54 protein-coding genes and 1 tRNA gene (1 of these 55 cut by a window edge) are annotated in these 57,109 nt (G+C 55.5%); 29 read left to right on the top strand and 26 right to left on the bottom strand.

The genetic code is table 11. From position 1 onward, the window contains the following. From FCN45_RS00280 to FCN45_RS00270, 3 genes are all read left to right on the top strand, one after another. Positions 1 to 431: the 3' portion of a GntR family transcriptional regulator gene (locus FCN45_RS00280; protein ID WP_101763851.1), read on the top strand. Its footprint begins 331 nt before the window's first position; 431 of the gene's 762 nt are visible here — the last part of the coding sequence; its start codon lies off the left edge, out of view; the stop codon is at positions 429 to 431. A 32-nt stretch (positions 432 to 463) separates the two neighbouring features. Next, a complete protein-coding gene (locus FCN45_RS00275) occupies positions 464 to 1,579 on the top strand; it encodes a mandelate racemase/muconate lactonizing enzyme family protein (RefSeq protein ID WP_101763852.1) in 1,116 nt (371 codons plus the stop codon). Positions 1,580 to 1,693: 114 nt separating this feature from the next. Then, positions 1,694 to 2,689, top strand: a complete 996-nt coding sequence (locus FCN45_RS00270; RefSeq protein ID WP_137384853.1) for an acyltransferase — start codon at positions 1,694 to 1,696, stop codon at positions 2,687 to 2,689. Here the strand turns inward: FCN45_RS00270 and FCN45_RS00265 are convergent. From FCN45_RS00265 to xylA, 3 genes are all read right to left on the bottom strand, one after another. Then, positions 2,674 to 3,606: a GlxA family transcriptional regulator gene (locus tag FCN45_RS00265; protein ID WP_137384852.1), complete on the bottom strand. Its 933-nt coding sequence runs from the start codon at positions 3,604 to 3,606 to the stop codon at positions 2,674 to 2,676. The genes FCN45_RS00270 and FCN45_RS00265 overlap by 16 nt on opposite strands. A 215-nt stretch (positions 3,607 to 3,821) precedes the next feature. After that, positions 3,822 to 5,264, bottom strand: a complete 1,443-nt coding sequence (gene xylB, locus FCN45_RS00260) for a xylulokinase (protein ID WP_137384851.1) — start codon at positions 5,262 to 5,264, stop codon at positions 3,822 to 3,824. Positions 5,265 to 5,281: 17 nt separating this feature from the next. Continuing rightward, positions 5,282 to 6,604 carry a xylose isomerase gene (gene xylA / locus FCN45_RS00255; protein ID WP_137384850.1) on the bottom strand — a complete coding sequence of 441 codons (1,323 nt, stop codon included), beginning with the start codon at positions 6,602 to 6,604 and terminating at the stop codon, positions 5,282 to 5,284. A 345-nt stretch (positions 6,605 to 6,949) separates the two neighbouring features. On the opposite strand from xylA, the gene xylF reads away from it, so the two are divergent. From xylF to FCN45_RS00225, 5 genes are all read left to right on the top strand, one after another. Further along, positions 6,950 to 7,942, top strand: a complete 993-nt coding sequence (xylF, locus tag FCN45_RS00245) for a D-xylose ABC transporter substrate-binding protein (RefSeq protein ID WP_101763858.1) — start codon at positions 6,950 to 6,952, stop codon at positions 7,940 to 7,942. Between the two features lie 28 nt (positions 7,943 to 7,970). Continuing rightward, on the top strand, positions 7,971 to 9,491 hold the full coding sequence (locus FCN45_RS00240) for a xylose ABC transporter ATP-binding protein (RefSeq protein ID WP_137384849.1): 1,521 nt from the start codon (positions 7,971 to 7,973) through the stop codon (positions 9,489 to 9,491). Continuing rightward, positions 9,484 to 10,665 carry a xylose ABC transporter permease XylH gene (gene xylH, locus FCN45_RS00235; protein WP_101763860.1) on the top strand — a complete coding sequence of 394 codons (1,182 nt, stop codon included), beginning with the start codon at positions 9,484 to 9,486 and terminating at the stop codon, positions 10,663 to 10,665. The genes FCN45_RS00240 and xylH overlap by 8 nt, the downstream gene beginning before the upstream one ends. Before the next feature lie 93 nt (positions 10,666 to 10,758). Then, on the top strand, positions 10,759 to 11,937 hold the full coding sequence (gene xylR / locus FCN45_RS00230; protein WP_137384848.1) for a D-xylose utilization transcriptional activator XylR: 1,179 nt from the start codon (positions 10,759 to 10,761) through the stop codon (positions 11,935 to 11,937). A gap of 61 nt (positions 11,938 to 11,998) precedes the next feature. Continuing rightward, a tRNA-Sec gene (locus FCN45_RS00225) sits at positions 11,999 to 12,093 on the top strand. A 286-nt stretch (positions 12,094 to 12,379) separates the two neighbouring features. Here the strand turns inward: FCN45_RS00225 and FCN45_RS00220 are convergent. Together FCN45_RS00220 and FCN45_RS00215 are read right to left on the bottom strand one after the other, a co-directional pair. Then, positions 12,380 to 13,327: a hypothetical protein gene (locus FCN45_RS00220; protein ID WP_137384847.1), complete on the bottom strand. Its 948-nt coding sequence runs from the start codon at positions 13,325 to 13,327 to the stop codon at positions 12,380 to 12,382. Between the two features lie 309 nt (positions 13,328 to 13,636). Further along, positions 13,637 to 14,296, bottom strand: a complete 660-nt coding sequence (locus FCN45_RS00215; protein WP_101763861.1) for a DUF1345 domain-containing protein — start codon at positions 14,294 to 14,296, stop codon at positions 13,637 to 13,639. Positions 14,297 to 14,491: 195 nt separating this feature from the next. Between FCN45_RS00215 and FCN45_RS00210 the strand changes: the two genes are divergently transcribed. Both FCN45_RS00210 and FCN45_RS00205 read left to right on the top strand, forming a co-directional pair. Next, complete coding sequence (locus FCN45_RS00210; protein WP_137384846.1) at positions 14,492 to 15,535, top strand: virulence RhuM family protein; 1,044 nt, start codon at positions 14,492 to 14,494, stop codon at positions 15,533 to 15,535. 111 nt (positions 15,536 to 15,646) lie between these two features. Beyond that, on the top strand, positions 15,647 to 16,495 hold the full coding sequence (locus FCN45_RS00205) for an AraC family transcriptional regulator (RefSeq protein ID WP_137384845.1): 849 nt from the start codon (positions 15,647 to 15,649) through the stop codon (positions 16,493 to 16,495). Here FCN45_RS00205 and FCN45_RS00200 read toward each other — a convergent pair. Next, a complete protein-coding gene (locus FCN45_RS00200) occupies positions 16,452 to 16,850 on the bottom strand; it encodes a helix-turn-helix domain-containing protein (protein WP_137384844.1) in 399 nt (132 codons plus the stop codon). The two genes, FCN45_RS00205 and FCN45_RS00200, sit on opposite strands and share 44 nt — an antisense overlap. Before the next feature lie 314 nt (positions 16,851 to 17,164). Between FCN45_RS00200 and FCN45_RS00195 the strand changes: the two genes are divergently transcribed. Next, positions 17,165 to 17,542 (top strand): DUF1360 domain-containing protein, encoded by a 378-nt coding sequence (locus FCN45_RS00195; protein ID WP_192414310.1) that lies wholly within the window; start codon positions 17,165 to 17,167, stop codon positions 17,540 to 17,542. A gap of 30 nt (positions 17,543 to 17,572) precedes the next feature. Here the strand turns inward: FCN45_RS00195 and FCN45_RS00190 are convergent, their stop codons facing one another. Next, a complete protein-coding gene (locus FCN45_RS00190; protein WP_101763865.1) occupies positions 17,573 to 18,037 on the bottom strand; it encodes an Rrf2 family transcriptional regulator in 465 nt (154 codons plus the stop codon). A 132-nt stretch (positions 18,038 to 18,169) separates the two neighbouring features. Between FCN45_RS00190 and FCN45_RS00185 the strand changes: the two genes are divergently transcribed. Next, entirely contained in the window at positions 18,170 to 18,610 is a 441-nt protein-coding gene (locus FCN45_RS00185; protein WP_137384843.1) for an acetyltransferase, read from the top strand. 1 nt (position 18,611) lies between these two features. On the opposite strand, the gene FCN45_RS00180 is transcribed toward FCN45_RS00185, so the two are convergent. Continuing rightward, the gene (locus tag FCN45_RS00180; RefSeq protein WP_101763867.1) at positions 18,612 to 19,604 is read right to left on the bottom strand and encodes a LacI family DNA-binding transcriptional regulator; all 993 of its coding nucleotides are present in this window, start codon (positions 19,602 to 19,604) and stop codon (positions 18,612 to 18,614) included. Positions 19,605 to 20,005: 401 nt separating this feature from the next. On the opposite strand from FCN45_RS00180, the gene FCN45_RS00175 reads away from it, so the two are divergent. After that, positions 20,006 to 21,469, top strand: coding sequence for a sugar porter family MFS transporter (locus tag FCN45_RS00175; protein WP_101763868.1), 1,464 nt, complete (start codon positions 20,006 to 20,008; stop codon positions 21,467 to 21,469). 45 nt (positions 21,470 to 21,514) lie between these two features. Here FCN45_RS00175 and FCN45_RS00170 read toward each other — a convergent pair whose 3' ends face one another. The 5 genes from FCN45_RS00170 to FCN45_RS00150 all read right to left on the bottom strand — a co-directional run bounded on the left by FCN45_RS00170 (position 21,515) and on the right by FCN45_RS00150 (position 25,488). After that, positions 21,515 to 22,645: an ROK family protein gene (locus tag FCN45_RS00170; protein ID WP_137384842.1), complete on the bottom strand. Its 1,131-nt coding sequence runs from the start codon at positions 22,643 to 22,645 to the stop codon at positions 21,515 to 21,517. An 8-nt stretch (positions 22,646 to 22,653) separates the two neighbouring features. Beyond that, a complete protein-coding gene (dnaC, locus tag FCN45_RS00165) occupies positions 22,654 to 23,394 on the bottom strand; it encodes a DNA replication protein DnaC (RefSeq protein WP_110868257.1) in 741 nt (246 codons plus the stop codon). Continuing rightward, complete coding sequence (dnaT, locus tag FCN45_RS00160) at positions 23,394 to 23,930, bottom strand: primosomal protein DnaT (RefSeq protein WP_101763871.1); 537 nt, start codon at positions 23,928 to 23,930, stop codon at positions 23,394 to 23,396. The genes dnaC and dnaT overlap by 1 nt, the downstream gene beginning before the upstream one ends. Positions 23,931 to 24,041: 111 nt before the next feature. Continuing rightward, positions 24,042 to 24,719: a hypothetical protein gene (locus FCN45_RS00155; RefSeq protein WP_137384841.1), complete on the bottom strand. Its 678-nt coding sequence runs from the start codon at positions 24,717 to 24,719 to the stop codon at positions 24,042 to 24,044. Positions 24,720 to 24,792: 73 nt separating this feature from the next. After that, entirely contained in the window at positions 24,793 to 25,488 is a 696-nt protein-coding gene (locus tag FCN45_RS00150) for an autotransporter (protein ID WP_137384840.1), read from the bottom strand. Positions 25,489 to 25,628: 140 nt separating this feature from the next. Here FCN45_RS00150 and FCN45_RS00145 point away from each other — a divergent pair, with 140 nt between their 5' ends. From FCN45_RS00145 to FCN45_RS00105, 9 genes are all read left to right on the top strand, one after another. Beyond that, positions 25,629 to 26,189 (top strand): DNA-3-methyladenine glycosylase I, encoded by a 561-nt coding sequence (locus FCN45_RS00145; protein WP_137384839.1) that lies wholly within the window; start codon positions 25,629 to 25,631, stop codon positions 26,187 to 26,189. A gap of 109 nt (positions 26,190 to 26,298) precedes the next feature. Next, a complete protein-coding gene (locus FCN45_RS00140) occupies positions 26,299 to 26,961 on the top strand; it encodes an OmpA family lipoprotein (RefSeq protein ID WP_101763875.1) in 663 nt (220 codons plus the stop codon). 159 nt (positions 26,962 to 27,120) lie between these two features. Next, complete coding sequence (locus tag FCN45_RS00135) at positions 27,121 to 28,125, top strand: LacI family DNA-binding transcriptional regulator (protein ID WP_137384838.1); 1,005 nt, start codon at positions 27,121 to 27,123, stop codon at positions 28,123 to 28,125. Between the two features lie 58 nt (positions 28,126 to 28,183). Next, on the top strand, positions 28,184 to 29,209 hold the full coding sequence (locus FCN45_RS00130; RefSeq protein ID WP_137384837.1) for a LacI family DNA-binding transcriptional regulator: 1,026 nt from the start codon (positions 28,184 to 28,186) through the stop codon (positions 29,207 to 29,209). A 125-nt stretch (positions 29,210 to 29,334) separates the two neighbouring features. Beyond that, positions 29,335 to 30,081: a sugar phosphate isomerase/epimerase gene (locus FCN45_RS00125; RefSeq protein WP_137384836.1), complete on the top strand. Its 747-nt coding sequence runs from the start codon at positions 29,335 to 29,337 to the stop codon at positions 30,079 to 30,081. 10 nt (positions 30,082 to 30,091) lie between these two features. Further along, a complete protein-coding gene (locus FCN45_RS00120) occupies positions 30,092 to 31,036 on the top strand; it encodes a sugar kinase (protein WP_137386830.1) in 945 nt (314 codons plus the stop codon). 179 nt (positions 31,037 to 31,215) lie between these two features. Then, complete coding sequence (locus tag FCN45_RS00115) at positions 31,216 to 32,499, top strand: MFS transporter (RefSeq protein ID WP_101763879.1); 1,284 nt, start codon at positions 31,216 to 31,218, stop codon at positions 32,497 to 32,499. A gap of 50 nt (positions 32,500 to 32,549) precedes the next feature. Continuing rightward, positions 32,550 to 33,524, top strand: a complete 975-nt coding sequence (gene ghrB, locus FCN45_RS00110; RefSeq protein WP_137384835.1) for a glyoxylate/hydroxypyruvate reductase GhrB — start codon at positions 32,550 to 32,552, stop codon at positions 33,522 to 33,524. Positions 33,525 to 33,605: 81 nt separating this feature from the next. After that, the gene (locus tag FCN45_RS00105) at positions 33,606 to 34,853 is read left to right on the top strand and encodes a valine--pyruvate transaminase (protein WP_137384834.1); all 1,248 of its coding nucleotides are present in this window, start codon (positions 33,606 to 33,608) and stop codon (positions 34,851 to 34,853) included. A gap of 60 nt (positions 34,854 to 34,913) precedes the next feature. Here the strand turns inward: FCN45_RS00105 and FCN45_RS00100 are convergent, their stop codons facing one another. Beyond that, positions 34,914 to 36,347 (bottom strand): PLP-dependent aminotransferase family protein, encoded by a 1,434-nt coding sequence (locus FCN45_RS00100; RefSeq protein ID WP_101763882.1) that lies wholly within the window; start codon positions 36,345 to 36,347, stop codon positions 34,914 to 34,916. Positions 36,348 to 36,543: 196 nt separating this feature from the next. Here FCN45_RS00100 and FCN45_RS00095 point away from each other — a divergent pair, with 196 nt between their 5' ends. The 6 genes from FCN45_RS00095 to FCN45_RS00070 are packed head-to-tail and all read left to right on the top strand — an operon-like array spanning position 36,544 to position 42,261. After that, positions 36,544 to 38,010, top strand: a complete 1,467-nt coding sequence (locus tag FCN45_RS00095) for a hypothetical protein (RefSeq protein WP_137384833.1) — start codon at positions 36,544 to 36,546, stop codon at positions 38,008 to 38,010. A 17-nt stretch (positions 38,011 to 38,027) separates the two neighbouring features. Then, complete coding sequence (locus FCN45_RS00090) at positions 38,028 to 39,305, top strand: acetyl-CoA carboxylase biotin carboxylase subunit family protein (protein ID WP_137384832.1); 1,278 nt, start codon at positions 38,028 to 38,030, stop codon at positions 39,303 to 39,305. Then, positions 39,293 to 40,000 (top strand): class II glutamine amidotransferase, encoded by a 708-nt coding sequence (locus FCN45_RS00085; protein ID WP_110868247.1) that lies wholly within the window; start codon positions 39,293 to 39,295, stop codon positions 39,998 to 40,000. Before FCN45_RS00090 ends, FCN45_RS00085 begins: the two co-directional genes overlap by 13 nt. Before the next feature lie 5 nt (positions 40,001 to 40,005). After that, the gene (locus FCN45_RS00080; protein ID WP_101763936.1) at positions 40,006 to 40,806 is read left to right on the top strand and encodes a hypothetical protein; all 801 of its coding nucleotides are present in this window, start codon (positions 40,006 to 40,008) and stop codon (positions 40,804 to 40,806) included. Between the two features lie 27 nt (positions 40,807 to 40,833). Then, complete coding sequence (locus FCN45_RS00075) at positions 40,834 to 41,334, top strand: YbaK/EbsC family protein (RefSeq protein ID WP_137384831.1); 501 nt, start codon at positions 40,834 to 40,836, stop codon at positions 41,332 to 41,334. Between the two features lie 21 nt (positions 41,335 to 41,355). After that, positions 41,356 to 42,261 carry an EamA family transporter gene (locus FCN45_RS00070; RefSeq protein ID WP_137384830.1) on the top strand — a complete coding sequence of 302 codons (906 nt, stop codon included), beginning with the start codon at positions 41,356 to 41,358 and terminating at the stop codon, positions 42,259 to 42,261. A 46-nt stretch (positions 42,262 to 42,307) separates the two neighbouring features. Here FCN45_RS00070 and ibpA read toward each other — a convergent pair whose 3' ends face one another. Then, entirely contained in the window at positions 42,308 to 42,721 is a 414-nt protein-coding gene (gene ibpA / locus FCN45_RS00065) for a small heat shock chaperone IbpA (RefSeq protein WP_101763888.1), read from the bottom strand. Between the two features lie 286 nt (positions 42,722 to 43,007). On the opposite strand from ibpA, the gene FCN45_RS00060 reads away from it, so the two are divergent. After that, positions 43,008 to 43,367 carry a YceK/YidQ family lipoprotein gene (locus FCN45_RS00060; RefSeq protein WP_304622225.1) on the top strand — a complete coding sequence of 120 codons (360 nt, stop codon included), beginning with the start codon at positions 43,008 to 43,010 and terminating at the stop codon, positions 43,365 to 43,367. On the opposite strand, the gene FCN45_RS00055 is transcribed toward FCN45_RS00060, so the two are convergent. The 11 genes from FCN45_RS00055 to dnaA all read right to left on the bottom strand — a co-directional run bounded on the left by FCN45_RS00055 (position 43,345) and on the right by dnaA (position 57,109). Then, the gene (locus tag FCN45_RS00055; RefSeq protein WP_137384829.1) at positions 43,345 to 44,607 is read right to left on the bottom strand and encodes a DUF3748 domain-containing protein; all 1,263 of its coding nucleotides are present in this window, start codon (positions 44,605 to 44,607) and stop codon (positions 43,345 to 43,347) included. The two genes, FCN45_RS00060 and FCN45_RS00055, sit on opposite strands and share 23 nt — an antisense overlap. A gap of 145 nt (positions 44,608 to 44,752) precedes the next feature. Next, the gene (locus FCN45_RS00050; protein ID WP_101763891.1) at positions 44,753 to 46,048 is read right to left on the bottom strand and encodes an MFS transporter; all 1,296 of its coding nucleotides are present in this window, start codon (positions 46,046 to 46,048) and stop codon (positions 44,753 to 44,755) included. Positions 46,049 to 46,355: 307 nt separating this feature from the next. Further along, positions 46,356 to 47,504 carry a galactonate dehydratase gene (dgoD, locus tag FCN45_RS00045; protein WP_137384828.1) on the bottom strand — a complete coding sequence of 383 codons (1,149 nt, stop codon included), beginning with the start codon at positions 47,502 to 47,504 and terminating at the stop codon, positions 46,356 to 46,358. After that, complete coding sequence (locus tag FCN45_RS00040) at positions 47,501 to 48,118, bottom strand: 2-dehydro-3-deoxy-6-phosphogalactonate aldolase (RefSeq protein WP_137384827.1); 618 nt, start codon at positions 48,116 to 48,118, stop codon at positions 47,501 to 47,503. Before FCN45_RS00040 ends, dgoD begins: the two co-directional genes overlap by 4 nt. Then, positions 48,102 to 48,980 (bottom strand): 2-dehydro-3-deoxygalactonokinase, encoded by an 879-nt coding sequence (locus FCN45_RS00035; protein ID WP_137384826.1) that lies wholly within the window; start codon positions 48,978 to 48,980, stop codon positions 48,102 to 48,104. The genes FCN45_RS00040 and FCN45_RS00035 overlap by 17 nt, the downstream gene beginning before the upstream one ends. Further along, the gene (locus tag FCN45_RS00030; RefSeq protein ID WP_101763893.1) at positions 48,977 to 49,675 is read right to left on the bottom strand and encodes a FadR/GntR family transcriptional regulator; all 699 of its coding nucleotides are present in this window, start codon (positions 49,673 to 49,675) and stop codon (positions 48,977 to 48,979) included. Before FCN45_RS00030 ends, FCN45_RS00035 begins: the two co-directional genes overlap by 4 nt. Before the next feature lie 260 nt (positions 49,676 to 49,935). After that, positions 49,936 to 50,745, bottom strand: a complete 810-nt coding sequence (yidA, locus tag FCN45_RS00025; protein ID WP_110868242.1) for a sugar-phosphatase — start codon at positions 50,743 to 50,745, stop codon at positions 49,936 to 49,938. A gap of 170 nt (positions 50,746 to 50,915) precedes the next feature. After that, a complete protein-coding gene (gene gyrB, locus FCN45_RS00020) occupies positions 50,916 to 53,321 on the bottom strand; it encodes a DNA topoisomerase (ATP-hydrolyzing) subunit B (protein ID WP_101763895.1) in 2,406 nt (801 codons plus the stop codon). Between the two features lie 17 nt (positions 53,322 to 53,338). Further along, positions 53,339 to 54,424 (bottom strand): DNA replication/repair protein RecF, encoded by a 1,086-nt coding sequence (gene recF, locus FCN45_RS00015; protein ID WP_101763896.1) that lies wholly within the window; start codon positions 54,422 to 54,424, stop codon positions 53,339 to 53,341. Positions 54,425 to 54,602: 178 nt separating this feature from the next. After that, complete coding sequence (gene dnaN / locus FCN45_RS00010; protein WP_008105300.1) at positions 54,603 to 55,703, bottom strand: DNA polymerase III subunit beta; 1,101 nt, start codon at positions 55,701 to 55,703, stop codon at positions 54,603 to 54,605. Positions 55,704 to 55,708: 5 nt separating this feature from the next. Beyond that, the gene (gene dnaA / locus FCN45_RS00005; RefSeq protein ID WP_101763897.1) at positions 55,709 to 57,109 is read right to left on the bottom strand and encodes a chromosomal replication initiator protein DnaA; all 1,401 of its coding nucleotides are present in this window, start codon (positions 57,107 to 57,109) and stop codon (positions 55,709 to 55,711) included.

The following is a 57,109-nucleotide window of genomic DNA, read 5'->3' as shown; positions in this document are numbered from 1 at the left end:
GCATCCCGCTGGAGACGCTGGCCTGTCGCCGGGCAATTGAGGCCGGACGCAACAGCGCTGAGCAGCTTAATCAGCTCTATCAGGGCGTGGCGCAGATGCAGGCGATGATGCAAAGCGATAACGTTTACGGTTTTGCCTCCGCCGATACCGATTTCCACCGCACGCTGTGTAGCTTCGCGCACAACCCGGTGCTGAGCAATTTGTGGGAGTCGATTGCCCGTCAGCTGACGGTGATTTTCGGCCTCTCCACCATGGGTAAATCGATGAGCGACATCATTGAGGAGCATCAGCGGCTGATTAATGTCTTTGCCGATGGCGACATCGCCAAAATGACCGACGAGGTTGAGAACCACATCCGCATTCAGGCGCTGGACGTGGATTACGAAACCCTGATAACACAGCGCCGACAGCACCGTTCCGCTCTCGGCTAATTTCGCCTTGCCTTTACACCAGGGAAAACACCATGAAAATCATTAACGTTGAGGCGTTTTACCTGCGCCTGCCAGTGATTGAGCAGCGCACCGACAGCTCTCAGGATGCGCTGCTGATCAAAATCACCACCGATGCCGGCATCACCGGCTGGGGCGAAGTGGATGGCAGCCCGTATGTCACCAAAGCCATCATTGAAGCGCCCTATTCGCACACCATGGTCACCGGCCTGAAGTCGCTGTTAATCGGCGAAAACCCGCTGGAAACCGGCCGTTTATGGAAGAAGATGCACAAAGCCACCCTCTATTACGGCCGCAGCGGCGCGGTACTACAGGCGATGGCCGGCATCGACATCGCCTTGTGGGACATCAAAGGTAAAGCACTCGGCAAGCCGATTGTTGAACTGCTGGGCGGCGCCATGCGCGACAAAATGCGCGTTTACTCCTCCAACATGTTCCAGTTCAGCGTGGAAGAGACGGTCGCGCGCGCGCAGCATGCGATGGATACCGGCCATAGCGGCGTGAAGTTTGGCTGGGAGCCGTTTGGCACTGACGAAGCGCTGGATCTGCGCTATCTCGACGCCCTGCGTAAAGCGATGGGCGACGATGTGGATCTGATGCTGGACGTCGGCCACGTGTGGGATGCCAAAACCACCATCCGCCGCAGCCAGCGCTATGAACACCTCAATCTGTTCTGGATTGAAGAGCCGCTGCATCCCGATAACTACGCCGGTTACGGCCAGGTTTCCGCCGCCTGCCAGCAGCATATCGCCGCCGGTGAGCAAGAGTGTTCGGTAACGGGTTTCCAGCGCCTGATAGATGAAGGCGGCATCGATATCGTGCAGATCGACCTGACGCGCACCGGCTTTACGCAGGCAATGGAGATCGCCAGCTACGCGCACAGCCGTGGACGCAAAGTGTGCAACCACAACTTCACCACCGACATTAATACCGCCGCCTCGCTGCATTTCCTGTGCGCGATTGAGAATGCGCTGGTGATGGAGTATTGCGTCGAGCCGGGCGAAATCAGCCGCTCGCTGGCGAAGAATCCGGTGCGCATCGCCGACGGTTACGCGTGGCTGCCGAGCGAGCCGGGCCTCGGCGTTGAACCCGACGAAGCGGTGATCGAGACGTTTTTGGTGCGTGATTAACCAGGTCGCCATTTATGGCGACCTGGTAACAGAGTGATCTGAATTACAACGCAAAAGGTTGTTGGCGCGCGGCTCACTGGCTACCCTTCTTCGCAGCCAATGCAAGAGGGTGCCATGCAGCAAAAAATTTACTGGATCGACAACTTACGTGCGGTTGCCTGCCTGATGGTGATCGTCATTCACACCACAACCTGGTACATCACCGGACCGATGGCGGTGACAGGCCTGAGCTGGGATGTGGCGAACCTGCTTAACTCAGCGTCACGCGTCTGTGTGCCGCTGTTCTTTATGATTTCAGGCTATCTGTTTTTCGGCGAACGCAGTGCACAAGGGCGGCATCTGCTGCGCATCGTGCTGTGCCTGCTGTTCTACAGCGCGGTGGCGCTGGCCTATATCACCTGGCTGACGCCGATCAGCGAAGGTCGATCGCTGCTCAAACTGCTGCAAAGACCGGTGTTCTATCACCTGTGGTTCTTCTTCGCCATTATCGGCATCTATCTGTTATCCCCGCTGATTCAGGTGAAAAGCGTGGCACCGCGCTATGTCGCAATACTGGTGATCGTGCTGGCGGTGCTGGCGAATCCGAATACCGTGAGCCAATCGCTGGGACCGTTCCACTGGCTGCCGGTGAATCTGTATGTCAGCGGCGACAGCATTTACTACCTGCTGTATGCGCTGCTCGGGCGTGCGATTGGCTGCATGGAGACCGACAAGCGCAGCATCAGCTGGCTGGCGGGATTGGGCTTTATGGCCTGCGTGATTGGCATTGCGCTCGGCACCAAACAGATGCTGAAAATCAACGGCGCGTTCAACGATACCTGGTATCTCTATTGTGGGCCGCTGGTGTTTATTGCCGCCATCAGCCTGTTGATTCTGTTCAAAAACACCCTGAATCAGCGCGCGCTGCCGGGGCTCGCCACCATCTCACGCTATTCCCTGCCGATCTACGGTTTTCACGCGCTGTTTATCCACTTTTTGCGTACTCATCACTACGACGACATGTCGCGCCCGTGGCTCGATTTGCCGTGGGTGATGGGCGTGACGCTGATCGGTAGCCTGCTGCTGGCGATGGGATTACAACGCGTGGATAAGCGTCATCTGGTGAGCTGATCGTCCCAGCGCTGGTGCGCGCGGCGCAGCTGGCGGGCCGAGGAGAATCCGGCGGCCAGCGCCGCTTTCTCCGCCGCTTCACCCTGCTGCTGGCGTTGCCGCGCAATCACTAAGCGCAGCTGTTCGTGGTATTCGCGCACGCTGATGCCCAGATGCTGGCGGAACAGGCGCGTCAGATGACGCTCGCTGACGTGCGCCCGTTCGGCCAGCGCGGTAAGCGACCAATCATGTTCGGGATGGGCAATCATCACATCCTGCGCGCGATGAATCGCCGGATGCATGTGATTGCGATAGCGCAGCCACGGCGACAGCTGCGGATCGTCGCCGGAACGGCGGAACCACACCACCATTTCGCGCGCCACTTTCAGTGCCTGCGGCGCGCCGCACAGCCGATTGATGAGATGCAGCGCCAGATCGATGCCCGCAGTAATGCCCGCGCTGGTCCAGATGCCGACATCTTCGACGAAAACCCGGTTATCTTTTACCAACGCCGCTGGCGCTGCCGCTTTCAGGCGCGGTAACACATCATGATGCGTGGTGCATTGGATGCCATTCAGCAACCCCGCCTGCGCTGAAAGCAGTGCGCCGGAACAGATGCACACCAGCGTGATGCGCTGATCGGTAATCGCCGCCTGCTGCTGGCGCAGCCAGTCACGCGCTATCGCGGCCGGTGCGGTATCGAAACAGACGCGCGAATCGTGTACGCCAGGCACCACCAGCAGGCTGTTTGCCGGCAGTTGCGCGGGCAAGGGCGCGATGTCGGCGAGGGTCATGCCGGTGGAGCACAGCACGCTTGGCTGCGGGCCGATGTAGTGCAGCGCGAAGTGGCCGTCGGCCAGCTGCAGGGTTTCAGCGGGGCCAGTGAGATCCAGCGCCATCACGCCGGGAAGCACGAGAAAGAAGACGGACTGCGGCATGGTGAGCTCCGGTTGGGTTTGGTGTGTTTTTCCCCCTCACCCTAGCCCTCTCCCGCAAGCGGGAGAGGGAACCGATCGAGCTAATAACTCCCTCTCCCGTTTACGGGAGAGGGTTGGGGTGAGGGCAAATCAGGCCATTACATTTAACACAAAACCCCAATCATACCCGATAAAAACTCCAACACCCTGCCAAATCCAGCCATCACTCTCCCACATCAAGACATCAACGGCTGCAACTGCTGATACAAGCGCGCAAACACCTCGCGCTGTGGCTGATACGCCTGATGCCGCGCCGCATCCGGTTGATGCCGCTGCGCCAGTTCCAGCGACGGCCATTCGCTCGCCGGATCAACCGCCAGCTGCGCCAGTCGCGCCGCACCCAGCGCCGGGCCGACTTCGCCGCCGTGACAATAATCCAGCGTTTGCCCGCTGATATCCGCCAGCATCTGACGCCAGTACGCACTTCGCGCGCCGCCGCCAATCAGCATCACGGTTTTCGGCTGCACGCCACACTCATGCACCGCATCCATGCCTTCGGCCAGCGCGAAGCCCACGCCCTCCAGCACCGCGCGCGCCAGTTCTGGCCGGCCATGCTGATGCGTTAAACCAAAGAATGCGCCCTGCGCCTGCGGATTGTTATGCGGCGTGCGCTCGCCAGAAAGATAGGGCAGGAACCACACTGGCGGCACATCGCTGCGCGCTTTTTCCGCCTCACTCAGCAGTTGCGGCACATCGGCGCAGCCGGTTAGCGCCGCCGCCCAATCGAGGCAGGAAGCCGCGCTGAGAATCACCGACATGAGATGCCAGCGCTGCGGCAGCGCGTGGCAAAAGCTGTGCACCGCACGCTGTGGATTGCTGAGATAGCCGTCGCTCACCAGGAAATAGACGCCCGACGTGCCGAGCGACAGCATGCCTTGTCCCGGCTCAACCATGCCGACACCCACCGCGCCCGCCGCGTTATCGCCACCGCCCGCCACCAGCGGCACGCTTGGCATGCCCCAGCGCGCGGCGACATCTGGCAACAAGGTGCCGGTGATCTGATTGCCTTCAAACAGTTGCGGCATCTGGCTGCGTTGCAAATCGCAGGCGTTGAGCATCTCATCGCTCCAGTCGCGCTGCGCCACATCCAGCCACATCGTTCCCGCCGCGTCCGACATGTCGCTGGCGAACTCACCGCTCATGCGCAAGCGCAGATAATCCTTTGGCAGCAGCACTTTAGCTACCTGAGCAAAAATTTGCGGCTCATGCTGTTTTACCCACAGCAGCTTAGGCGCGGTAAAGCCAGGCATCATCAGGTTGCCGGTGATGCGACGCGAATCCGGCACGCGCTTCTCCAGTTCCTGACACTGCTCGCCGCTGCGCCCGTCATTCCACAAAATCGCCGGACGCAGCACCCGATTCTCGCTATCCAGCAAGGTGGCACCGTGCATCTGCCCGCTCAGGCCAATCGCCTTCACGCCGCTGAGATCGTGCTGCTGGGCCAGCGCCTGCATGGCACGATCGGTAGCCCGCCACCAGCTTTCGGCATCTTGCTCGCTCCATAACGGCTGCGGCCGCGACACCTCCAGCGGCGCACTCTCCACTGCAATCACTTTGCCGTGCGCATCCAGCAATACCACTTTCACGCCGGAGGTGCCTAAATCGATGCCGATAACCATGCTGCGCTCCTGAAAAGTCAAAAATCAAACAAGTAGTGATTCACCAGATTCTCCAGCTGTTCCTGGCGTCCACTGCGATGCTGTGGATTAAATTGCTGTTGCTGCGCCTGTTCCGCCAGCGCGGCAAGGGAAAATTCTCCCTTCAGGATCTGCTGTCCGAACTCGCCGTTCCAGCCGCTGTAGCGCTGCGCCACACGCCTATCCAGCTCGCCATCCGCCACCATGCGTGCCGCGACTTTCAACGCCAGCGCCATGGTATCCATTGCGCCGATATGGCCGTAGAACAGGTCGTATTTATCGGTGCTCTGGCGGCGGACTTTGGCATCAAAGTTTAAACCGCCGGTAGTAAATCCGCCCGCTTTGATAATTTCGTACAGCACCAGCGCATTCTCTTCGACGCTGACCGGGAACTGGTCGGTATCCCAGCCACACTGCATGTCGCCACGGTTAGCATCCACCGAGCCAAAAATGCCCAGCGCAATGGCCGTTGCGATCTCATGATGGAATGAGTGCCCCGCCAGCGTCGCATGGTTGGCTTCCACATTCACTTTGATCTCTTTCTCCAGCCCGAACTGCTTCAGGAAGCCATAAACTGTCGCGACATCATAGTCATACTGATGTTTCGTCGGCTCCTGTGGCTTGGGTTCAATCAGCAACATGCCGTGGAAACCGATCTTATGTTTGTGCTCCACCACCATCTGCATAAACCGGCCAATCTGCTCGCGCTCCTGACGCAGGTCGGTATTCAGCAGGGTTTCATACCCTTCACGCCCGCCCCACAGCACATAGTTCTCGCCGCCCAGAGTTTGCGTGGCCTGCATGGCGCTGCACACCTGGCTGGCGGCCCAGGCAAAAATTTCCGGATCCGGATTGGTCGCCGCACCCGCACCGTAACGCGGATGGGTAAAGCAGTTGGCGGTTCCCCACAGCAGTTTCACGCCGGTTTCCTGCTGTTTTTCCAGTAATTTATCGGTCATCACCGCGAAGTTTTCACGATAGCTTTTCAGCGAATCGCCTTCCGGTGAGACATCCACATCGTGGAAGCAGTAATAAGGCACATTCAGTTTATGGAAGAACTCAAAGGCGACATCGGCCTTTTGCTTCGCCAGCTCAAGCGCATCACCCGGCTTCTGCCACGGACGATCAAACGCGCCAACGCCAAACATATCCGCGCCGTTCCAGCAGAAGGTATGCCAGTAACAGGCTGCAAAGCGCAGATGCTCCGCCATGGTTTTACCGAGAATCACCTCGTCCGGGTTGTAATGACGAAACGCCAGAGGATTGCGGGTATTACTCCCTTCATAACGAACGCGATCAAGCTGGTCGAAATAGGCGTGCATAGTTAGCTCCTTAGCATGAGGACCCGAATGGTCAGCTTTGAGCGGTTATTGTGATGATGTAATTTACTGCTGCTCAATTACGATATTTAACACTCAACGTAAGATAATTATTATTTGTGCGCCAGCTCGCAAAATAATGTCGTTATTTTCATTCAGCCTCTCTCACGTCGTTTTTTCTGAAAGCGTTGAAATATCGATCGCGCTCATAAAATCGCAAATAAACCAAAAAACGTAATAGCCGGATAAAAATCAGTAATTGATGTCATCTGAAACTCAGGGCAACAATTCATCGGCCTGGTTATCAGCCTTACAACGACAACAGCCTCAACCTACAGGATTAATACCATGAACATGAAAAAATCACTGTTGGCCGCCTGCGCGGCTCTGGCCCTGTTTAGTCACGCGGGTAGCGCTAAAGAAGTCAAAATCGGTATGGCTATTGATGATTTACGTCTGGAACGCTGGCAAAAAGATCGCGATATCTTTGTTAAACAAGCCGAATCACTGGGCGCCAAAGTGTTTGTGCAATCGGCCAACGGCAACGAAGAAACGCAGATGTCGCAAATTGAAAATATGATTAATCGCGGCGTCGATGTATTGGTCATCATTCCTTATAACGGCCAGGTTTTAAGTAACGTGGTGGCGGAAGCGAAACGTGAAGGCATTAAAGTGCTGGCATATGACCGCATGATAAATAACGCCGATATTGATTTTTACATCTCATTCGATAATGAAAAAGTGGGCGAGTTACAGGCCGAAAGTATTGTGAAGCAAGTACCAAAAGGTAATTACTTCCTGATGGGCGGCTCGCCGGTGGATAATAACGCGCGCCTGTTCCGTGCCGGTCAGATGAAAGTGTTAAAACCTTATATTGATAATGGCAGCATTAAAGTGGTCGGCGATCAGTGGGTTGATGCGTGGCTGCCGGAAAATGCGCTGAAAATAATGGAGAACGCCTTAACGGCAAACAGCAACCATATTGATGCCGTTGTGGCGTCGAATGATGCCACCGCAGGCGGTGCGATTCAGGCATTAAGCGCGCAGGGACTTTCCGGCAAAGTCGCGATCTCCGGCCAGGATGCCGATCTCGCCGCCATCAAACGCATTATGAACGGCACGCAAACCATGACGGTTTACAAACCCATCACTGAACTGGCGACTGAAGCAGCCAAAATCGCGGTGGAACTCGGTGACGACAAACAACCCGCCAGCAACAGCAAGCTGAATAATGGCCTGAAAGATGTGCCATCGCGCCTGCTGAATCCTATTCCGGTGAACAAAGACAACATTGAAAGCACGGTAGTCAAAGACGGCTTCCACAAGCAGAGCGAACTCTGAGGCGCGAGCCCGTAAAGGAGAGAGGCCGATGTTGCTGGAAATGAACCATATCACCAAGCGTTTCGGCGCGGTGAAAGCTCTGGATGACGTGAGCCTGCAGCTGGAAGCCGGTGAAGTGATGTCGCTGTGCGGCGAAAACGGCTCGGGGAAATCGACCCTGATGAAGATCCTGTGCGGGCTGTATCCGCACGGTGACTTTGAAGGCAGTATCCATTTTGCGGGCGACGAGATTCAGGCGCAGACCATTCGTGATACCGAACGCAAAGGGATCGTGATCATCCATCAAGAGCTGGCGCTGGTGCGGCAGCTGACGGTGATGGAGAACATTTTCCTCGGCGCAGAGCTGGGACGTTTCGGCATGGTGGATGATGAAACCATGACGTTGCGTTGCCAGCAGCTGCTGGAGCGGGTCAAGCTGCAGGTATCGCCGGATACGCGCGTCGGCGAACTGGGATTAGGCCAGCAACAGCTGGTGGAGATTGCACGCGCCTTGAATAAACAGGTGAGCCTGCTGATCCTCGACGAACCGACCTCTTCACTCACCGAACAGGAAACGGAGGTGCTGCTTAGCATCATCAAAAACCTGCGCGAACATGGCATCGCCTGCATCTACATTTCGCACAAACTCAACGAGGTAAAAGCGATTTCGGACACCGTCTGCGTGATCCGCGACGGTCAGCATATCGCGACCCGCGCGGCCGCCGGGCTAAGTGAGGATGACATCATCACCATGATGGTCGGACGCGAGCTGACGGCGCTCTATCCGCATAGCCCACACGAGATTGGCGAAACCGTGTTGCAGGTGGAGAACCTCACGGCGTGGCATCCCATCAACCGCCATATCCGCCGGGTGGATAACGTCTCTTTTAGCCTGAAGCGCGGCGAAATTCTTGGCATTGCCGGGCTAGTTGGTGCCGGGCGAACCGAAACCGTGCAGTGTCTGTTTGGCGTTTGGCCGGGACGCTGGCAGGGCGATATTCATATTAACGGCAAGAAAGTCCGTATCAAGGACTGCCGCGCCGCCATCGCGCACGGCATCGCGATGGTGCCGGAAGATCGCAAAAAGGATGGCATCGTGCCGCTAATGGGCGTGGGCAAAAACATCACGCTGGCCGCGCTGGACCAATTTAGCCCCCGGCTTTCGCTGCTGGATGACGCGCAGGAACAACAGGCAATTTATCAGGCCATTGCGCGCCTGAGGGTGAAAACCTCGTCGGCAGAACTGCCGATTGGTCGCCTGAGCGGCGGCAATCAACAGAAAGCGATCCTCGCTAAATGCCTGCTGCTCAATCCAAAAATCTTAATTCTTGATGAGCCTACACGCGGCATTGATGTGGGCGCGCGCCAGGAAATCTATCTGCTGATCAATTCGCTAGTGCAGCAAGGGATTGCGGTGATTGTCATTTCGTCTGAGCTGCCCGAAGTGCTGGGCCTGAGCGATCGGGTTTTGGTGATGCATGAAGGCAAAATCAAAGCCGATCTGATTAACGATAACCTGACTCAGGAGCAGGTGATGGAAGCCGCCCTGCGGAGTGAACACTATGTTTAAGACCGAAAGTACGCAACGCGGCCTCACTACGCCGGGTAAAGGTGCGCCAGGTAAATTCTCGCTGCCAAATCTGCAGGTGCTGGTGATGCTGGGTGCGATTGTGCTAATCGCCCTGTTCTTCACCTGGACCACCGACGGTGCCTGGCTCAGCGCACGTAATGTTTCCAACCTGCTGCGCCAGACCGCCATCACCGGCATTCTTGCGGTCGGCATGGTGTTCGTCATTATCTCTGCGGAGATCGATCTCTCGGTGGGTTCGATGATGGGGTTGCTCGGCGGTGCTGCAGCTATCTTTGACGTCTGGCTCGGTTGGCCGCTGCCGCTCACCATCGTCGTGACTTTGGTGATGGGTTTGCTGCTCGGCACCTGGAACGGCTGGTGGGTGGCTTATCGCAAAGTTCCGTCGTTTATTGTCACGCTGGCGGGGATGCTGGCGTTTCGCGGCATTCTGGTCGGCATCACCGATGGCACCACGGTAGCGCCTACCAGCCCGGCGATGTCGCAGATTGGCCAAAGCTATCTGCCTGGCGGGATCGGATTTGGCTTCGGCTTTGCTGGCCTGGCGCTGTTTATCCTCTGGCAATGGCGCTTGCGTCTGCGTCGCCAACAGCTTGGTCTGGCGCAAACTTCCGTCAGCGGTGCGCTGGTGCGACAGGTCGTCACCGCTGTTCTGGTGTTAGGCGCGATCTGGCTGCTCAACGATTATCGCGGCGTGCCAACGCCGGTCTTGCTGCTGGCGCTGCTGCTGCTCGGCGGCATGTTTATGGCGACGCGCACGGCCTTTGGTCGCCGGATTTATGCCATCGGTGGCAACCTGGATGCCGCGCGCCTTTCCGGCATTAATGTGGCCCGCACCAAGCTGGCGGTTTTCGCCATCAATGGCGTGATGGTGGCGATTGCTGGCCTGATCCTGAGCTCACGCCTTGGCGCGGGTTCGCCTTCGGCAGGCAACATTGCCGAGCTGGATGCTATCGCCGCCTGTGTGATTGGCGGCACCAGCCTGGCGGGCGGCGTTGGCTCGGTGGCGGGCGCGGTCATCGGCGCCTTTATCATGGCGTCGCTGGATAACGGCATGAGCATGATGGATGTCCCGACCTTTTGGCAGTACATCGTCAAGGGCGCCATTCTGCTACTGGCGGTGTGGATGGATACTGCGACGCGCCGCCGGGTGTAATCGCGTGGGGGATCACAATGTGGCGCAAATTCTTTCTGCTGTCCGTCGTGCCATGCTATGCAAGGTGCTGTCGATTTAGGAGAGTGCGCCACGATGCATGAGAAACGCTTTCGCATTACGTTGCTGTTCAACGCCAATAAGGTCTATGACCGCCAGGTGGTTGAGGGTGTCGGTGAGTATTTACAGGCATCACAAACGGATTGGGACATTTTCATTGAAGAGGATTTTCGTTGCCGCATCGACAATATCCGTGAATGGCTGGGCGATGGAGTTATTGCGGATTACGACGATCCCATGATTGAAAAACTGCTGGCGAACGTGTCGGTGCCGATAGTTGGCGTTGGCGGATCGTACCATCAGCCGCAGGACTATCCGCCGGTGCATTACATCGCCACCGACAACGCCGCGCTGGTCGAGAGCGCCTTTTTGCATTTGAAAGAGAAAGGCGTGAACCGCTTTGCTTTCTATGGCTTGCCCGCAGCCAGCGGCAAACGCTGGGCGCAAGAGCGTGAACATGCGTTTCGCCAGCTGGTAGCGCGCGAGCGTTATCAAGGCGTGGTTTATCAGGGCATGGAAACAGCGCCGGAAAATTGGCAGCACGCTCAAAACCGTCTGGCTGACTGGCTGCAAACCCTGCCGCAGCAAACCGGCATCATCGCCGTCACCGATGCCCGCGCACGCCATCTGCTGCAGGCCTGTGAATATCTCAAAATTCCGGTGCCGGAAAAGCTCACGGTGATCGGGATTGATAACGAGGAACTGACGCGTTATCTGTCGCGCGTAGCGCTCTCGTCCGTGGCGCAGGGTTCACGCCAGATGGGTTATCAGGCGGCAAAACTGCTGCATCACCTGCTGGATAATCAGCCTCTGCAACTGCAACGAATTCTGGTACCACCGGTAAAAGTGATTGCGCGCCGCTCCACCGATTTCCGCTCCTTGCACGATCCTGCGGTGATTCAGGCAATGCATTACATCCGCTTCAACGCCTGCAAAGGCATTAAAGTTGAACAGGTGCTGGATGCCATCGGCATCTCGCGATCGAATCTGGAAAAACGCTTCCGTGATGAAACCGGCGACACCATTCACGCCATGATTCACCGCGAAAAACTGGAGAAAGCGCGCGAGCTGCTGGCGTGTTCTTCGCTGAGCATCAATGAGATCTCACAAATGTGTGGTTACCCGTCGCTGCAATATTTCTATTCGGTGTTTAAAAAGAGTTACGCCAATACGCCGAAGGAGTATCGGCAGCTTCACGGTGAAAACGTGCTGTGACGCACGGCTGAGATCAAGAATTCCGCCGTGATTGTCGCTATACTCCTGCGGCATCTTCAAAGGAAGATCGTCGTCTCCGGTGAGGCGGCCGGATTTCAAATCCGGTTAGGGCCGCCAGCGGTCCTGGGCAGGTTCGACTCCTGTGATCTTCCGCCACTTTTATTACACACATCAAGAATTGCCTTGCCCTGACCAGCGTTAATATACTTTTTCACCGCATCCCGTTATAGCTTCTTAAGCTGACAAATGAACTGAAATAAAAACGTCGCGAAAATCAGAAATAAAATTTTGCGCTGCCCTTTCTGCCGCCATTCGTTAAATACTAAAAAAGCACTATTGTAAACCTTTATTATCTTACGCCGATAGACTTAAATTTCACTGGCTTACTAACTTTATTTAAATCGATTAAGATTACCATGCTCATCAAAATAAACCTTAATTTTTATTTTTTCTTCGGCATTGGACTATCTTTATTAACATCTATCATATCGAGGTTATATAAATCAAAGTTTATGTATTCCCTTGATGTTGTTGGAGACTTGTATAGTCTTGGCTTACCATAGATAAATACAAAGGCTGTAGGCTTACTTATAGAAGATATTGAAGAAATCCTTTTGGTCACTAATTTTTTAATCGGATATTTCTCGATTAATTTATCACCAATAAATAGAGTAACAGGTAAAAGTACCCCGGACTTGTTTTTAAGACATTTTTTAAACTTTACTTTATATCCATTTTCATGCCTATCTACATAAGCCCAACCATAATATATCAAGCTATGCTCAGGTAAACTCTCAAAATCTTGCTCCCAAATTAACTTAAAGAATGAAGGGTAAGGGATGCTACTTCCACTTATATTTATAACTCTGTTACCAACTGTTTTATCCGCAGAGTATCTGAGAAATCTACTGACAGTTGTTCTAACCGAATAGATGCTACTAATAAAACCGGTTTGCTTAATATTATATTCTATCGATTTACTTTTATAGCTTCTCTTTTCGTTTACATCTTCTTCAATATTATTTTTTTTATCTTTCACATCATAATACGAATCAGGTCTTGCTAGAAAAAATGAATCGACCACTGATAAATCAACAGACTTTTTATCATTATTACCTTCACTAGTAATAACCTCCAATATTTTCAGCGGGATTTTATTGAAAACCTCACAATTTTCACCATATTCTCCATATACCCTAAAATGAGGTACAACTCTCATGTTATGGGTTTCTTCATCGATATTTGCGCACGTCACTTGGGCATTACAACTATCGCCAGGACAAATGAAAGCTTTTTTGTTAGTTATTAGGCCTGACCAGTAAAACTCATAAGCTTTATCAGCATCAATAAAATCTTCTATTTCTAAAGAGTAGGCAACATCTAAAGACATAACTAATCCTTGTAGTTTCATAAAGATAAAAAGAAATTTAATTTATACCGTTTAAATCATGAGCGATCAACCATTAATAGCCCTAACATGCCAATTATAATACATATTAAACACAAGAAGTTTATCACCAAAGCTAATTAAATTATCGGGATATAAAACCATTAAACCAAAAAAAATTAAGCATAAGCTTTTAATAAAACAAGTAATGTACTCATTAACCACGTCAGACTTTGGGTCTTGATGGGCGTATTAATTAATACTATATCTATAACTTCTGTGATCTTCCGCCTTTAATTTTATCCCCTACCGCTAACTTAATAATCCCGCCCCCACATTCACCGACAATCCCAAAATCGCCAGATTGAATACAAACGAAATAACCGACTGTAATAGAGCGATTTGCCGCATATCCGTGGTGCCCGTTGCCACATCGGCGGTTTGCGAAGCTACCGCGATGGTGAAAGAGAAGTAGAGAAAATCCCAGTATCCCGGCTGCTCGGGCTTTTCAGGAAAGATCATCGGCGTGACATCCTTGCTGCGCCGCAGATAGTGATGATGCGCGTAATGCATGGCGAATGACGTCGGAAGCAGCGCCCAGGAAACCACCAAGGTTGCCGCGGTCAGCAGCAGATGCAGCACGCGTGGCGTTCCCGTCAGGCTCTTCAGCGTGGTGAGTTCCATCAGAATCGCCAGAATGCTGACCAGGCAGGTGAGCGTCACCATACTCAACACCAGCGTCGCGCTTTCATCCTCGATTTTCGCAATATGCGGAATGTCTTTGGCCTCGGTGCCTAACATGCGCAGCCACAGAAATGCGAGATAGAGCCATGCCAGTACGTTCCAGCCAATCAGCAGACGCTGCAACATGCCCAGATGCGCAGGCAGGAAGAAATAACAGGCCACGCCAGCGACAATCGAAATCAACAAACGCAGGCGCGCACGAAGATAATGCATCAGAGAAAGGCTCATGGTGTCAGAGGCTTAGTGAAGGAGGGTGGATAGGTTAACTGTAGACGCTGATAAAGAGGTTGTAATTGCGGAGCACCCCAACCGTTTACCAAATCTGCTGCGCTGCAGTTGATAAAATAATCGCCAATCGACTAATGAGCTTCATTGCGTCTCTCTGGCATACTGTGCACCAGATCCTAAAAGAGCGGAGGCGACATGTCAGAGGAGCAATCCACACCATCACCAGCAGGCGAATTTGTCATGTTTGCGAGCGGCGATGGGAAAGTGCGGGTTGAATGTCGCTTCGAGCAGGAATCGCTTTGGCTTTCGCAAGCATCAATCGCCACCCTTTACCAAATCACGCCGCAAGCCATTACACAGCACATTAAAGCGATCTATGACGAAGGCGAACTTGAACAAAACGCAACCTGTAAGTCTTACTTACAAGTTCAACAGGAAGGAACTCGTCAAGTCAGCCGCAATACCCTTCATTACAATCTGCCAATGATTCTCGCTATCGGTTATCGCGTCCGCTCTGCTCGCGGTACTCAGTTCCGCCAATGGGCAACGCAAACCCTGCAAGAATATTTGATTAAGGGATTTGTGATGGACGATGAGCGGCTGAAAAATCCGCCGGTTGGTTCATCCGCAGTACCTGACTATTTCGATGAGATGCTGGAGCGTATTCGCGACATTCGCGCCAGTGAGCGTCGGATGTATTTACGCGTTCGCGAGATTTTTGCCTTAGCGGCTGACTATCAACCTTCCCTCAAAGAGACCACGCAGTTTTTTCAAACCATTCAGAACAAATTGCACTTTGCCTGTACCGGTTATACCGCTGCCGAGCTGATTCATTTGCGCGCCAACGCCAGCCAACCTCATATGGGTTTGACCCGTTTCAAAGGTGAAGAGGTGCGCAGAAGCGATGTCACCGTGGCTAAAAATTATCTGGTTCAGGACGAAGTGAGCGAGCTTAATCGCGTGGTCACGATGTGGCTGGATTTCGCAGAAGATCAAGCGCGCCGCCGCCAGCAGATTTTTCTTCGCGATTGGCAGAGCAAACTCGATCAATTTTTGCAGTTTAACGATCGCGATGTGCTGCAAGGTGCAGGTTCAATCAGTAAGAAAATGGCCGATGAAAAAGCGCAAGCTGAATACGGTCAATTCGCCGAGCAACAGCGTCGTTTAAAAGAGGCAGAAGGTGAAAACAACATTGCCGGTCTGCTGCAGTGGCAGACAATCCCTAAGAAATCGAAATGATCGCCGCTGGGCCGCATCCCGCCCTTTCACTCCTCAACTTATACACACCCACGCTTTACTTCCCCACCTATCTCCGCCACTTTGCTCCTTCATCGCATTGTGGAGCCAGGCATGCTAATCCATCCAACCGATACTCTGACTTTTTCCGGCAATCCGCGTCAGGCTGAGCTGCGTCAGCGCCTACTGGAGCCGGATGCGCCGAAAGTGATTGCCGCTGCGTTAGCGAAACAGCTGGACCGTGAAACCTTCACCCATCGCCACGCTGCGGGGCAACTCTTCTGTTTGAAGCAGGGATTGATGACGGTGAAAACGCCGTCGGGTATTTTCGCCAATCCGCCGCGACTGGTTGGCTGGATTCCGCCCTACTTTGAACATGCGATCATCGGGCCGGGCCCGGTGCTTGGCTGGACAGTATTGGTGGACGACGCGCTGGCCGCACCCTTGCCGGATCATCCCGTCCTGCTTTCCTGCCCGTCGGTGCTGGAGCCGCTGGCGGAAAGACTGGCAACCTTGTCGCCCGATCACTGGGGCAGCGCGCGCTACCATCGCCTGTGCGAGGTGTTCCTGGATGAGTTATATGAATCGACCGAACATCCGCTGACGTTACCGCTGCCAGCAGAACCGCGCTTGCTGCAGATTGCGCGCCTGTTGATGGACGATCCCTCCGATACACGCACCGGGCCCGAACTGGCGCGCTGGGCGGGACTCAGTCCGCGCAGCCTCAGCCGTCATTGGGCCAGCGCGGTCGGCATGAGCTTGACGCGCTATCGCCAGGTTTCACGTTTACTCAAATCACTGGAAGGATTGGCCGCGGGCAAAAGTGTGCAGCAAGTGGCGTGGCAGGTCGGATTCGACAGCGTTAGCAGCTATATTAGCGCTTTTCGCAGCGCGTTTGGCTCAACACCCGGCAAATACTTTACGCCGCCAGTCGACTCTGCGGATGCAAAAACAGCAAACTAGCGGGCCCGTCAATGTCCGGCAAACTGTGCAGATATTTGCGACGGAACGCGCCTGGCGGCAGGTCGAACATGCGGCGGAAGGTGCGGCAGTAAGTTTGCTGCGAGTCGAAGCCATATTTGATGGCGATATCCATCAGCGGCATATTGCTGTTCAACAGCGCAATCACCGAAACCGTTAACTTGCGCTCGCGAATATAGGTACCCAGCGCGACGCCGGTGTAACTGCGAAACAGTCGCTGCAGATGCCACTGCGAATACCCCGCGCGGCGCGCTACGGTTTCCAGAATGAGTTTCTGCTCAATGTTGTCCTCAATCCAGAGCATCAGTTGCTGCATAAAGGCGGCGTGCATATCCATCTTTCCTCCTGATGTCGAAATGAATACCGTGATACCGATAAATCGTCGCACATCCCGTAGCGGCGCGATTTATCGCGCAATAAATTGCGCCGCTACGATCAGTGCGCTCTGAAATTTCGGTGTCAGCGATTAACTGATAAGCATTATAAGAAGACGTTAGCTGGCTATGTGATGGTCAAAAGCCAATAAATAACGATAACTCGCCAATTTATGGCTGTTCCTACAGCTAGGACTCTTCGGCATCTTGTAGCCAAATGCATCATGTAATATTGTTAGTTACATGAAATGATACTTTGAGATGAAAAGGAGAATGTATGAGCAGCTTAATAATATCGAACCTGTCAATATGCCTGGCGATCGCACTGGCATCGGCCAGTATTTCCATGACAATTACCCAAACTGAGCTATTCGCGGGATTACGCGCATGGACCGCTAAAAAGAACGCATTATTGGGTCACTTGTTTCATTGCTTCTATTGCATGAGCCACTGGGTGGTATTTTTCGGCATGGTGGTTTATCACCCTGATTTATTACATAGCGGAATGGCAATTGCTGACTGGCTGATGACAGCATTTATCACCCTCACGCTAACAACCTTTATTAATGGTTTGATGTTTAAGGTTTTCCAGGCGGCCATTACTACGCACGTCATGAAGCATGAAGCACAAATCACCTTACAAAAACAGGATTAACCGATGTGATGAATAGCCGGGAAAAATCGGTTATTCACTGCATTTAGGGAAGGTATTGGACGGGAGGCCAAGTTTAGCCATTTTACTCAGATAATCGTCGCTAATATCGGCAACAGTAATTTGGCTAAAGCGCTTCAACAACAGCGCTTCCGCTTCGCTAAGGGTTTGATCGAGTTGCGCATCAACGGCATGCTCAACCAGACAAGGCGAGGGCTCCGCAGCCGGACCAATGCTAAACAGCGCTGGTGCGCCGATTGCCTGATAAACATCCAGCAGGGATATTTCCGTTAACGCCACACGCAGCTCCCATCCACCACCGTGCCCTTTTTCTGACACCACATACCCTTTATCACGCAGGCCGGACATCATCCTGCGCACCACCACCGCATTAGTGCCCAACATTTTAGCCATCGTTTCTGAAGTGGCGCGTTTAACGTGCCGATCCAGATGTATCAGTGCGTGCAACGAGCGGGACAAGCGATTATCGCGCGGCATAAATCATTCCTCTAAAATTCACCACACTCTAACAAAGGAGTGAAGTGGCAACAATTTATCGCGCTATCATCGAGTCAAAAGCTTAATCATCAGCGTTTACGGATATGACACGAAAATATCAAGGAGAACACCATGAAAGGAATTTACTCCGCGCAGAGGAGCGATTTCGAGGCGATAACCACGGTATGGGAAGCCTCGGTGCGGGCGACGCATCATTTCCTGCAAGATGCGGATATCCGCGCTCTGCGCCCGTTGGTGCGCGAGCAATATTTGCCGATGGTTGAGCTGCGTGTTTATCGCGATGAACAACAGAACATCGTCGGTTTTCTCGGCGTGGCGGATAATCGGCTGGAGATGCTGTTTGTCGCGCCGCAAGTGTTTGGTCTCGGCATAGGCAAACAGCTACTGCGCTTCGCCATCGAACAAATGAATGTCACCGAACTGGATGTGAACGAGCAGAATCCGCAGGCGCTGGGTTTCTATCAGCATCAGGGATTTGTTATCACCGGCCGCTCGCCGCTGGATGGTCAGGGAAATCCTTTTCCGCTGCTTCATCTGCGCTATGCGCCGTGATTTAAATGGTCGCGCCCATTGAAAGGCGATAATGCAGGTCGACCTGCTCGATGGTGGGCTGCTGGTTGATCTTTTTCAGGATGATCTCCGTCGCCACTTTTCCCATCTCAAAGCGCGGCGTGATCACGCTAGCTAAGCGTGGCGTGGTTGCCTGACCAATTTCCAGCCCGTGAAAACCGGCAATCGCCATCGCTTGTGGCACGGCAATGCGCGCCGCCTGACACTCCTGCAGTACGCCAACCGCCAGATCGTCATTGGTACAAAGAATCGCATCCATCTCCGGATAGAGCTGGCGCGCCAGCGTCATCATGCCGGTGCCAATCGATACCGAAGAGACCTTGTTCGGCACAATCCGGCCCGCAGGCAACCCGGCCGCTTCAACCGCATCGCGATAACCGGCGTAGCGTTGCTCATCACGGCGATCGGACATCGAACCAAAATAGATAACGCGCTGTTTGCCGCTGGCCAGCAGCATCGCCGTCATGTCGTAGCCGGCGCGATAGTTGTCGAAACCCACATTGATGCGTCCACGCGCCTCGGTCAGCCCCATCACTTCCGCCACCGGAATGTTGGCGGCGTTTAGGTATTTTTCTGCGCGCACAGTGTGCACAGATTCGGTCAGGATCAGCCCTTTGATGTTAAAGGCCAGCACCGTGGCGATCTGCTCCTCTTCACGCTGGGCGTTGTAGTCGTAATTGACCACCAGCGTTTGATAACCGTGCGCGCTGGTCACCGATTCAATACCCGCCAGCAAGTCGGCAAAGATTTGATTGTTAAAAGAAGGAATTAACACGCCGATGCGCGGTGGGTTCTGTTTGGTCGCTGCGACATTTTCGCTATCCGCGACGTAGCCAATTTCGGCAATCACGCTGGCGATTTTCTCCGCCGTTTCCGTTTTGACCTTTTCCGGCGTGCGCAGATAGCGACTTACCGTCATTTTGGTGACGCCCGCCAGGGTAGCAATATCGTCCAGAGTGATGCGCTGCGTTTTCATTACGGCGTCCGCAAAGAGGGGCTGATAATCAACGTATTATGCCCGTTGCCTGTTAAAAAATGAAACGCACCCGTGCGCTCAGTCGGGTGAAATAAACCCGGCAAACCCGCGTGTTTAACAGAATGAAAATTCCAATAAAAAGCAAATTTTGCAATGCCCTTACAAAGTGAATTGATGAAAAACCTATCATTTCATTGGGCTATAAGCATACCCCTGACGACTTATTCGGCAATTTTCGCCACCCCCTTCACACTTTTCGGAAAAAATGATCCAAATACCATCATTTAGAACATATATTCCAACACGAAGACCTCGCGTGAATAAAAGTTGAACATCGAAACCTACACCACCCTCTTTCTGGACAAGTAACGTTCAGGCCGTAGAGACAAGGGGCTATAACAATGGATACCAGGCAAAAACGCTACAACATGAAGTATGTCATTCTCTGCTGTACTGTCGCGGCATTCGGCGGTCTGCTGATGGGATATGACTCTTCCATTATCTCCGGTGCAATCGAACCCTTAAGTGAATATTTCCAGTTAACGCCCGCTGAAACCGGCTGGGCCGTTTCCAATATCCTGCTCGGCAGTTTGATCGGCTGCTTTATGGCACCGCGCCTCAGTGACAAGCTGGGACGTAAAAAATCCCTCGCCATCACCGCCCTGCTGTTTACCGTTTCGGTAATCGGCACGGCGCTGGCGCATAACTTCACCGTGTTTGTCATCTTCCGCATGATTGGCGGATTAGCGATTGGCCTGGCGTCGGTAATTTCGCCTATCTATCTGGCCGAGCTGTCGCCTTCGAAGTTTCGTGGCCGTACCACCGCGCTCTATGCGGTGTGCTGCGTCGGCGGACAATCGGTAGTGTTGCTGACCAACTACTTCATCACCAAATCCACCTTGCCTGATGTGATGATCAACATGGGCTGGCGCTACATCCTCGCCACCGCGCTGGTGCCGTGCGCGCTGTTTATTTTGTTCATCGCCTTTATCCCGGAATCACCGCGCTGGAACGTGCTGAAAGGCAAGTACGATGAAGCGCTGGATACGCTGACCAAAATCTCTAACCGCGAACATGCCGAGAGCGTGTTCAACGAAATCAAACATTCGTTTTCTGATAAAACCGCGCAACAGCACAAATCGCGTCTGCGTCTGGATAAAACCACCATTCCATTACTGATTGTCGGCATCGGTTTGGCGGTGGGTAACCAGATCAGCGGTATCAACGTCATTCAGTACTTTGGGCCAACCTTGCTGAAAAACGTCGCGGGCAGCACTGACTCAGCGCTGCTGCAAACCTTCTGGCTGTCGATTTGTCAGTTTATTGGCGTGCTAGCGGGGATGATGCTGATCGATAAAGTCGGTCGTCGTAAGCTGCTGCTGCTGGGCGCAATCACCTCTTGCGTGTGCCTGACCTACTCCTTCATCGCCTTCTATTACCACTTGCCGGGTATGCTGGCGGTTATTGGCCTGTTCGCTTACATGATTTTCTTTGGTATGACGTGGGGGCAGATCGTCTGGACGGTGCTGGGCGAAGTGTTCCCAACCGAGATTCGTTCGATTTGCGTGGGGATTTCCATCTGCGCGATGTCGATGGCCAACTTTGTTATCAGCAGCACCTTCCCGATCATGAACAGCAGCCCGATGCTGCTGGATATGTTCCACGGTGGCTTCCCGCTGTTGCTGTTCGCAATCTTCTCGCTGGGTATGTACTTCTTCACCTTCCGCTATCTGCCAGAAACGGCCGGCGTGTCGCTTGAGAAGATTCATGCGCTGGTGCTGCGTAAATTTAACGTCGAAGCAGAGTTGCCGGAGACGACGTCCACCGTGAAGGCGAGCGAATCATTTGATATTCCACGGCATTAATCGGTAAGGATACGGATCTGCAGGGCGCCCTTTATGGCGCCCTTGTTAACTCAGGCGTTCGTACTGCTCAATCACCGCCAGCGCTAAGCCGTTGGCCGGATCGATACGCAGCGGCAGGAAATGCAGCGCGGTATGGGCGAAGGTAAAGGCCAGCGCACCGGCCTGCGCCGCCTGCTGCACCGCCTGCACAAACGCTGGCTGCGCATTCCACGGCCCATCAATAATGATGCTGGCCGGATTCACCAGCTGCATCACCTGACTCAACGCGTTGCCCAAGTGGGTGCCCGCCTGCGTCATCACCTCTTTCAGGATTTCCGGTTCGCTCTCGCCATTCTGCCAGCGCAGGCCCGGTTTGCGTTTTGCCAGCTGCTGCTGAATGGCCGGTTTGCTCACCAGCGTTTCCAGACAACCTAAGCGGCCGCAGCTACAGCGTTCGCCGTTGGGTTGCACGGTAAGATGGCCGATCTCGCCCGCCGTCCAGCTGCTGCCGGTAAACACTTCGCCGTGTTCCACCAGCGCGCCACCTAATCCTTCAGAAATTCGCAGATAGAAATGGCTTTGCGACTTATTCAGTTCGAGTTGCTGCACCGAAAGCAGCGCCGCCGCTTTGACGTTATTCATGATGCGCAGCGGCAGCGGCATCTCGTGGCTGAGGATGGTCATCACATCCACATCCTGCCAGCCCAGATGCGCGGAAAAATGCACCCAGCCGCGATGCGGATCGATGATGCCAGGGAAACCAATCGCCACGCCGAGCAGCTCGGGATGCGCCGCGTGCAAGGTCTGGCACACTTCCACCAGCTCATGCAGCAACTGCTCGGGATCGCTGGTTTCGGTGCGCCAGGTTTGCTCGGCAATCACCTGCGAGAAATAGTCGCACACGCGCCAGTGAATTGCCTGGCGCTCCACCATGATGCCCGCGCTTTTCAGCTTTTCGGCGCGCAACGAGATTTCGATTTTCGGTCGTCCCGCTGACGCCACGCTAACCGGGCCGAGCTCATTGATCAGCCCGGCTTCCAGCAAATCATCGACAATCAGTGAAACGGTGTTTTTGCTCAGCTCGAGCGCTAATGCCAGATCCTGGCGGGAGGTGATGCGGGTGGTGCGCAGTTGCATCATCACCCGCTTCAGGTTGTTCAGGCGAAGTAGTGCTGGACCTTTACCGGCTGCTTTCATAGCACTCCTCAATACTCATCACCGCGCACACGGCTGCGATAACTTTCCCAGTCAAAGCGCACCCACAAGCTGTTGCCGAGGCGCATACGGTCCATCACGCGTTCACCCAGCAGCGAATTCATGCCGGCGGGATCGAGGTTCGATAACATGCCCGTTGGGCGTTTCGACGATGAGCGGCGATCAACAATCTGATTGATGATCACTTTTTCATAGCGCGATTCACTCTGCATGCCGATCTCATCGATCACCAGCAGATCCACATGGCTGAGATCGTGCAGCAGGCGCTCTTCAGTTAAATCACTGCCGCCGCTGAAAGTGCCCTTCATGCTCGACATCAAGTCGGCCACGGTCACAATCAGCACGCTTTTACCGCGAATAATCAGATCGTTACCAATCGCTGCGGCAAGGTGGTTTTTACCGGTGCCGGGACGACCGGAAAAAACAAAACTGGAGATGCTGTTTTCAAATCCGGCGGCGTATTCGCGCGCCATGGCCAGCGCTTTGCGCTGCCCATCATTTTCCACGCGATAGTTGTCGAACGAGCAGTTCATGTGCAGCTCGCGGATGCCCGAACGCCCCATGATGCGCTGCATTTTCATCGCGCGGTTTTCTCGCACAATCGCTTCCGAGCGCAAGCGGCCCTGTTCCTGGTTCCAGGCCAGCAGCTCCGCGCCGCTTTTGAATTTCGGCTGCACTTCGGACGGCATCATCTTTTTCAGGCGACTAAAAAGATCGTTCGGCGTTTTCATTACTCACCTCGGAATCCATCGGGAATATCGTAATCAGTATTGCTGATTTGCGTGAGATCGCGCTTTGGCTGTCCGCCATTGGCGGCGCGATTCATCTGCACGCTGCGCGCTAACTTCTGCTGCCACTGCACGTGATGGAACAAACGGCCTTCCGCCTGCCAGTACGCCACAAACGTGGCCAGCTCGGCGGCGGTAACCGGTTCACTCAACGCCACGCCCCAGATGGCGGCCTGACGCTGAAAATCGCTATCGGGCTGCCAGCCTTCATACATCGCGAACTTGCCCACCGGCGTGGCGATGGGCGCGCTTTCGGTCTGAAACAGACTCTCATCCAGCGTGACATCATTGGGCTGCTGCGCGGCGGCTTCCAGCGCCAGCAGCTGCGCCAGACGCTGCGGCGTGAGCGCATAAAACGCCGGCGTATTGTTATGCAGCACCGCCAGCGTGCCGTTATCGGCCTGCTGCAGCACGGCGAGCGGGTCATGGCAGAAGCCATCCAGCCCCACCAACGTTGAAGATAAGATTTTGACTGACATGAAGAAACCTGACGTTAACCAGCATGGTGCGCCGGGCGGCAAATTCAGCCCGGCGTTATGCGGTAAGTGTACCTGTTTTAGGACAAGTGATCGTCAAAAAGGTCGCAGCGATTAGCGTGGCATCGTCAGCGGTTCGGCGCGATCCACATGGCGTGACGCGTGCGGCATCCGAACCGCGACAGGCTGCGGCCGGGTTTGCCAAAGATAGCGAGCCGATGCGATCAGGCACAGGCTGTAGCCAAACATCTCGCTGCCCTCTTCCGCCATGTTTTTTACCACGCGGTTATAACCATCGAGCATCAGATGTTCCCACAGCTGATGCATGCCAAACAGGCGCGAAAACACCAAAATAGCCAGTAAACCTGCGGCCATCATCTGCCAGCTGCGATGCTGAACCAGCGACGCCAGGCCGGGCAGGATTTGGCGCGGCTGGCGGAAGGCCATCGCCAGACAGGCCGCCGTCGTCGCCAGCGCAAACCACAGCCATGCGCCGTGCTTGATGAAATCGAACAGGAAGTCCATCTCACGAATCAGCATGCAGCTGTAAAAACCGCCGACCAGGATCAGCACGCTGCGTTGTGATGGCCGCTGCCAGGCCGAGAGGAAATAGAAGGTGGCGATGAGCAAGAGCATCAGCTCCTGGGTGATTTCGGTGAAGGAGGTTTCGTGCAGGGCATCGTTCATCCAGTTGACGTCGATGTAGACCATCGCCATACAGAAAACGAGCACCAATCCACTGATGAGAAAGGCCGTAACTTCACGGCTAATAAGAATAATCGTGTTGCGCATATTGTGACCAAAGTAATGATTAGCGCGCTTAGTATATGGACCTCAGGTTTTGTCACTTCTCTTTTTATGCCGATTAGAAGCTGGCGCTGACGCCCAGGCTATAAATAAACTGCTCGCCGCTGGTCACTGCGCCGGTTTGCGCAAAAGAAGCAAAGGCCGCCATATTTTGCCCCAGCGGCATATTTGCGCCGACGCTGACATCCACCCAATTATTTTCCCGTCCGTTGATATCCTCGGCTCGTTCGCGGGTGGGCGATGGCAACTCTTCATTTACCAGATGGCTGTAACTTACCTGCGCCCACGGCGATATCCCACTAAAGCTAGAATCCACGCGCCAGCCAACGGAGGCAATGTGCTCGGCGTTGTTGCTATCCACTCCTGCGCACTTCGGACAGCTCAAGGTCGAATCATCCACCGCAAACTGCGCCACCGGCCCGGTGCTCACCGCTTTACTCATCGGCATCGACCAGCCGGCAGAGTAGCGATTAACAAAAGGCGTAGCGCCGACGCTGGCGGTTTCACTGTGCATCACCAGCGCGTAGTCATTCGGCGAGTTAAGCGCGGCGTCAAACAGGTTGGCATCGGGGTTTTCTGTCAACATCAGGTGATTACTGGAAATTTTTTCAGCAAGTATGGCGTTGTAATCGGGTGCGCTATTCTGGCTCGATTGATCAAAGGCATAGGTATTCCCGGCCAGAAAAAATAGCCATACACTGCCAAAAGCCAGCGCGATTATATGCTGGCCTGTCCGCTGACTTTTCTGCAACATGAAGGACTCCTGACGAGCCGGGAAGAGATGGGCGTTTAGGTTTTATAAGATCTATATCGGCGCCCCTTGTATAACTATTAATCGCTTTTGCCATTCGTCAAGGGAACTATCGCTATTTCATAGGCTAAGGGAGTGATGCAATGCAACGTTGTGGCTGGGTAACTGAGGATCCACTGTATCTGGCGTACCACGATAAAGAGTGGGGCGTGCCGCAAACCGATAAGCGAGTCTTATTTGAAATGGTCTGTCTTGAAGGCCAACAGGCTGGACTTTCATGGATTACGGTACTGAAAAAACGCGAAAACTACCGCCGCGCATTCCATGAATTTGACCCCGATGCCGTGGCGTTGATGGATGAAAGCGACATGGCACGGTTGATGCAAAATGCGGGACTGATTCGCCATCGCGGCAAGCTGGAAGGGATCATCAACAATGCGCGTGCCTTGCTGGCGCTGGAAGCTACCGGAGAGGAGTTTTCACGCTTTATCTGGTCTTTTGTCGACCATACGCCGATTTTGCACCGTTACGCGAATTACAAAGACGCGCCAACGACCTCCGAGCCCGCCATTGCGCTGTCGAAAGCACTTAAGAAGCGTGGTTTTAAATTCGTCGGCCCCACAACCTGCCACTCATTTCTACAGGCCTGCGGCTTAATTAACGATCATCAAACCAGCTGTTTTTGCCATCCTGATAATCTTTAAAGCAAAAGTTTACAAATTAAGACTGACCCTCACGCATTTCCCCATAATTGAACGGCATAATAGTGCCGTTTTGGGGCTTTTCCCCGTTTAAATCTGTGAGGGATTTTTCATGAATAAGCGTATTTTGGCGCTGACCTTGTTACTGAGCGGCAGCCTCGCGCTGTCGGGTTGTACCACCAATCCCTATACCGGCGAATCGCAGGCGGGCAAGTCGGGTATCGGCGCCGGTTTGGGCGCAGTGCTGGGTGCGGGCGTGGGCGTGCTGTCGTCGTCGAAGAAAGATCGCGGTAAAGGTGCGCTGATTGGTGCAGCATCCGGTGCCGCACTGGGCGGCGGCGCGGGCTATTATATGGATGTGCAGGAAGCGAAACTGCGCGACAAAATGCGCGGCACCGGCGTCAGCGTGACGCGTCAGGGCGACAACATCGTGCTCAACATGCCAAATAACGTCACCTTTGACTCCAACAGCAGCAACCTGAAACCGGCGGGCGCCAACACCCTGACCGGCGTGGCGATGGTGCTGAAAGAGTATCCAAAAACCGCCGTGAATGTGGTGGGCTACACCGACAGCACCGGCACGCGCGCGCTGAATATGCGCCTGTCACAGCAGCGCGCCGACAGCGTGGCCAGCGGTCTGATTCTGCAAGGCGTGGCACAAAACCGTCTGCGCACCCAGGGTTTAGGACCGGATAATCCGGTTGCCAGCAACAGCACCGAAGACGGTAAAGCACAGAACCGTCGCGTTGAGATCACCCTCAGCCCGCTGGGCTAAAAGTAAAGAGCCGATCTGCACGAACAGATCGGCTTTTGTCACATTTTTTCACCTCTTTTGACACCATCTTTGTTAGAAAAAGCTAAAAAATTCGTAACCGATAGAGCCGCCTTTTCCTTTATGCTAGCGTGATCAAAAATTGATCAGTGGGACGCTATCATGTCACTCAAAGCCATCGCCGCTACCCTTGGCCTCTCTGTTACTACCGTGAGCCGGGCGCTAAATGGCTATGACGATGTAGCGGCCGTCACGCGTAAACGCATTGAAGACGAAGCGAATGCGCGCGGCTATCGCCCCAACGACGCTGCCCGCCGCCTGAAAACCGGGCGCGCCAATGCGGTCGGTCTGCTCTTTCCCATCAGCCACGCCTCGCTCAATGACAGCTATTACAGCCAAATGCTGCTGATGCTGGATCAACGCCTCGCCCAGCACGATATTGATTTGTTGTTGCTGCCTGACAAACCGCAAGGGCAACAGCGTAAGCTGATCCGCATGCTGCGTAGCGGCGCCATCGATGCGCTGATTTTAACCCACACCCTGCCGCAGGATGCGCGACTGCAACGCTTGCAGCAGAAGGGTTTCCGCTTCCTGACGCTCGGCCGCAGCGAGCTGCCGCTGCCGTACGCGTGGATTGATTACGATAATCACGCCGGTACCTTCCTGGCGGCAGAACACTGCCTGCAACAAGGGTGGCCGCGTCTGGCCTATCTCGGCAGTAACGAAACGGCAACGTACATCCTCGATCGCCGCCAGGGTTTCATTGATGCGCTGATTCAGCATCAGGCGCCGGTCGATCAATCCCTGATGGCCGCGCTACCCGCCACGCGCCGCTCCGGCTATCAGCAAACCAATGCCTGGCTGGCCCAAGGCGATGCGCCGCAGGCGATCATCACCGATTGCAGCACGCTGGGTGAAGGTGCCGCGATTGCGCTGCAGCAGGCGGCCCGCCTGAAGGGCGCGCAGGCGATTCCGCTGTATGTGTATGATGGATTGCCGCCCGATTCGATTGTCGATCAGCCGGTGAACACCATTCTGCAATCATCGCAGCAGCACATTGGCGAGCGCATCGCCGAAATGGTGCTGCAACTGCTCGATGATGTGCCGCCAGGCGATCTGCAAACGCTCTGGCAGCCGGTGCTGCGACTCACTTCTGACGCGCAATGATTGCGCCTGGCGCGAGCTGTGTTAGTCTTCGCCTGTTTCTTTTCAGCAGGTGTAAGCAATGAAAACCAGGCCGCCACGAGCCACAATCAGTGACGTTGCCCGTACGGCAAAAACCGGTAAAACCAGCGTTTCCCGCTATCTGAATGGCGAAGTGAATCTGCTCTCGCCCGATCTCAAAGCCCGTATCGAACAGGCCATCGCCGAACTCAACTATCGTCCCAGCCAGATGGCGCGCGGACTGAAACGCGGCCGCACGCGTTTGATTGGCCTGATCATTGCCGACATCACCAATCCTTACTCGGTTGACGTGCTGAGCGGCATCGAAGCGGCGTGTCGTGCGCAGGGCTTTACCCTGCTGATGTGTAACACCAACAACGAAGTCGATCTCGAACAGCATTACCTGCAACTGCTCAGCAGCTATCAGGTGGAAGGCATTGTGGTTAATGCCGTGGGCATGCATGAAGAAGTGCTCAATCGCCTGCAACAGTCGATGCTGCCGATGGTATTGATTGACCGGAAAATCCCCGATTTCGCCTGCGATATGGTGGGGCTCAACAACGTTGAAGCCTCCACGGTTGCGACCCAACATTTGCTGGATAACGGCTATCAAGCCCTGCTCTTCCTTAGCGAGCCGCTCGGCAGCGTTAATACGCGCCGTGAACGTCTGCGCGCCTTCTACGACACGGTAAAAAACGCGCCAGAGATTGCGGCAGAGAATGCCGAAGTGGCGCTGCATCAGCCCGACGCGCTGGAAAAACAGCTGCGGGAATTCCACCAGCGCCATCCCGACAAACGCTGTGCGGTGATCGCCGCCAACGGCGCGCTGACCTTGCAAGTGGCGCGCGCGCTGCAGCGCCTTGCGCTGCGCTGGGGCGAAGCGATTGGCCTGCTGGGCTTTGACGAACTGGAATGGGCGGCGCTGGCGGGCGTCGGCATCACCACCTTGAAACAGCCCACCTGGCAGATTGGTTACGCCGCGCTGGAGCAGGTTATCGCGCGCATTGAGGGCAGCGAGCAACCGGTCAGCGAACAGCTCTTCTCCGGCGAACTGATCGTACGCGGCTCCAGCCAGCCGCTGCGCTAAGCCGGCCTTTTATGGCTCACTTCGTGAGCATGATCATAATTTCACGGTCTGCGCCTTTCCTTTGGAACCGGTTCCATTTAGGTTTTTTATAACGAATGGGATGTGGTCATGCCCGGAGAAACGTGATGAAACCAGAAATTATTGTTGTAACTGCCGCATACGGCGCGCAGAAAGTAGCGGAATTGGGTGGCCAGGCCGCGCTGTTGCCGCTGATCAAACAGGCCGGCGCGGATGGCGTCGAAATTCGTCGCGAGCTGTTCAACGAAAATGAACTCTGCCTGCTGCATGCGCTGGGCAATGCGATTTCCCAGCATCAGCTGAGCGCCAGCTATTCCGTGCCGGAAGCGTTGTGGCTGGATGATGGTGCGCTGAATCCCCGTCTGGCGCAGTTCCTGCAGGAAGCCGAACAAATCGGCGCTCAGCGCCTGAAAGTGGCGCTTGGCCATTTCGTTGAACTTGATGCGCGCGCGCTGCTCGATGTACTTAAAGCATCAACGGTGACGCTGGTGGTTGAGAACGATCAAACGCCAGACAGCAAACTGGCGCCGATGCTGCGCTTCTTCCATCAGGCTTGCGATGCCGCATTGCCGCTGGATATGACCTTCGATATGGGCAACTGGCAGTGGACCGGCGAAGACGGTTTGCAGGCCGCCGCGCAACTCAGTCGCTACGTTAGCTACATCCACGTTAAAGCGGCGGTGCCACACGGCGCTACTTTCCGCGCGATCGCGCTGGATCAGGCTAACGATAGCTGGCGCACGCTGCTGAACGCGCTGCCAACCGACGCACCGCGCGGCATCGAATTCCCGCTGGAAGGCGGGGATTTGCTGGCGGTCACGCGCCATTACGTTGACCTGCTGCGTGCAGCGTAAGGAGCCGATGATGACGCAAAAAACGCTGGATGTGGTGACGATTGGTGAAGCGATGGCGATGTTTATCGCCCAGCAAACCGGCGATCTCGCCGCAGCAGAAGGCTTTGTCAAACGCATTGCTGGGGCCGAGCTCAACGTGGCGATTGGCCTGGCGCGCCTCGGTCTGCAGGTCGGTTGGGTGAGCCGCGTCGGCGACGACAGCTTTGGTCGCTTCACACTGCAACAGCTGGAAAAAGAGGGCGTCGATCACCGCTGCGTCACCACGGACGCGCGCTATCGCACCGGCTTCCAGCTCAAATCCCGCGTCGATGACGGCTCCGATCCGGAAGTCGAATATTTCCGCAAAGGCTCCGCCGCCAGCCATCTGTCGCCCGACGATTTCAACGACGACTACTTTGGCAGCGCGCGCCATCTGCATTTAAGCGGCGTGGCGGCGGCAATCTCTGACAGCTCGCTTGCCCTGGCGCAACACGCGGCAAAAGAGATGCGCGCGCGAGGCAAAACCATCTCCTTCGATCCTAATCTGCGTCCGGTGTTATGGCGCAGCGAAGAGGAGATGCGCAAGCAACTCAATCATCTGGCGGAATACGCCGATTGGGTGCTGCCGGGCGAGAAAGAGGGTTTGATTCTCACCGGCTACCGCCAGCCGGAAGCCATCGCCGATTTCTACCTCGATAAAGGGGTGAAAGCGGTGGTGATCAAAACCGGTGGCGACGGCGCCTGGTACAAAACCGCCGACGGCCAGCAAGGCCAGATCGCACCGATTCGCGTCGAGAATGTGGTCGATACCGTGGGTGCCGGCGACGGCTTTGCGGTTGGGCTGATCAGCGCTCTGCTGGAAGGAAAATCCCTGCCGCAGGCGATTCTGCGCGGTAATAAGATCGGCTCGCTGGCGATTCAGGTCGCTGGCGACAGCGAAGGCCTGCCGACGCGCGCGGCATTGGGCGATTACTGATAACAGCATAATCCCGTAGCGGCGCGATGCATCGCGCGCTTTTCGCAGCGGCTTCGCTGCCAGAAGCGCAATAAATTGCGCCGCTACGGGTCCGTACGAAACCAAATAGCTGTACCCACTACAACAATATCGCGAGACGCATCCACTGAATGCGTCCACCTCAACCAGAGGAGTCACCCATGAAATCGCAGACAATCGCGCCAAAACGCTGGTGGTTTATCATGCCCATCGTGTTTATCACCTACAGTCTGGCGTATCTGGACCGGGCGAACTTCAGCTTCGCCTCTGCCGCAGGGATAAATGACGATCTCGGCATCACCAAAGGCATGTCATCGCTGCTTGGCGCCCTGTTCTTCCTCGGCTACTTCTTCTTCCAGATCCCCGGCGCGCTGTACGCCGAACGTCGCAGCGTGAAGAAGCTGATTTTCTGGTGCCTGATTTTATGGGGCGGCTGCGCCTCGCTGACCGGCGTGGTCAGCAACATTCCGATGCTGGCGGCGATCCGCTTTGTGCTCGGCGTGGTGGAAGCGGCGGTAATGCCGGCGATGCTGATCTATATCAGCAACTGGTTTACCAAATCCGAACGTTCGCGCGCCAATACCTTCCTGATCCTCGGTAATCCGGTGACGGTGCTGTGGATGTCGGTGGTTTCCGGCTATCTGATTGAGTCCTTTGGCTGGCGCGAGATGTTTATCATTGAAGGCATCCCGGCAGTGATCTGGGCGGTGGCCTGGTGGTTCCTGGTGCAGGACAAACCTGCCCAGGCCAAATGGATGAGCGAAAGCGAGAAAGCCGCGCTGCAGGCACAGCTGCAAAAAGAGCAGGAAGGGATTAAAGCGGTACGTAACTACGGTGAAGCGTTCCGTAATCGCAACGTGATCCTGCTGTGCCTGCAATATTTTGCCTGGAGCATCGGCGTGTACGGTTTCGTGCTGTGGCTGCCGTCCATTCTGCGTAACGGTTCGCAGATGGGCATGGTGGAAGCCGGTTGGCTGTCTGCGGTGCCGTATCTGGTGGCGACCATTGCGATGATCGTGGTGTCGTGGGCGTCAGATAAAACTCAGAACCGTAAACTGTTTGTCTGGCCGCTGCTGCTGATTGGCGCGCTGGCGTTCCTCGGTTCGTACCTGGTGGGCTCCAGCAACTTCTGGCTGTCGTATACGCTGCTGGTAATTGCCGGTGGGGCGATGTATGCGCCTTACGGTCCGTTCTTCGCCATCATTCCGGAGATGTTGCCGCGCAACGTCGCCGGTGGTGCGATGGCATTAATCAACAGCATGGGCGCACTGGGTTCCTTCGTCGGATCGTGGATTGTAGGCTATCTTAATGGCGCGACCGGTTCGCCCGCCGCCTCCTACATTTTCATGGGTGCTGCGCTGCTGGCTTCGGTTTGGCTGACGTTGATCGTCAAACCAGCCCAGAACAAAACGCCGCCGCCCGTTCACGGGGCGAAGCACGCGTAATCGATTCGGGAGGCCTTAACGCCTCCCCTACATTTTAAAGGGAGCAAAAGATGAAACCTGCTGTGATTCTTTATAAGAGCCTGCCAGATGACCTGCGCACCAAACTGGATGCCCATTTCACCGTCACTGAAGTGCACGACATTTCCCCGGAAACTATCGAAAAACACGCGGCGCAGTTCGCACAGGCGCAAGGTTTGCTCGGCTCTGGCGGCAAAGTGGATGGCAAGCTGCTGGCAAAAATGCCCGCGCTGCGCGCCTGCTCCACCGTGTCGGTGGGTTACGATAACTTCAACGTTGATGCGCTGAATCAACGCAAAGTGCTGCTGATGCACACACCAACCGTGCTGACCGAAACCGTCGCCGATACCATGATGGCGCTGGTCTTGAGCACCGCGCGTCGCGTGACCGAGCTGGATAAGTGGGTCAAAAACGGCGAGTGGAAAAAGAGCATCGGACCGGATCATTTCGGCATTGATGTGCACCACAAAACTCTCGGCATTCTCGGTATGGGCCGCATCGGCCTGGCGCTGGCGCAGCGTGCGCACTTTGGCTTCGGCATGAACATTCTCTACAACGCGCGTCGTCAGCATGAAGAGGCGGAAACCCGCTTTGGTGCGCGTGCCTGCGATCTGGAAACCTTGCTGAAAGAGAGTGATTTTGTCTGCATCAGCCTGCCGCTGACCGAACAGACGCACCATATGATTGGCGCGGCGCAGCTCAAGTTGATGAAGCCAAGCGCAATTCTGATCAACGCCGGTCGCGGTCCGGTGGTGGATGAGCAGGCGCTGACGGCGGCGCTGAAAGACGGCACTATCCACGCCGCCGGTCTGGATGTGTTCGAAGTTGAGCCGGTGCCTGCCGATGCCGAAATTTTGACGCTGCCGAACGTGGTCGCGCTGCCGCACATCGGTTCCGCCACCCATGAAACCCGTTACGGCATGGCGCGCGACGCGGTCGATAACCTGATCGCCGCCCTGAGCGGCAAAGTCGAGAAAAACTGCGTTAACCCGCAGATCCAAGGCTAAGCTTGCCTTTTACCCATTGCGCCTGCCAGCGGCGGGCGCTATGGTGGTTCCCCATTCGATTTCACAACGTTTTAACTTCCTATGTCCTTTTCTCAGTTCGGCGACAAATTTACTCAACACTCCGGCATCTCACGTCTGATGGAAGACATGGGTGAAGGCCTGCGCACGCCCGGCACCATCATGCTTGGTGGCGGTAATCCGGCGCAGATCCCGGCGATGAATGACTATTTCAACCAGTTGCTGATGCAGATGCATCAGGACGGCCAGCTGAGCGAAGCGCTGTGCAACTACGATGGTCCGCGCGGCAAAGCGCTGCTGCTGGATGCGCTGGCGAAGATGCTGCGTGAGGAACTTGGCTGGCCATTAACCGCGCAAAACATCGCGCTGACCAACGGCAGCCAGAGTGCGTTTTTCTATCTCTTCAACTTGTTCGCCGGACGTCGCGCCGACGGCAGCAAAAAGCGCGTGCTGTTCCCGCTGGCACCGGAATATCTCGGCTACGCCGATGCCGGCCTGGAAGAGGATCTGTTTGTCTCCGCCAAGCCAAACATTGAGCTGCTGCCGGAAGGCCAGTTCAAATATCACGTTGATTTCGACCATTTGCCGCTGAATGACGATGTCGGCCTGATCTGCGTTTCGCGCCCGACCAACCCAACCGGCAACGTGATCACCGATGATGAACTGCTGCAGCTGGATGCGCTGGCGCAGCAGCACGGCGTACCGCTGCTGATTGATAACGCGTACGGCGTGCCGTTCCCCGGTATCATCTTTAGCGAAGCGCGCCCGCTGTGGAATCCCAATACCATTCTGTGCATGAGCCTGTCGAAACTTGGCCTGCCCGGCGCACGTTGCGGCATTATCGTCGCCGATGAGAGCACCATCACCGCCATTGGCAACATGAATGGCATTATTAGCCTGGCGCCGGGCAGCATCGGTCCTGCGATTGCTAATGAGATGATCGTACGCGGCGATTTGCTGCGGCTGTCGCAAGAGGTGATTAAACCGTTCTATCAGGCCAAAGTCAGCGAGACGATTGCGATTCTGCGGCGCTATCTGCCCGAAGATCGCTGCCTGATTCATAAACCCGAAGGCGCGATTTTCCTCTGGCTGTGGTTCCGCGATCTGCCGATCAGCACCGAAGCGCTGTATCAGCGCCTGAAAGCGCGCGGCGTGCTGATGGTGCCCGGCCACTTCTTCTTCCCCGGTTTGGAGCACGAATGGCCGCACACCCATCAATGCATGCGCATGAACTATGTGCCGGATGCAGAGAAGATTGAGCGCGCGGTGCAGATATTGGCGGAAGAGCTGGAAGCCGCGTTTAGGGATTAAAACATCTCAATCGCGCCGCTACGATTAAGTGCACATTCCGTAGCGGCGCAATTTATTACGTTATCCCTGCGTTATAGATAGCTGGCACCACTGCGCCAGCTGCTGAATCGCCTGCTCCACTTCGGCATTCCAGCCAAAACCGGCATTGAGTCGAAAACAGTGATCGTAGCGGTGATCGGTAGCGAAAATATGGCCCGGCGCGATACCGATACCCGCGTTGCGCGCCTTGAGAAACAGCGCGCGCACATTCAGCGCACCGATCGGCATTTCCACCCATAACACATAGCCGCCTTCAGGATCAGACACCCGCGTGCCCGGCGGGAAGTAGCGCAGCACCGCCTGACGCATATGCTGGATTTGATTCTTCAACTCGCGCCGTAGCTTACGCAGATGCGCGTCATAGCCGCCGCTGCGCAGCAGTTCGGCAATCGCTGCTTGAGACAACACCGACGTGCCCATGCTGGTGGTGTATTTCAGCGAGGCGATTTTGCGCATGTAGTTGCTGCTGTGCACCCAGCCAATGCGAATGCCTGGCGCAACCGTTTTCGAGAAGCCGCTGCACAAAATAGCGTTCGGGCTGAAGGCACGCATTGGAAACGGACGACGCTCGCCAAACGCGGTATCACCGAAGATATCATCCTCAATGATCACCACATCGTTCTCGTCGGCCTGACGCGCGATATAGGCTTTCTGCTCGTTGGGAATGCTTTTGCCGAGCGGATTATTGATGTTGTTGATGGTGAGATACGCCTGCACCGCTTTGCGCTGGAACAGTGAAGTGAGTTTCTCCACATTGACGTAACCTTCCGGCCCGGCTTCCACCTCAATCACCCGCAGATTGAGGTTATGCAGCATCTGCAGCAACACGAAATAGCACGGCGATTCCACCGCAACGATATCGCCGGGCCGCGTGGTGGCGCGCAGCGCCAGCGAAATCGCTTCGATGCAGCCGTTGGTGATCAGGATGTCATCCGCATTGATATTGCAGCCATAATCCACCGCGCGGCGCGCAATTTCATTTTTCAGCGGCGCATAACCAGTGCCTTTCACAGTATTTCCCAGCAGCGCCGGTTTGCTGTAACCCATCTGGCGCATCAGCAAACCAATCTTCTTCACCGGATAGAGTGAAAGGTCGCCGTTGGCCAGATCCAGCCGCACGCGGCAGTCTGAACCGAGCATCGCCAGATGCAGCTCGGTCTGCTCGTCGAGCGGCGCCACTTCGCGCGCTTGCTCGTTAATGAGCGTGGGAAAGGTTTTATTAACAGGCCGCGGTGCGACAAAAAAACCGGACTTGGGACGCGCCACTGCGTAGTGCTCATCCTCAAGCGTGCGTAATGTTTTCAGCGCGGTGGTCATGCTGACGCTGTACTGCGTCGCCAGCGTGCGCACCGACGGTAAACGGCTGTCGGGCGGCAGTGAGCCGCTGTGAATGGCTTGTTTTATCTGCTCTGCGATTTGACGGTAACGACTGCCCTGTTCCGTTTCACCCGCCATCTGTTCCACCCTATTTCGTCCGGATCTGTGCGTTTTCACCAGATTACATTCAAAGTACTTTAGGCTGCATTAGTTAATTGATAACCCGCGCAATCGTCTTTAAGGCATTCATTCCGTAGCACCTTCGTGGCCCATTTCCCGTCTGATGCCGCCAGCACGGCAGCAGCGACTTTTTAGCCAAAGGATGAAGTGAAAAATGAATAATCTGTCCACCCTAATGCGAGAGATTAGTGGATATCTCACCCCCACGATTATTGATTCCGCGCGACACTGTTCACGCCGTTTACTTGCCGCGCTCCCGGATGCCACTCACCCGGAGAATAACCGCGTGCTGCTGGCCTACGGCGGCGGCAAAGACAGCAGCTATATGGTGGCGTACGTGCGCTACATTCAGGGGCTGATCTGGCAGCAACATGGCAGCACCTTTCAGCTGCGCATTAGCACCAACCGCCATGCGGCAATGAACGACAGCGTCATGGAGAATATCGATCGCGTGTATCGCGCGTTGTACATCCACGATGATGACTTTACCGAATGTCTGGTGACTGACGGCCTGCAAATCCGCCACTTCGATCGCCATTTACCGATGCCAGACAGCGTGCGCCAGCAGAATCGCAACGATGTGCTGATGAATGGCCATCGCTTCCGCGCCGATGCGCGCTCGACGTTTTGTAACGCCTGTAATCTCAGCATGGTGAACTCGTTTGGCCTGGCGGCGCATTACGACGGCGGCGTTGATGTGATCATCACCGGCGATTCGCCGCAGGAGCAAACCGCTTATCTGGCGTGGGCGCGCCATCTTTCGCGGCTGTTTGCTGCGCCGGTGACGGATAAGTCGCGCGGCTTTAGCGGCTTCCTGCAAACGCTGGATGGCGTGGCCGAGCGCTATTTCGCCGATATCTACGGTGCCGATCAGGTGACGCCCGCGCACCGCATTACCTGGCAGCTGGAACGCGATCCGCTGTTCTTCAATATCTATCAGGACACCGCCTATGAAGCGGGCGCGCACTGGGCGCTGCTGACTGAATTTATGCATTTCCGCTTTGATGAACTGATGTTCAGCTTCTCCGAATCGGACTGCGGGAACCCGACATTAATGGCACATATTCGCGGTCTGCGTGCGGAGACGCTGTTGCAGCGCAGCTACGCCGAAGGCATTCGCGAATATGTGCGCTTTGCGCTCGGGCTGATGGTGAAAAAAGATTTCCCGCCGCAGCTGATTGATGAGATGGCGGCACGTTATCAGGACGATGAGGCGATTAAGCGCGCCCGCCAGCGCGCCGCGCAGTTCGCCGAACAGGCATTTGGCCTCAATGAAAACCAACTGGTTTGCATGATCTTTTCGCCGTTTATCGCCGAAGGCCATCAGCTGAAAAGCTGGCTGCAGCAGTTAGTCGATGCGCCAGATGAAGCGGCGGTGCGCGCCTTGCTGCGCGGCGAGAGCGACGACCTGGGGCTGGCGCAGCAGCTGGAGCAACGCTCTGGTTTGACCGTGGCGCAGATGCGTCACTGCTGGCGTAGCAAGCAGGTGAGTTCACTGCTGGACGAACAGCGCGGCGATGCGCTTTCGCGCGTGCTGCGTTTTGACCCGCACAAAGCAGTGATTCAGGTGAATAACGGGGTCATGCACGACGTCGTCACTGAAGTGATCTCCGGGCGTTAACCCGGTAAGGCAACGCGATGAGAAAAGTTTTCCTGCAGATTGGTGCCACCCGCGACGGACAAAATCCTTACTGCGCGGTGGCCAAACGCGACGGCTACTTTACCGTGCTGGCGGAGATGGGCGATTTCGTCGATTACCAATCGCTGAGCATCCCGTTGCCGTTCGATCTGATTGTGCGGCTCGATCGCCCGGAAAATCCGTGGGATGTACTGCAAGCCTGTTTGCATGCCGGGTTGATGGAGCATCCTCACGTGGTGCTGGCGGGCTTTGAAGCTTACAACGCCAGCGCCGGTCGCGTACGCGAACTGCTGGCGGGGCCCGACGCCGGTGCCAGCTTTATTCCGCCGGATAAGTACGCGCAGCGTATGGCGTTGCGCAAAGCCTGGCAGCGCTTTCCGCAGCCGGAGTTTCGCTTTTTTGCCTCGCCGCTCAGCATTCGGGATGCGCGAGACGCGTTGCTCTATCCCTGCGTGATCAAGCCGGTTGACGGCGGCGGCGGTCTTGGCGTCTGGCTGGTGAAACAGGCCAGCCAGCTTGATGCGGTGATCGGCAAGCTGGTCGACACCATGAATTACGGCGGGCGCGGCTTCAGCGGTTTTATCGTGGAGAGCTGGCTGGCGGGCGATGAGTATTCGCTGCAAGGCGTGGTGGCGGACGGCCATGCGGTGGCGCTGACCTGCTGCCAAAAGGTGATCGAACACCATAGCGATGCCGACGGCTGCGTTAGTTTTTACGAATCCGGCCATGTGGCAGTCGCCGCGCAGCAGCTGCCCGCCAGCTTTAGCAGCCTGATGAGCTTCTGCTGCGAAACCTTCGGCTATCGTCAGGGCGCATTTCACATCGACTTCATTTTGGTCAACGGCGAACCGCATTTCCTTGAAATGGGCTTCCGCCTTTCCGGCATGGGCGTGGTGAATCTGGTGCAGGAAGTCACCGGCATCAACTGGGCGGAAGTGGCGTTCCACATCGAAGCCGGTCACGGCATGCCGCCGCTGCATTTTCCGGCGCAGCCGCAGGCGGTGGGCCGCGTGCGTTTGCGTCAGCGCCTGCAGTATGACGCGGCTGAGCGCTGGATCGCACAGCATCAGCGCGGTCAGCTGTTGCCGCCGCTCAATCTGCCCGCGCTGGCAGTTTCGCCACGCTCTTCGCTGTATGCCGATTTAACCCGCCACGCCGGCATTCTCGCCACCTTGCGTCTCGCAGCCACCAGCCGCGACGACATTCTGGCGGTGTTCCATCAGATCCTTGAGGCCTCATCGCTCACCATTCGGAGAGATTTACTATGTGCAGAATGATTGTGGCGCACGGCCAATTTGATGCCGCCGCAGTGCTGGACGCCGCGCGTGCCATGAGCTGCGGCGAAACCGCCACGCACGAAGGTCCGATTAAACAGCATCCCAACGGTTGGGGCTGTTTATGGCTGGAGCAAGGGCACATTCGCACGCTGCACGGCACCGGCACGTTCGCCGATGCGCTGCCGACCATTGATGTTGATCGCCTGCGCGGCCGCTTTCTGGCGGTACATGTGCGCCACGCCACGCTGAGCAAAAATCACGGTATCGAATTTTCCCATCCGCTGTGGCGCACCAGCGGCGACACGCAGTGGTACATGATGCATAACGGTTTTTTGCCCACCGTTTATCAGCAATTGGGCATGGCGGAGTCGCGTTTCGATTCCGCGGAGTATCTCGAATATATGGTGGATCGCGCCACGCCCGCCGATTTCACCCGCGATTATCTGCGCGACAAGATGGCGCAGGTCGCGCCGGGCGGCAGTTCGGCCAACGCCATTTTTGTCACCCGCGATAAAGCCTGGGCGTGGCAATGGCATCCCGACGACACGCCCTATCCCAACTATTTCACGCTGCACCGCTTACAGAAAAACGACACCACTTTCATCTCTTCTGAACCTATTTCAGCACTGGGCACGGCGTCTGAATGGCGTCGTATGAACAACCATGAACTTCATGAATTTCCAATTGGGGAGTGATCAACATGGCGATTTTCAATCAGATCCGCGTTATTCATCCAAACATGTTTGTGGAGAGCACCTGGCTGGATGACATCGTGACGGCGCGCGTGCCGCTGCTGGTGTTACGTAACTTCCTCAAGCCGGACGTGCGCGCAGCGGTGGTGGAGGATTTGCAGCAGTGCCGCGAACAGGTGCGGGTATCGCACTATCCAAACGGCGCGCTGACCACGCTCGGCCCTTATCTGGCGAAGCACACCGCCGCGCCGGAAAACTACTTCACCGAGCTGCGCGATATTCAGGCGGCGCTGCCGTCGTCGCTGCACTGCCTGCGCGATCAGATCTACAACTGGGTGCAGCACGCGCTGCGCCTGGAAAGCCTGCAAACCGCCAACGAACCCGAGCTGGGCGATTACGCCGGTTCGATTGTGCGCTTCCACGCTGACGGCGTCGCCAATCCCCTGCATAACGACAACATCGTGCGCGATGCCGCCGGCAGCGGATTGGCGGTGACCCGCATCTTGCACCAGCTGAGTTGCGTGGTTTGTTTGCAGGAGTGCAACGCCGGCGGCGCGCTGCGCATCTTCAATAAGAAGTGGCAGCCGGTAGATGAATGGTACAAAACGCCGGGCGAACTGGGTTATCAAACCGGCGTCATCGAACACAGCGAGGTGTGCGAGTTCTCACCGCGCAGTGGCGATATCTATCTGTTTAATCCGGCGTTTTATCACGAAATTGATCGCGTGGAAGGCGACACGCGCATCACCATGGGCTTCTTCTTTGGCCTGACCGACAAAAAAATGAAACACGCCATCGCCTGGAGTTAACGCCAGGTTTTCGACGAGGAGACGAACATGGATACCTATGAAAAAGTAGCGGCCCTGCTGGATCACCATCAGGCGCGTTATCGCGTGGTGGAGCATGAAGCCATCGGCCAGACTGACCTGATTAGCGAGATTCGCGGTAACGATCTCAATCAGGCGGCCAAAGCGATGGTGCTGGAAGTGACGATGCCGGATGGCGCGGATGCGCGCTATCTGCTGGCGATTGTGCCGGGCGACTGCAAGATCAACTTCAAGAGCGCCGCGCGTGCCATTGGCGGCAAGAAGTCGAGCTTTGCGGCGCCAGAGAAAGCGCAGGAGTTAACCCAGTGCGTGATGGGCGCGGTGCCGCCGTTTAGTTTTGATGATCGGCTAGCGCTGCGCGTCGATGTGCGCCTGCGCGACGTCGGCACGCTGTGGTTTAACGCCGGGGCACTGGATCGCTCCGTGGCTTTACAGGTGGATGACTTCTTTAAGGTTGTCGGTGATGAATGTTGTGCCGAGATCGCAACACCGGTGACGGCAACCGCCTGATCGCGGCAGTAAGGACTGTGTATGTCAGTGAAAGATATGTTGTTAGCCCTGCTGGTTGTGGTGGCGTGGGGCGTGAATTTTGTGGTGATTAAGCTGGGCCTGCAGGATATGCCGCCTTTTTTACTGGCGGGATTGCGGTTTAGCCTGGTGGCGTTTCCGGCAATCTTGTTTGTGAAGCGTCCGGCGATTCCGCTGCGCTGGCTGATCGTCTACGGCATGACCATCAGCTTTGGCCAGTTCGCCTTTCTGTTCCTCGCCATCAAGCTGGGCATGCCGGCAGGATTGGCGTCGCTGGTGTTACAGGCGCAGGCCTTCTTCACGCTACTGTTGGGGGCGCTGTTCCTGGCGGAGAAGTTACGCTGGAATCATATCGTCGGCATTTTGGTGGCGACACTCGGCATGTTTATGCTGGCAACCGCAGGCATGGCAGGCCAAACCACAGCGGGCATTACGCTCACTACCATGATGCTGACGCTGGCTGCGGCGCTGTCGTGGGGCCTCGGCAATATCACCAACAAAATCATTTTGCGTAACCGCAAAGTGCCGGTGATGTCGCTGGTGGTGTGGAGTGCGCTGGTGCCGATCGTGCCGTTCTTTGCCTGCTCATGGCTGTTCGATGGCGAAGCGGCGATTATCACCAGCCTGCTGCACATTTCACTGCAAACGGTGTTGGCGCTGATCTATCTCGCCTTTATCGCCACCATTGTCGGCTACGCGATATGGGGTAATTTGCTGAGCCGCTATGAAACCTGGCGCGTGGCACCGCTGTCGCTGCTGGTGCCGGTGGTGGGGATTCTCAGCGCGGCGCTGATCCTCGGTGAAACCTTGTCGATTCAGCAGATGATCGGCGTTTCAGTGATCATCCTCGGCCTGCTGGTGAATATGTTTGGCGGCATGGTCAGTCAGCGATTATTGGTGCGCACCTAAACAAAAACGCCGCTTTTCAGCGGCGTTTTTTTAACTCACATCCTGATTACAGAATTTCGATACGACGCGGTTTCGCCTCTTCCGGGACAATGCGAATCAGATCGATGCTCAGCAGACCATTTTCCAGACGCGCATCGCGCACCGTGATGTGATCGGCCAGCTGGAATTTGCGCTCGAAGTTGCGCTCGGCGATACCTTGATACAGGTATTTACGCTCCGGCTGCTCTTCAGGATGTGCGCCACGCACCACCAGCACGTTGTCATGCGAGGTGATATCTAACTCGCTCTGGGCAAAGCCCGCCACGGCAATGGTGATACGGTAGAAATTCTCATCCACCAGCTCAACGTTATACGGAGGATAGCCACCATTGGCCTGGTTTTGGTTGGACTCAAGCAGGTTAAACAGGCGGTCAAAACCAATGGCAGAACGATAAAGTGGGGTGAGATCAAAGTTACGCATAATAAGACTCCTGATATTCAGCAAGTTTAGGCAACCTTCCACCATGGACAGGTTGTGCAGTCCGTTGCTGTCCCTTCCGGCAACAGCAACAAGACCGTTCCTTAAAAGTGGGTGCAGCCTGGTCGCTTTCAAGGGCTGATGCGTATTTTTTTACAGCAAATCTGGCGATATGACATACACTCAGGGGACCAATCGCCTGAGATCCAAGACGCAGCCACAGAGCTTTGCTTAACGTCAGGTGACACACTCCAGCCAGGGCCATGCCATGACTGAAGGGATGATGATGATGAATATGATGAAACGCTTTCCACTCACAGCTGTGCTGGTTTGCAGTACCTTTGTTACTTCAGGTTGCTCCAGCGTTATGTCTCACACTGGCGCCAGTCAGGGCTACTATCCCGGCACGCGCGCCAGCGCAGAGATGATCACTGACGATAACACCAGCTGGGCGATCAAGCCGCTGGCGCTGATCGATCTCCCGTTCTCAGCGGTGATGGACACCGTGCTGCTGCCGTGGGATTACTTCCGTTCTGACGACGATAAAAGTAAGGATTCGATTCACGAGCGCGTGATGCAGAGCGAAAAAATGGCCGGCACGCAAGCCAGCCTGGCGACCGCCGCGTCTATGCCCGCGCAGCCGCACTGACGCAAAACAGCTGCCGCCAGCCGTCCACTTCCCGCATATAAGCGATCTTCTCTCCATCCGGCGACCAGACCACCGCATCACCGGATGGCGCTTGATCGCTACGTGGCGTTAAGCGCGTACATTTCCCCGTCGCGATCTCACAGCGCATCACACTGTTATCGCAGATAAAGCTTATCGCGCTGCCTTGTGGGTGCCAGCTAAACGCCGACTGAATGCTGCTCGCCAACTGCGTCACCTGGCGTGGCTGGCCGCCATTCGGTGAAACCGTCCACAGCTGAATCACGCCCTGTTCGTCCGCCAGCAAAAAGGCGATGGCGCTGCCATCCGCGGAGGCGCGCAGCCAGTGGCGCGGTTGCAGTGCCAGGCCATGGGTGTGCGTGATGCGTCGCTGCTGCACGCCAGCCGGCGGCGCAGGCAATTTATCCGCCGTGCCCTGTAAGGGCGAAGCGCCCGCTTTGGCGTAATCGGCTAACGCGGCGGGCAGATCCACCACAAACACTTCCGGCACTTTGTCGCCGTTGGCGGCGCGCGTATCGCCGATAAAGGCGATGGCCCAGCGCTGCCAGCTGCCATCCGTTTTCTGATAGCCTTGATTCCCGATCCAGCACTCTTCATAGGCGCGGTCAATCTGATCGCTGCCCGGCTGAGGATCGCGCTGCGTCTGGCTGACCAGCACGCAATAATGGCTGCCCTCATATTCACGCGGATGCTGTTTAGGCGGACACACCGGATGCAGCGGCACGGCTATGCCGACGTTACGCAGGTCTTCGCCGGCATCCTTTTCATGCATCACATGATCGTTGTAGGTAAAGCTCAGGCGCGAACCATCCGGGCTGAAGACGTGGACATGCGAGCCACCGCGCAGCGCGCCGGGCGTGTAAGGCGCGGTGATATCGCAGGCATCGAGGTTCTCGGCGATGCCTTGCTGCACGATCACGCCGCGACGGTGATGAAAATCGTAGCGCCAGTGCGCATCCGGATGTTCCGGACCATGAATGCAAACGTAACGCGGCGGCAGATCCGGACTGACGGTGACCACGCCAACGTGCGCGCCATCGCGAGCCTGATACAGCACTTCAACGGCACCGCTCGCCACGTTGACGCGCTCGATAGTCAGGCTGGTAAAAGAGGCGCCGGAAGGTCGCACATCAAATGCCAGCCACTGGCTGTCGCCGGTCCAGACGTTGATGTTGGTAAGTTGATGATGACGCGCGGCAAAGGTGATTTGTTTTTCTGACATGAGGCAACCTTCCATCTAACAGTTGCCGGATAAATTACGTGATTCTGCAGTGAGAAGCAGCAATTTCGCCGCGGTTGATTGCGCAATGAACGGCGCCGCTACGGATTGTGCCCGTATTTGTAGCGGCGCGATTCATCGCGCGAATTTATTCACCTACGCGTTTTACATCACCGACCAGCAGGATGTAGGACAGCGCGCCAATCAGCGCCACCGCCGAGATATACACCAGCGCCGGTGCAAAGCCGTAGTCCTGCGCCAGATAACCCACCACCAGCGGCACGGTGATGCCACCCAGGCCGCCAACAAAGTTAAACATGCCGCCCGTCAAACCAATCAGGCGCACCGGTGCCAGCGAGGAGACCAGCGACCAGGTAATTGAGGCGAAGCCGTTGCCGAAGAAGGCGATCGCCATCAGCGTCATAATCCATATCGGATCGTTGGTGTAGTTCGCGCCCATGATGCAGGTGGAGATCAGCAGACCGCAGATGATCGGCGTTTTGCGCGCAAAGCCCAGCGAACGGCCACTGCGCACCAGACGATCGGCGACGATACCCGAGAGAATCACGCCAACGAATGCCGCGAGGAAGGGCACGGTGGTCATGAAGCCCGCGGTGAGCGCCGCGATGTGTTTTTCCTGCGTCAGATAGTTCGGGAACCAGGTCAGGAAGAACCACAGCGTGGATGTGACGGCGAACTGGCCAAGATAGACGCCGCACAGCTTGCGGTGGAACACCAGTTTCCAGTCGGCGGCGGTAAGTTTGGTGCGGGCTTTCTTTTCGCTCGGCGCATCGCCATCCACCATCGCGCCACCTTCACGGATGTAATCCAGCTCGGCTTTATTGATGCCTTTGCTTTGGCTGGGTGCCTGATAGAACTTAATCCAGATGAACGACCAGATGATGCCGATGCCGCCGGTAATAATGAAGACCCAATGCCAGCTCAGCAGTTCCTGAATCCAGATCAGCAAGGGCGTGAGGAACGCCAGACCAACAAACTGACCGGACGTGTAGAAGCCGACGGCGGAAGCGCGCTCTTGCTCCGGGAACCAGCTGGTCACCAGCCGGTTATTGGTCGGGAAAGCCGGCGCTTCAAATATGCCGGTAATCGCACGCAGACCAATTAATGATAATAAGCCGGTGGCAAAACCCTGCAATAACGTCGCAACCGACCAGCCAAAGATGGCAATAAAATAGGTTAAGCGTGAACCCACGCGATCGAGGAACCAGCCGCCGGGAATCTGGCATAACGTATATAACCAGGCGAAGGCCGAAAATACATAACCCATTTGCGCTTTAGTAATACCGAACTCTTCCTGAATATGCGCGGAAGCGACGGCTAAATTAGCGCGATCGACATAACAAATGACCACCGTAATAAATATCATCAGCAGCGTGATATAACGACGGCGCGTCGGTTTGGCGTGAACAGCAGAGAGATCCATGGTGTTTCTCCGTAATCGGTTTTGCCGTTTGGGCGCGACAGAGCACGCCACGGCAAATGTAGGGTAGCGATATCAAAGGTAAAACCGCGTCAGCGGTAAATAAGCTGTGCCGGGAAACAGGCTGAGCGCAGCCCTATGCCTTATTTCACCGGCATATAATTATCGAGATTTAATAAAATTTAATACCCTAAAGAATTCGAGTTGCAGAAAGGCGGCAAGCGAATGAATCCCCCGGAGCTTACACTAGTAAGTGACTGGGGTGAATGAGCGCAGCCAACGCATCTGCAGCTTGAATTATGACGGGTATTTACCATTCAGCGACTGAACCGTCCGGGAATCGCCATAATGGATTACGCCAGTCAGGAGCATTTTTACTGCGTTCAATCACCAGCTCTTCGTTAATTTCCACGCCGAGGCCCGGTTTATTTAACGGATAGAAATGACCGTCATCCATTTTGAAATCGTCTTTATTGATCACGTAATCGAGCAGTTCAGCGCCCTGATTATAGTGAATGCCCATGCTCTGTTCCTGGAACACCGCATTGCGTGACACGAAGTCAACGTGCAGGCACGCAGCCAGCGCAATTGGGCCGAGCGGACAGTGAGGCGCCAGCGCCACATCGTAAGATTCGGCCATCGCGGCAATTTTGTAGCACTCGGTGATACCGCCCGCGTGTGACAGATCCGGTTGCAGAATCGCCAGTCCACCCGCTTCCAGCACGCGTTTGAACTCGAAGCGCGAGAACATGCGTTCGCCAGCGGCGATCGGAATATGAGTCTGCGCCGCCAGACGCGGATAATATTCCGCCTGCTCCGCCAGCACCGGCTCTTCGATAAACAGCGGGCGATACGGCTCCAGCTCTTTGATCAGCACTTTTGCCATTGGCGCGCTGACGCGGCCGTGGAAATCGAGGCCAAATTCAATCTCTTTACCGAAGGCTTCACGAATTTGCGCCACGGTATTCACCGCGTCATCCACTTTGCGCGCGTTATCGATAATGCCCATCTCTTCGCAGCCGTTGAGTTTGAAGGTATCAAAACCAATGGTGTGCAGTTTCTTAATGCCGTCAATCACGTCGGCCGGACGATCGCCGCCCACCCAGCTGTAAGCTTTAATGCTGTCACGCACTAATCCGCCAAGCAGTTGATAAACCGGCACGCCGAGCGCTTTGCCTTTGATATCCCACAACGCCTGATCGATACCGGCGATGGCGCTCATCAGAATCGGGCCGCCACGATAGAAGCCGCCGCGATACATCACCTGCCATAAGTCGTTGATGCGTGCTGGATCCTGACCAATCAGGTATTCCGACAGCTCATGCACCGCCGCTTCCACGCTGCGCGCGCGGCCTTCAATCACCGGTTCGCCCCAGCCAACGATGCCTTCGTCAGTTTCGATTTTCAGGAACATCCAGCGCGGCGGCAGGCGGTAAGTGGTCAGTTTGGTAATTTTCATTGTACAGCGTCCTTATATGCAGCAATAAATGCGCGAGCTTGTTCCACAGTGCGTGACAGCGGTTGACCGGCGCGATAGAGATCGCTGCCTAAGCCCGCGCCAATGCAGCCTGCGGCCATAAATTCATGCAGGTTTTCCGGCGTCACGCCGCCCACGGCAAACACCGGTACCTCTGGCGGCAGCACCGCTTTCAGCGCTTTGATGTAGCCCGGACCAAAGGCTGACGATGGGAAAATTTTCAGCGCCTGCGCACCGGCCTGTAAGGCGGTGAACGCTTCCGTCGCGGTAGCGCAACCGGCGGCAACGATCATCCCATTGGCGACCGCCTGGCGGATCACCGCAGCATCGGTATTCGGCGTGACGACCAATTTGCTGTTCAGCGTCGCCAGCTCATCGACCTGCGCCGGATTCAGCACCGTACCGGCGCCAATCAGCGCTTTATCGCCGAAGGTTTTCACCATCGCGCCGATGCTTTTCGCCCACTCAGGTGAGTTGAGCGGGATTTCAATCGCATCGAAACCCGCTTCAATCAGCGCGCCAACGTGCGCTTCGGCTTCATCCGGCGTGATGCCGCGCAGAATGGCGATCAGCGGGACTTTAGTTTGCCAGGACATTCGCAATACTCCTTATTCCGTGCTGGAAAGCACGATCGCCTTCCAGCGTGACTGAATCCATGCCGATAAACTGCAGCGCCTGCTGATAACGTTGCGCCAGCGCACTACCGGCAATAATGGTGATCGGTTGGCTTGCGGCGTCGGCCTGTTGCGTCATCAGCGCCACTTCGTGACCAATCAGCAAGCCTGAAAGAAAGTCGCTAATATGGCGGCGATCGCGCGCGCCGAGTACGTGTGAAGCACGCACTTCAAACAGGCGCGACAGAATCGAGGCATCGTTGCTGCCGACTTGCACACCTGCGCGGAAAGCCGCCGCGTTCTCTTGCTGTTCGGGTAAACCTGCGCCAACCAGCGACTGTTTGAGCAGCAGATGATGCAGTTCGCCGGTCATCACGGTGCGAAAATCCAGCACGCGATCCTGTTCCATCTGCACCCATTTGGCGTGCGTGCCTGGCATCACATAGAGCGGCGCAGATTGCAGCTCCAGCGCACCAAGCAGCTGCGTCTCTTCACCGCGCATCACGTTATAATTGTCGGCACGTTCGACGCTCAATCCCGGCACGATCCACGCTTTATCCTCGACGCGCGTCAGGCGGCTAGCGATGTCACCCAGCGCCACTGGACACGATAGATAGGGCACCGACCGCCAGCCGGCATTGCTGCCTACCATGCCCGCCATCACCACCGGCACGTCATCGACTGGCCAACCTGCGGTGACGCTGGCAAACACCTCGGCTGGTGTGCGATCGCCCAGGCGCGTGACGCCGGCTTCCGAACGACGCTCATCGATGCAAACGCCGGCTTGATAATGCCAGGCGCGCAGGTTGGTTGAGCCCCAATCAATCGCGATATAGTTGATCACATAATCTCCTTGAGTCGCGCAGTTGAGCTGGCAATCATCGCTTTAGCCGCCTGCTCGGCAGCATCGCCATCCTGATGACGAATGGCATCAAACAGCGCTTTATGTTCGGCGAGCGTACGCGGCATGTTGCCTTCGTCCGCCATATAGGTTTGCGCGAACACCGCTTTTTGCAGCTGGCTGATCGCCACGTTGAGTTGCTGCAGCACCGGATTGTGTACCGAATTCAGCACCGCTTCGTGATAGCGGATATCCGCTTCATTAAAGGCATCACGATTGAGATGGTTGGCCACCATGTCGTTGTACGCCAGTTCAATCGCAGCCAGATCGCTTGAGGTGGCGCGCTCGGCAGACCAGCGTGCAATCTGCGGCTCGACCAGCACACGCACTTCGTTCATGGCGGCAATCAGACGCGGGTCCTGATCGTGCGCCAGCGCCCACTGCAAGACGTCGCTATCCAGATAGTTCCAGTGATTGCGCGGCGTGACGAACGCGCCGCGATAGCGTTTCATCTCCATCAAGCGTTTCGCCATCAGCGAGCGAAACACTTCACGGATGATATTGCGCGAGGTGCCGAAGCGTTCACACAGCTCAGCTTCCGCGGGTAACGCCGCGCCCGGCACAAACTTGCCGGCCACAATCTCTTCACCCAGCGTCAGGATGATGCGCTCTGTTTTGCTTAGTTGTTCTTGCGTCATGATGTTCCATTCAGTGAAAGGCAGGTACGCATCAGATTACTGCTTTCGCCTAACGAAGCCTAACGGCCGCCCTGACCTGCGTTGTCGATTGTAGTACCATTAATCTAATTTGTACTACAATGTGGATCACAAAATAGACAAGTCATGTGTCATAACGCGATGAGGTCGCCATAAATGGCGACCTTATGAAGGCTTGGTGAGATTTGAAGTGTCGCCATGGATGGCGACCTAAAAACAGTGTGACGAGGAATAACGAGGGTTTACAGCACCAGCTCTTCAATGGCGTGCGCTACGCCGTGTTCCATGTTGGTTTTGGTGATGAACTGCGCGATTTTCTTCACGGAATCAATCGCATTGCCCATTGCTACGCCGGTTCCTGCATACTCAATCATCGCCAGATCGTTTTCCTGATCGCCAATCGCCATCACCTCTTCACGCGCCAGGCCGAGCTTCTCAGCCAGCATTTTCACGCCTTGCCCTTTATTCACGCGGGCATCGAGGATTTCGAGGTAATAAGGTGCGCTTTTGAGGATGGTGTAGTTGTCACGCGCCTGCTGCGGCAAGCGCTGTATGGCAGAATCCAGCAGATCGGGCTTATCGATCATCATCAGCTTAGGAAAACGCGTGGCGCGATCCATCTCTTCCACAGAACGATAGCGCACCGGAATGCCGGTCAGGCTCGCTTCGTGGATGGTGAACTCACTGATGTCTTTGTTCGGCGTATAAAGGAAAGATTTATCGAAGGCCTGGAAGTGGACGCCAAGATCGCGCGCCAGCTGTTCGATATACAGATAGTCGTCGAAACCCAAGGTGATTTCCGCGACGCACTCGCCATCATTAGCGCGATGCACCAGCGCACCGTTATAGCTGATGCAATATTGGCCTTCATCAACCAGATTCAGCTCCATCAGATAGCGCTGAATACCGACAAACGGACGGCCGGTGGTGAGCACCACCATCACACCTTTTTTATGCGCGCGTTCAATGGCCGATTTAACGGCAGGCGTGATCTCGTGCTGCGGATTGAGTAGCGTGCCGTCCATATCGATTGCAACCAGTTTTATAGCCATAACGTCCTCATTGAGTCAGGGTTTTGATCAATGCTAGCGCGATTCAGCTCACATTGACCAGTTTCGCGCCCCATTCAGATTTTTTACCGCAGCGGGCTTTGCGCGTTTTGCCGGGCGGAAAACAAAAAACCCTTCCACCAGGGAAGGGTTTTTACGTGTTGCCGTGTCGATTAGATATCGATGTTGGCGGCTTTCAGCGCATTCTCTTCGATGAAGGCGCGGCGCGGTTCTACCGCATCGCCCATCAAGGTGGTGAACAGCTGATCGGCAGCAATCGCATCCTTGATGGTCACGCGCAACATGCGGCGGCTATCGGGATCCATGGTGGTTTCCCACAGCTGCTCTGGGTTCATCTCACCCAAACCTTTATAACGCTGGACTGACAGACCGCGACGCGACTCTTTCACCAGCCACTCAATCGCCTGCTCGAAGCTGGTGACCGGCTGACGACGTTCGCCACGTTCGATATAGGCATCTTCTTCGATCAGGCCGCGCAGCTGCTCGCCCAGCGCACAGATTTTGCGGTATTCCGGTCCATCGATGAATTCGCTATCCAGCGGATAATCGGTATCAACGCCGTGCGTGCGCACACGCAGCACCGGTTCAAACTTCTGCTCATGGTTGGCGCGGACATGGGCCAGATAGCTGCTTCCGTGTGCTTCACGTTCGGTCAGATACGCCACTAAACCGTCGATCCAGCCTTTCACAGCGGCTTCATCGCTGAGGTCGCTTAAGGTCGGATGGTAGATCAGGCCGCGCAGCAGAGCCGTAGGGAAACGGCGCTCCATACGTTTGATCATGCGCTGCGTGCCGTTGAAATCCGCCACCAGCGTTTCCAGCGGCTGGCCGCCTAACGCCGGTGCGCTGGCGTTGGTGTGCAGCGTTGCGCCGTCGAGGGCGATGGAAATCTGATACTGATCCATCGCTTCGTCGTCTTTAATATACTGTTCTTGCTTGCCTTTCTTCACTTTGTACAGTGGCGGCTGCGCAATATAGACGTGACCACGTTCGACGATTTCAGGCATCTGACGGTAGAAGAAGGTCAACAGCAGCGTACGAATGTGCGAGCCGTCGACGTCCGCATCGGTCATGATGATGATGCTGTGATAACGCAGTTTGTCCGGATTGTATTCGTCACGACCGATACCACAGCCCAGCGCGGTGATCAGCGTGGCAACTTCCTGCGAAGCGAGCATCTTGTCGAAACGCGCTTTCTCCACGTTCAGGATTTTACCCTTCAGCGGCAGAATCGCCTGATTCTTACGGTTACGACCCTGTTTGGCTGATCCGCCTGCAGAGTCACCCTCCACCAGGTAGATTTCAGACAGCGCCGGATCGCGCTCCTGACAGTCGGCCAGTTTGCCCGGCAGACCGGCCAAGTCCAGCGCGCCTTTGCGGCGCGTCATTTCACGAGCACGACGTGCAGCTTCACGCGCACGCGCTGCATCGATGATTTTGCCAACCACGATTTTCGCGTCAGACGGGTTTTCCAGCAGGTATTCCGCCAGCAGTTCGTTCATCTGCTGCTCAACCGCCGATTTCACCTCTGAAGAGACCAGCTTATCTTTAGTCTGAGAAGAGAATTTCGGATCCGGCACTTTCACGGAAACCACTGCAATCAGGCCTTCACGCGCATCATCACCGGTCGCACTGACTTTGGCTTTTTTGCTGTAGCCTTCTTTATCCATGTAGGCATTCAGCGTACGCGTCATTGCCGCACGGAAGCCCGCCAGGTGCGTACCGCCGTCGCGCTGTGGAATGTTGTTGGTGAAGCAGTAGATGTTTTCCTGGAAACCATCGTTCCACTGCAGCGCCACTTCCACGCCAATGCCATCTTTCTCCGTCGAGAAGTAGAACACCGTTGGGTGAATCGGGGTTTTATTCTTGTTGAGATACTCAACGAACGCCTTGATGCCGCCTTCGTAGTGGAAGTGATCGTTCTTGCCGTCGCGTTTGTCTTCCAGACGAATTGAGACGCCAGAGTTAAGGAACGACAGTTCACGCAGGCGTTTCGCCAGGATTTCGTACTCAAACTCAATCACGTTGGTGAAGGTTTCGTAGCTCGGCCAGAAACGCACGCGAGTACCGGTTGCATCGGTATCACCGGACACCGCCAGCGGTGCCTGCGGCACACCGTGCTGATAAACCTGCTGATGCACTTTGCCTTCACGGCGAATGGTCAGCTCCAGCTTCTGCGACAGGGCGTTTACGACTGAAACGCCAACGCCATGCAGACCACCGGAAACTTTATATGAGTTATCATCAAATTTACCGCCTGCGTGCAGGACGGTCATGATCACTTCAGCAGCAGAGACGCCCTCTTCCGGGTGAATGCCGGTAGGAATACCACGGCCATCATCTTGCACCGAGACAGAGTTATCTGCATGAATAGTAACGGTAATATCACTACAGTGACCGGCGAGCGCTTCGTCGATTGCGTTATCCACGACTTCGAATACCATGTGATGCAGACCGGTGCCGTCATCCGTATCGCCGATGTACATACCCGGGCGTTTGCGTACCGCATCAAGCCCTTTTAGGACTTTGATACTTGAGGAGTCATAAGAATTCGACATCAACGTTTCTCGCTCATTTAATCTTCAGGTTGAACCACTATTTTACCCTGTTCCACGCGGAACATCTTGCCCTTTTCATCACTCATGTCGATTACATGCTCGACACCAATGGCGCTGACAAATACTTGAGCCTGCGTGGCTTTTAGGCGTTCAGCTAACAGCCGACGACGGGTGTCATCCAGCTCTGAGGCAAAGTCATCAATCAAATACAAACAGCGTTGTCCGCTGCTGCGCGTAAGGTATTCGCCCTGCGCTAAGCGCAGCGCGCACATCAGCAGTTTTAACTGGCCGCGTGAGAGTAAATCTTCCACCGGCGTGCCCTCAGCACGAATGCGAAAATCGGCTTTATGCGGGCCGCTGGCGGTATACGTGAGCGCGCGGTCGCGCTCGAAATTGCGTTCCAGCAGTTCGGCGTAGTCGCTCTCTTTATCCCAGCCGCGCTGGAAAGAGAACGTCAACGCAAACTCCGGTAAAAACTGACCGCAGGTGGCGATGATCTCGCGGGAAATCGCCGCGCTGTATTCGGCGCGCCAGGCGCTGATTTGCTCGGCCAGCGGCACCAGTTCCTGATCCCACGGACGAATCTGGCTATAGCGCGAGACCTGACGCAGCGCTGCATTGCGCTGTTTTAGCAGACGACGCAAATTGCTCCAGGCATGGAAAAAACCGGGCGAGGCGTGAAAGCAGCCCCAATCGATGTAGGCACGACGATATTTTGGACCGCCATTGAGCAGGGTAAATCCTTCCGGCGTAATCAGTTGCATCGGCAGCAGCTGCGCCAACTCGGCGACTTTGTGACCATCGCTGCCATCAATACGCACTTTGCTGTCGCCAGCGCGATTCTTGGTCAGACCGACCGACATTTCACGTTCGCTGCCTTCAATGCGGCCGTGCAGCACAAAGGCGTCCTGATCGTGACGAATCACACGGCCCGCTTGCAAACTGCGAAATGCGCGACCGTGCCCCAGCGTGTAAATCGCCTCCAGCACGCTGGTTTTACCGCTGCCGTTGGCACCGACAAGGAAATTAAACCCCGGCGCCAAAGCCAGATCGGCCTGCTCGATATTGCGAAAATCTTTAATCAGGAGGCGGGTTAAAGCCATAAACAATCCAGCGAGAACGGTAGGAGAGGGTTTTACCTAACATCAACAATCAAGGGCGTTAACGTCGAAGCTAGTTTGTGCACGGACAGCGCGCAGGCCCTGGGAGCATACTGAAGTATGTGACCAGGGACGAGCACTGCCCGGGCGCAAAATAGCGAGTAAGTTAGCCCGATAAGGATCACAAGCGCATTGGCATCACGACGTAGGCTGCAGCCGGACTGGCCACATCCTCAATCTGCACGCTCGATACGCCATCGGTCAGCAGCAAACGCACGTTCTCGCACTTGAGCGCATTCAACACATCCAGCACGTAGCTGACGTTGAAGCCAATCTCCAGATCGGTGCCGTTGTAAGAGACATCCAGCATCTCTTCCGCTTCTTCCTGCTCTGGGTTATTCGCCGTGATTTTAAGCTGATTTTCGGTGATATAGATGCGAACACCGCGGAATTTCTCATTCGAGAGAATCGCCGCACGCGCAAACGCCTGTTTTAAAATATCACAGCCAGCTTCCAGCGCTTTGTCGGGATTCTTCGGCAATACGCGGCGATAATCCGGGAAACGGCCATCAACCAGCTTCGACGTAAAGATAAAGTCGCCAACGTGTGCGCGGATGTTGCTGCTGCCGATTTGCACCTGCAGCGGCGTTTCGCCACCGTCGAGCAAACGCATCAACTCAATCACCCCTTTACGCGGCACGATCACCGAATGGTTTGGCAGCGCCTGACCAATCGGCATGGAGCACACTGCAAGGCGGTGACCATCGGTGGCGACGGTACGCAACTCTTCGCCTTCGGTTTCGAACAGCATACCGTTGAGGTAATAACGCACATCCTGATGCGCCATTGAGAACTGCGTGGCTTCAATCAGGCGTTTTAGCGTCGCCTGCGGCAAGGTGAATTCCACCTCGCTCTGCCAGTCATCCAGATTCGGGAAGTCGCTGGCGGGCAGCGTTGACAGCGAGAAACGGCTGCGGCCAGAACGCACCAGCATTCTGTCGCCTTCCAGCGTCAGGCTGATTTCAGCGCCTTCCGGCAAACCGCGGCAAATATCGAGGAATTTACGCGCAGGAACCGTGGTGGCGCCCGGCTCGTGTGGCTGCGTCAGCGCAACACGGGCTACCATTTCCATTTCCAAATCGGTACCGGTCAAGCGCAGCGAGCCTTCGCTTACTTGCAGCAGTAAATTTCCGAGGATTGGCAGCGTCGGGCGTCCGCCAAGTGGACCGCTAACCTGTTGCAGTGGCTTCAGTAACTGCTCACGTTCTACAATAAATTTCATATGCGTCAGGAAGATAGTGTTCGAATGAGGTTAGAGAAATCTTCTTTAATGTCGTGGCTTTCTTCACGCAGCTGCTCAATTTTACGGCAAGCGTGAAGCACGGTGGTATGGTCGCGACCACCAAACGCATCGCCAATCTCCGGCAAGCTGTGATTGGTGAGCTCTTTCGCCATCGCCATCGCCATCTGGCGCGGACGCGCTACCGAACGCGAACGGCGTTTCGACAGCAAATCCGCCACTTTAATTTTGTAATACTCGGCCACCGTTTTCTGAATATTATCGATGGTGACCAGCTTTTCCTGCAGCGCCAGCAGATCGCGCAGCGCTTCGCGCACGAAATCGATGGTAATCGCGCGACCGGTAAAGTTCGCGTTGGCAATCACGCGGTTCAGCGCGCCTTCCAGCTCGCGGACATTGGAACGCAAACGCTTAGCAATAAAGAAGGCGACTTCACCCGGCAGGCGAATATCGTTTTCATCGGCTTTCTTCATCAGGATCGCGACACGCGTTTCCAGTTCAGGCGGCTCGATCGCCACCGTTAATCCCCAACCAAAACGTGATTTCAGGCGATCTTCGACGCCGTTGATCTCTTTTGGATAGCGATCCGAGGTCAGGATGATCTGTTGATTGCCTTCCAGCAGCGCGTTGAAGGTATGGAAGAACTCTTCCTGCGAGCGCTCTTTATTGGCAAAGAATTGAATGTCATCAATTAGCAGCGCATCAACCGAGCGGTAGTAACGCTTAAACTCTTCAATGGCGTTGTTCTGCAAGGCTTTAACCATGTCCTGCACAAAACGCTCAGAGTGCATGTACACCACTTTGGCATTAGGCTTGCGCGCAATAATGCCGTTACCCACCGCGTGCAACAGGTGAGTTTTACCCAGGCCGGTGCCGCCATAAAGGAACAGTGGGTTATAAGCGCCGCCAGGATTATCCGCCACCTGACGTGCCGCCGCGCGCGCCAGCTGGTTCGATTTACCTTCGACGAAGTTGTCGAAGTTATGGCGGTTATTCACATTGGAGCGGTAAGTCACATCGGCCGGTGCGGGAACGGAATCCCAACTTGGACGCAAAATTTGCGCGGGTGCCGGACGATTTTCGATCGGCGCGGGCGCATTGTAACTGGCCATCGCCGGTTGGTTAGTGGTGACCTGTGCTGCAGGGCGCGTACCGACTTCGAAACGCAGTAACGGCACATTTGCACCGCAGAATTCATTCAGCAGCCCATTGATACTATTGAGATATTTATCTCTAACCCAGTCGAGTACAAACCGATTTGGTGCATACAAGGTCAGCGTATTGTCGTTTAATTCAGCTTGCAGCGGACGAATCCACATGCTGAATTCGGTGGCAGGAAGCTCATCCTGCAAACGGGCAAGACACTGTTGCCAAAGCGTAAGTGACAC

It is taken from the genome of Pantoea sp. SO10 (genome assembly GCF_005281435.1).
Taxonomy (GTDB): Bacteria; Pseudomonadota; Gammaproteobacteria; order Enterobacterales; family Enterobacteriaceae; genus Pantoea; species Pantoea leporis.
The sequence above is the reverse complement of the archived record's forward strand: the minus strand, read 5'-3'. Positions and strand labels throughout refer to the sequence as shown.

Bases quoted from the DNA above. Each gene is read 5' to 3' on its own strand.
- gyrB (WP_101763895.1), bottom strand. From the start codon at position 53,321: ATGTCGAATTCTTATGACTCCTCAAGTATCAAAGTCCTAAAAGGGCTT.
- FCN45_RS00240 (WP_137384849.1), top strand. From the start codon at position 7,971: ATGTTGCTGGAAATGAACCATATCACCAAGCGTTTCGGCGCGGTGAAA.
- dgoD (WP_137384828.1), bottom strand. From the start codon at position 47,504: ATGAAAATTACCAAACTGACCACTTACCGCCTGCCGCCGCGCTGGATG.
- FCN45_RS00210 (WP_137384846.1), top strand. From the start codon at position 14,492: ATGTCAGAGGAGCAATCCACACCATCACCAGCAGGCGAATTTGTCATG.
- ghrB (WP_137384835.1), top strand. From the start codon at position 32,550: ATGAAACCTGCTGTGATTCTTTATAAGAGCCTGCCAGATGACCTGCGC.
- FCN45_RS00195 (WP_192414310.1), top strand. From the start codon at position 17,165: ATGAGCAGCTTAATAATATCGAACCTGTCAATATGCCTGGCGATCGCA.
- FCN45_RS00215 (WP_101763861.1), bottom strand. From the start codon at position 14,296: ATGAGCCTTTCTCTGATGCATTATCTTCGTGCGCGCCTGCGTTTGTTG.
- FCN45_RS00270 (WP_137384853.1), top strand. From the start codon at position 1,694: ATGCAGCAAAAAATTTACTGGATCGACAACTTACGTGCGGTTGCCTGC.
- FCN45_RS00105 (WP_137384834.1), top strand. From the start codon at position 33,606: ATGTCCTTTTCTCAGTTCGGCGACAAATTTACTCAACACTCCGGCATC.
- FCN45_RS00120 (WP_137386830.1), top strand. From the start codon at position 30,092: ATGACGCAAAAAACGCTGGATGTGGTGACGATTGGTGAAGCGATGGCG.
- FCN45_RS00030 (WP_101763893.1), bottom strand. From the start codon at position 49,675: ATGACGCAAGAACAACTAAGCAAAACAGAGCGCATCATCCTGACGCTG.
- dnaC (WP_110868257.1), bottom strand. From the start codon at position 23,394: ATGAAAACGCCGAACGATCTTTTTAGTCGCCTGAAAAAGATGATGCCG.
- FCN45_RS00070 (WP_137384830.1), top strand. From the start codon at position 41,356: ATGTCAGTGAAAGATATGTTGTTAGCCCTGCTGGTTGTGGTGGCGTGG.
- FCN45_RS00125 (WP_137384836.1), top strand. From the start codon at position 29,335: ATGAAACCAGAAATTATTGTTGTAACTGCCGCATACGGCGCGCAGAAA.
- FCN45_RS00095 (WP_137384833.1), top strand. From the start codon at position 36,544: ATGAATAATCTGTCCACCCTAATGCGAGAGATTAGTGGATATCTCACC.
- dnaN (WP_008105300.1), bottom strand. From the start codon at position 55,703: ATGAAATTTATTGTAGAACGTGAGCAGTTACTGAAGCCACTGCAACAG.
- FCN45_RS00140 (WP_101763875.1), top strand. From the start codon at position 26,299: ATGAATAAGCGTATTTTGGCGCTGACCTTGTTACTGAGCGGCAGCCTC.
- FCN45_RS00185 (WP_137384843.1), top strand. From the start codon at position 18,170: ATGAAAGGAATTTACTCCGCGCAGAGGAGCGATTTCGAGGCGATAACC.
- xylF (WP_101763858.1), top strand. From the start codon at position 6,950: ATGAACATGAAAAAATCACTGTTGGCCGCCTGCGCGGCTCTGGCCCTG.
- FCN45_RS00145 (WP_137384839.1), top strand. From the start codon at position 25,629: ATGCAACGTTGTGGCTGGGTAACTGAGGATCCACTGTATCTGGCGTAC.
- FCN45_RS00220 (WP_137384847.1), bottom strand. From the start codon at position 13,327: ATGTCTTTAGATGTTGCCTACTCTTTAGAAATAGAAGATTTTATTGAT.
- FCN45_RS00115 (WP_101763879.1), top strand. From the start codon at position 31,216: ATGAAATCGCAGACAATCGCGCCAAAACGCTGGTGGTTTATCATGCCC.
- FCN45_RS00170 (WP_137384842.1), bottom strand. From the start codon at position 22,645: ATGAAAGCAGCCGGTAAAGGTCCAGCACTACTTCGCCTGAACAACCTG.
- ibpA (WP_101763888.1), bottom strand. From the start codon at position 42,721: ATGCGTAACTTTGATCTCACCCCACTTTATCGTTCTGCCATTGGTTTT.
- FCN45_RS00180 (WP_101763867.1), bottom strand. From the start codon at position 19,604: ATGAAAACGCAGCGCATCACTCTGGACGATATTGCTACCCTGGCGGGC.
- FCN45_RS00100 (WP_101763882.1), bottom strand. From the start codon at position 36,347: ATGGCGGGTGAAACGGAACAGGGCAGTCGTTACCGTCAAATCGCAGAG.
- FCN45_RS00200 (WP_137384844.1), bottom strand. From the start codon at position 16,850: ATGGATATGCACGCCGCCTTTATGCAGCAACTGATGCTCTGGATTGAG.
- FCN45_RS00155 (WP_137384841.1), bottom strand. From the start codon at position 24,719: ATGCGCAACACGATTATTCTTATTAGCCGTGAAGTTACGGCCTTTCTC.
- FCN45_RS00050 (WP_101763891.1), bottom strand. From the start codon at position 46,048: ATGGATCTCTCTGCTGTTCACGCCAAACCGACGCGCCGTCGTTATATC.
- FCN45_RS00085 (WP_110868247.1), top strand. From the start codon at position 39,293: ATGTGCAGAATGATTGTGGCGCACGGCCAATTTGATGCCGCCGCAGTG.
- FCN45_RS00175 (WP_101763868.1), top strand. From the start codon at position 20,006: ATGGATACCAGGCAAAAACGCTACAACATGAAGTATGTCATTCTCTGC.
- FCN45_RS00135 (WP_137384838.1), top strand. From the start codon at position 27,121: ATGTCACTCAAAGCCATCGCCGCTACCCTTGGCCTCTCTGTTACTACC.
- xylB (WP_137384851.1), bottom strand. From the start codon at position 5,264: ATGGTTATCGGCATCGATTTAGGCACCTCCGGCGTGAAAGTGGTATTG.
- recF (WP_101763896.1), bottom strand. From the start codon at position 54,424: ATGGCTTTAACCCGCCTCCTGATTAAAGATTTTCGCAATATCGAGCAG.
- yidA (WP_110868242.1), bottom strand. From the start codon at position 50,745: ATGGCTATAAAACTGGTTGCAATCGATATGGACGGCACGCTACTCAAT.
- FCN45_RS00055 (WP_137384829.1), bottom strand. From the start codon at position 44,607: ATGTCAGAAAAACAAATCACCTTTGCCGCGCGTCATCATCAACTTACC.
- FCN45_RS00075 (WP_137384831.1), top strand. From the start codon at position 40,834: ATGGATACCTATGAAAAAGTAGCGGCCCTGCTGGATCACCATCAGGCG.
- xylH (WP_101763860.1), top strand. From the start codon at position 9,484: ATGTTTAAGACCGAAAGTACGCAACGCGGCCTCACTACGCCGGGTAAA.
- FCN45_RS00205 (WP_137384845.1), top strand. From the start codon at position 15,647: ATGCTAATCCATCCAACCGATACTCTGACTTTTTCCGGCAATCCGCGT.
- FCN45_RS00150 (WP_137384840.1), bottom strand. From the start codon at position 25,488: ATGTTGCAGAAAAGTCAGCGGACAGGCCAGCATATAATCGCGCTGGCT.
- FCN45_RS00040 (WP_137384827.1), bottom strand. From the start codon at position 48,118: ATGTCCTGGCAAACTAAAGTCCCGCTGATCGCCATTCTGCGCGGCATC.
- xylR (WP_137384848.1), top strand. From the start codon at position 10,759: ATGCATGAGAAACGCTTTCGCATTACGTTGCTGTTCAACGCCAATAAG.
- xylA (WP_137384850.1), bottom strand. From the start codon at position 6,604: ATGCACGCCTATTTCGACCAGCTTGATCGCGTTCGTTATGAAGGGAGT.
- dnaT (WP_101763871.1), bottom strand. From the start codon at position 23,930: ATGTCAGTCAAAATCTTATCTTCAACGTTGGTGGGGCTGGATGGCTTC.
- FCN45_RS00130 (WP_137384837.1), top strand. From the start codon at position 28,184: ATGAAAACCAGGCCGCCACGAGCCACAATCAGTGACGTTGCCCGTACG.
- FCN45_RS00190 (WP_101763865.1), bottom strand. From the start codon at position 18,037: ATGCCGCGCGATAATCGCTTGTCCCGCTCGTTGCACGCACTGATACAT.
- FCN45_RS00265 (WP_137384852.1), bottom strand. From the start codon at position 3,606: ATGCCGCAGTCCGTCTTCTTTCTCGTGCTTCCCGGCGTGATGGCGCTG.
- FCN45_RS00080 (WP_101763936.1), top strand. From the start codon at position 40,006: ATGGCGATTTTCAATCAGATCCGCGTTATTCATCCAAACATGTTTGTG.
- FCN45_RS00090 (WP_137384832.1), top strand. From the start codon at position 38,028: ATGAGAAAAGTTTTCCTGCAGATTGGTGCCACCCGCGACGGACAAAAT.
- FCN45_RS00060 (WP_304622225.1), top strand. From the start codon at position 43,008: ATGAATATGATGAAACGCTTTCCACTCACAGCTGTGCTGGTTTGCAGT.
- FCN45_RS00275 (WP_101763852.1), top strand. From the start codon at position 464: ATGAAAATCATTAACGTTGAGGCGTTTTACCTGCGCCTGCCAGTGATT.